The 55,919-nt window shown below is 70.5% G+C and carries 52 protein-coding genes, 1 tRNA gene and 2 pseudogenes (1 of these 55 running past the window's edge); 26 read left to right on the forward strand and 29 right to left on the reverse strand.

Features of this window, described 5'->3' with window-relative positions; translation table 11 throughout:
• Together lptG and lptF are read right to left on the reverse strand one after the other, a co-directional pair.
• The coding region (gene lptG, locus CCR79_RS03850) for an LPS export ABC transporter permease LptG (RefSeq protein ID WP_201168952.1) at positions 1-951 on the reverse strand (951 nt) is incomplete at its 3' end.
• On the reverse strand, positions 951-2,066 hold the full coding sequence (gene lptF / locus CCR79_RS03855) for an LPS export ABC transporter permease LptF (RefSeq protein ID WP_201168953.1): 1,116 nt from the start codon (positions 2,064-2,066) through the stop codon (positions 951-953). The genes lptF and lptG, both read right to left, overlap by 1 nt.
• Positions 2,067-2,189: 123 nt before the next feature.
• On the opposite strand from lptF, the gene CCR79_RS03860 reads away from it, so the two are divergent.
• The 4 genes from CCR79_RS03860 to CCR79_RS03875 are packed head-to-tail and all read left to right on the forward strand — an operon-like array spanning position 2,190 to position 7,385.
• Positions 2,190-3,689: a leucyl aminopeptidase gene (locus tag CCR79_RS03860; protein WP_201168954.1), complete on the forward strand. Its 1,500-nt coding sequence runs from the start codon at positions 2,190-2,192 to the stop codon at positions 3,687-3,689.
• Positions 3,686-4,117, forward strand: a complete 432-nt coding sequence (locus CCR79_RS03865; protein ID WP_201168955.1) for a DNA polymerase III subunit chi — start codon at positions 3,686-3,688, stop codon at positions 4,115-4,117. Before CCR79_RS03860 ends, CCR79_RS03865 begins: the two co-directional genes overlap by 4 nt.
• Positions 4,114-4,617 carry a hypothetical protein gene (locus CCR79_RS03870; RefSeq protein WP_201168958.1) on the forward strand — a complete coding sequence of 168 codons (504 nt, stop codon included), beginning with the start codon at positions 4,114-4,116 and terminating at the stop codon, positions 4,615-4,617. The genes CCR79_RS03865 and CCR79_RS03870 overlap by 4 nt, the downstream gene beginning before the upstream one ends.
• A 14-nt stretch (positions 4,618-4,631) precedes the next feature.
• Positions 4,632-7,385, forward strand: coding sequence for a valine--tRNA ligase (locus CCR79_RS03875; protein ID WP_201168964.1), 2,754 nt, complete (start codon positions 4,632-4,634; stop codon positions 7,383-7,385).
• Here CCR79_RS03875 and rimI read toward each other — a convergent pair.
• The 8 genes and pseudogenes from rimI to ilvN all read right to left on the reverse strand — a co-directional run bounded on the left by rimI (position 7,382) and on the right by ilvN (position 13,784).
• The gene (gene rimI / locus CCR79_RS03880; protein ID WP_201168966.1) at positions 7,382-7,846 is read right to left on the reverse strand and encodes a ribosomal protein S18-alanine N-acetyltransferase; all 465 of its coding nucleotides are present in this window, start codon (positions 7,844-7,846) and stop codon (positions 7,382-7,384) included. The genes CCR79_RS03875 and rimI overlap by 4 nt on opposite strands.
• 118 nt (positions 7,847-7,964) lie before the next feature.
• Positions 7,965-8,174, reverse strand: a pseudogene (locus CCR79_RS03885) (DUF1640 domain-containing protein); the annotation flags it as partial.
• Positions 8,175-8,240: 66 nt separating this feature from the next.
• Positions 8,241-9,131: a uracil-DNA glycosylase family protein gene (locus CCR79_RS03890; RefSeq protein ID WP_201168968.1), complete on the reverse strand. Its 891-nt coding sequence runs from the start codon at positions 9,129-9,131 to the stop codon at positions 8,241-8,243.
• A gap of 3 nt (positions 9,132-9,134) precedes the next feature.
• Positions 9,135-10,685 (reverse strand): 2-isopropylmalate synthase, encoded by a 1,551-nt coding sequence (locus tag CCR79_RS03895; protein WP_201168970.1) that lies wholly within the window; start codon positions 10,683-10,685, stop codon positions 9,135-9,137.
• A 274-nt stretch (positions 10,686-10,959) separates the two neighbouring features.
• Positions 10,960-11,709: a CDP-diacylglycerol--serine O-phosphatidyltransferase gene (gene pssA, locus CCR79_RS03900; RefSeq protein WP_201168972.1), complete on the reverse strand. Its 750-nt coding sequence runs from the start codon at positions 11,707-11,709 to the stop codon at positions 10,960-10,962.
• Positions 11,702-12,151, reverse strand: coding sequence for a rhodanese-like domain-containing protein (locus CCR79_RS03905; protein WP_201168974.1), 450 nt, complete (start codon positions 12,149-12,151; stop codon positions 11,702-11,704). The genes pssA and CCR79_RS03905 overlap by 8 nt, the downstream gene beginning before the upstream one ends.
• Positions 12,152-12,212: 61 nt before the next feature.
• Positions 12,213-13,241, reverse strand: a complete 1,029-nt coding sequence (gene ilvC, locus CCR79_RS03910) for a ketol-acid reductoisomerase (protein WP_304119233.1) — start codon at positions 13,239-13,241, stop codon at positions 12,213-12,215.
• 48 nt (positions 13,242-13,289) lie between these two features.
• Positions 13,290-13,784, reverse strand: coding sequence for an acetolactate synthase small subunit (gene ilvN, locus CCR79_RS03915; RefSeq protein WP_011813499.1), 495 nt, complete (start codon positions 13,782-13,784; stop codon positions 13,290-13,292).
• A gap of 228 nt (positions 13,785-14,012) precedes the next feature.
• On the opposite strand from ilvN, the gene CCR79_RS03920 reads away from it, so the two are divergent.
• On the forward strand, positions 14,013-14,468 hold the full coding sequence (locus CCR79_RS03920; RefSeq protein WP_201168977.1) for a hypothetical protein: 456 nt from the start codon (positions 14,013-14,015) through the stop codon (positions 14,466-14,468).
• Positions 14,469-14,527: 59 nt separating this feature from the next.
• On the opposite strand, the gene CCR79_RS03925 is transcribed toward CCR79_RS03920, so the two are convergent.
• The 4 genes from CCR79_RS03925 to CCR79_RS03940 all read right to left on the reverse strand — a co-directional run bounded on the left by CCR79_RS03925 (position 14,528) and on the right by CCR79_RS03940 (position 19,477).
• The gene (locus tag CCR79_RS03925; protein WP_201168978.1) at positions 14,528-17,434 is read right to left on the reverse strand and encodes a hypothetical protein; all 2,907 of its coding nucleotides are present in this window, start codon (positions 17,432-17,434) and stop codon (positions 14,528-14,530) included.
• 9 nt (positions 17,435-17,443) lie between these two features.
• Positions 17,444-18,298 carry a molecular chaperone gene (locus CCR79_RS03930; protein ID WP_201168981.1) on the reverse strand — a complete coding sequence of 285 codons (855 nt, stop codon included), beginning with the start codon at positions 18,296-18,298 and terminating at the stop codon, positions 17,444-17,446.
• Between the two features lie 79 nt (positions 18,299-18,377).
• Entirely contained in the window at positions 18,378-18,950 is a 573-nt protein-coding gene (locus CCR79_RS03935) for a hypothetical protein (RefSeq protein WP_201168983.1), read from the reverse strand.
• 83 nt (positions 18,951-19,033) lie between these two features.
• Positions 19,034-19,477 carry a DUF4402 domain-containing protein gene (locus tag CCR79_RS03940; protein ID WP_201168985.1) on the reverse strand — a complete coding sequence of 148 codons (444 nt, stop codon included), beginning with the start codon at positions 19,475-19,477 and terminating at the stop codon, positions 19,034-19,036.
• A 355-nt stretch (positions 19,478-19,832) separates the two neighbouring features.
• On the opposite strand from CCR79_RS03940, the gene CCR79_RS03945 reads away from it, so the two are divergent.
• From CCR79_RS03945 to CCR79_RS03955, 3 genes are all read left to right on the forward strand, one after another.
• A complete protein-coding gene (locus CCR79_RS03945) occupies positions 19,833-21,773 on the forward strand; it encodes an EAL domain-containing protein (protein WP_201168989.1) in 1,941 nt (646 codons plus the stop codon).
• A 99-nt stretch (positions 21,774-21,872) separates the two neighbouring features.
• Positions 21,873-23,579 (forward strand): proline--tRNA ligase, encoded by a 1,707-nt coding sequence (locus tag CCR79_RS03950; protein ID WP_201168992.1) that lies wholly within the window; start codon positions 21,873-21,875, stop codon positions 23,577-23,579.
• Positions 23,555-24,430 (forward strand): SDR family oxidoreductase, encoded by an 876-nt coding sequence (locus tag CCR79_RS03955; RefSeq protein ID WP_201168996.1) that lies wholly within the window; start codon positions 23,555-23,557, stop codon positions 24,428-24,430. The genes CCR79_RS03950 and CCR79_RS03955 overlap by 25 nt, the downstream gene beginning before the upstream one ends.
• A gap of 51 nt (positions 24,431-24,481) precedes the next feature.
• Here CCR79_RS03955 and yccX read toward each other — a convergent pair whose 3' ends face one another.
• Both yccX and CCR79_RS03965 read right to left on the reverse strand, forming a co-directional pair.
• Positions 24,482-24,760 (reverse strand): acylphosphatase, encoded by a 279-nt coding sequence (gene yccX / locus CCR79_RS03960; RefSeq protein ID WP_201168999.1) that lies wholly within the window; start codon positions 24,758-24,760, stop codon positions 24,482-24,484.
• Positions 24,757-26,085 (reverse strand): virulence factor BrkB family protein, encoded by a 1,329-nt coding sequence (locus CCR79_RS03965; protein WP_201169002.1) that lies wholly within the window; start codon positions 26,083-26,085, stop codon positions 24,757-24,759. Before CCR79_RS03965 ends, yccX begins: the two co-directional genes overlap by 4 nt.
• A gap of 61 nt (positions 26,086-26,146) precedes the next feature.
• Here CCR79_RS03965 and wrbA point away from each other — a divergent pair, with 61 nt between their 5' ends.
• Together wrbA and CCR79_RS03975 are read left to right on the forward strand one after the other, a co-directional pair.
• Positions 26,147-26,749: an NAD(P)H:quinone oxidoreductase gene (wrbA, locus tag CCR79_RS03970; protein ID WP_201169005.1), complete on the forward strand. Its 603-nt coding sequence runs from the start codon at positions 26,147-26,149 to the stop codon at positions 26,747-26,749.
• Entirely contained in the window at positions 26,746-27,123 is a 378-nt protein-coding gene (locus CCR79_RS03975) for a DUF2069 domain-containing protein (protein ID WP_201169008.1), read from the forward strand. The genes wrbA and CCR79_RS03975 overlap by 4 nt, the downstream gene beginning before the upstream one ends.
• Here the strand turns inward: CCR79_RS03975 and hda are convergent.
• Positions 27,050-27,775 carry a DnaA regulatory inactivator Hda gene (gene hda, locus CCR79_RS03980; protein WP_201169011.1) on the reverse strand — a complete coding sequence of 242 codons (726 nt, stop codon included), beginning with the start codon at positions 27,773-27,775 and terminating at the stop codon, positions 27,050-27,052. The genes CCR79_RS03975 and hda overlap by 74 nt on opposite strands.
• A gap of 173 nt (positions 27,776-27,948) precedes the next feature.
• Here hda and CCR79_RS03985 point away from each other — a divergent pair, with 173 nt between their 5' ends.
• Entirely contained in the window at positions 27,949-28,671 is a 723-nt protein-coding gene (locus CCR79_RS03985; protein WP_201169013.1) for a DUF481 domain-containing protein, read from the forward strand.
• A 16-nt stretch (positions 28,672-28,687) separates the two neighbouring features.
• Here CCR79_RS03985 and CCR79_RS03990 read toward each other — a convergent pair whose 3' ends face one another.
• Positions 28,688-29,791, reverse strand: a complete 1,104-nt coding sequence (locus CCR79_RS03990; protein ID WP_201169015.1) for a DUF2066 domain-containing protein — start codon at positions 29,789-29,791, stop codon at positions 28,688-28,690.
• Between the two features lie 284 nt (positions 29,792-30,075).
• Between CCR79_RS03990 and purM the strand changes: the two genes are divergently transcribed.
• The 3 genes from purM (at position 30,076) to CCR79_RS04005 (ending at position 32,905) form a co-directional block, all read left to right on the forward strand.
• A complete protein-coding gene (gene purM / locus CCR79_RS03995; RefSeq protein ID WP_201169017.1) occupies positions 30,076-31,119 on the forward strand; it encodes a phosphoribosylformylglycinamidine cyclo-ligase in 1,044 nt (347 codons plus the stop codon).
• Positions 31,116-31,784, forward strand: coding sequence for a phosphoribosylglycinamide formyltransferase (purN, locus tag CCR79_RS04000; RefSeq protein ID WP_201169018.1), 669 nt, complete (start codon positions 31,116-31,118; stop codon positions 31,782-31,784). The genes purM and purN overlap by 4 nt, the downstream gene beginning before the upstream one ends.
• Positions 31,785-32,137: 353 nt before the next feature.
• On the forward strand, positions 32,138-32,905 hold the full coding sequence (locus CCR79_RS04005) for a DUF3108 domain-containing protein (protein WP_201169019.1): 768 nt from the start codon (positions 32,138-32,140) through the stop codon (positions 32,903-32,905).
• Between the two features lie 9 nt (positions 32,906-32,914).
• On the opposite strand, the gene dcd is transcribed toward CCR79_RS04005, so the two are convergent.
• The 3 genes from dcd to CCR79_RS04020 form a co-directional block, all read right to left on the reverse strand.
• A complete protein-coding gene (gene dcd / locus CCR79_RS04010) occupies positions 32,915-33,484 on the reverse strand; it encodes a dCTP deaminase (protein ID WP_201169020.1) in 570 nt (189 codons plus the stop codon).
• A 104-nt stretch (positions 33,485-33,588) separates the two neighbouring features.
• The gene (gene mgtE, locus CCR79_RS04015; RefSeq protein ID WP_201169021.1) at positions 33,589-34,938 is read right to left on the reverse strand and encodes a magnesium transporter; all 1,350 of its coding nucleotides are present in this window, start codon (positions 34,936-34,938) and stop codon (positions 33,589-33,591) included.
• Between the two features lie 51 nt (positions 34,939-34,989).
• Complete coding sequence (locus CCR79_RS04020) at positions 34,990-35,655, reverse strand: CBS domain-containing protein (protein WP_201169023.1); 666 nt, start codon at positions 35,653-35,655, stop codon at positions 34,990-34,992.
• Positions 35,656-36,090: 435 nt separating this feature from the next.
• Here CCR79_RS04020 and CCR79_RS04025 point away from each other — a divergent pair, with 435 nt between their 5' ends.
• Complete coding sequence (locus CCR79_RS04025) at positions 36,091-36,954, forward strand: undecaprenyl-diphosphate phosphatase (protein WP_201169025.1); 864 nt, start codon at positions 36,091-36,093, stop codon at positions 36,952-36,954.
• Positions 36,955-36,999: 45 nt separating this feature from the next.
• On the opposite strand, the gene CCR79_RS04030 is transcribed toward CCR79_RS04025, so the two are convergent.
• Positions 37,000-37,722: a hypothetical protein gene (locus tag CCR79_RS04030; RefSeq protein WP_201169026.1), complete on the reverse strand. Its 723-nt coding sequence runs from the start codon at positions 37,720-37,722 to the stop codon at positions 37,000-37,002.
• A 24-nt stretch (positions 37,723-37,746) separates the two neighbouring features.
• On the opposite strand from CCR79_RS04030, the gene metG reads away from it, so the two are divergent.
• Positions 37,747-39,828: a methionine--tRNA ligase gene (metG, locus tag CCR79_RS04035; protein WP_345941480.1), complete on the forward strand. Its 2,082-nt coding sequence runs from the start codon at positions 37,747-37,749 to the stop codon at positions 39,826-39,828.
• A gap of 424 nt (positions 39,829-40,252) precedes the next feature.
• Here metG and CCR79_RS04040 read toward each other — a convergent pair whose 3' ends face one another.
• Positions 40,253-41,506 carry a S1C family serine protease gene (locus CCR79_RS04040; protein ID WP_242510819.1) on the reverse strand — a complete coding sequence of 418 codons (1,254 nt, stop codon included), beginning with the start codon at positions 41,504-41,506 and terminating at the stop codon, positions 40,253-40,255.
• A 129-nt stretch (positions 41,507-41,635) separates the two neighbouring features.
• Between CCR79_RS04040 and rsxA the strand changes: the two are divergent.
• The 7 genes and pseudogenes from rsxA to nth all read left to right on the forward strand — a co-directional run.
• A pseudogene (gene rsxA, locus CCR79_RS13620) lies at positions 41,636-42,205 on the forward strand (electron transport complex subunit RsxA); the annotation flags it as partial.
• A 39-nt stretch (positions 42,206-42,244) separates the two neighbouring features.
• The gene (locus CCR79_RS13625) at positions 42,245-42,718 is read left to right on the forward strand and encodes a bifunctional nuclease family protein (protein ID WP_238633794.1); all 474 of its coding nucleotides are present in this window, start codon (positions 42,245-42,247) and stop codon (positions 42,716-42,718) included.
• A gap of 31 nt (positions 42,719-42,749) precedes the next feature.
• Positions 42,750-44,795, forward strand: coding sequence for an electron transport complex subunit RsxC (gene rsxC / locus CCR79_RS04050; protein WP_201169036.1), 2,046 nt, complete (start codon positions 42,750-42,752; stop codon positions 44,793-44,795).
• Between the two features lie 2 nt (positions 44,796-44,797).
• On the forward strand, positions 44,798-45,769 hold the full coding sequence (locus CCR79_RS04055; protein ID WP_201169039.1) for an RnfABCDGE type electron transport complex subunit D: 972 nt from the start codon (positions 44,798-44,800) through the stop codon (positions 45,767-45,769).
• Entirely contained in the window at positions 45,766-46,440 is a 675-nt protein-coding gene (locus CCR79_RS04060; RefSeq protein WP_201169042.1) for an RnfABCDGE type electron transport complex subunit G, read from the forward strand. Before CCR79_RS04055 ends, CCR79_RS04060 begins: the two co-directional genes overlap by 4 nt.
• Positions 46,437-47,081, forward strand: a complete 645-nt coding sequence (locus CCR79_RS04065; RefSeq protein ID WP_201169045.1) for an electron transport complex subunit E — start codon at positions 46,437-46,439, stop codon at positions 47,079-47,081. The genes CCR79_RS04060 and CCR79_RS04065 overlap by 4 nt, the downstream gene beginning before the upstream one ends.
• On the forward strand, positions 47,071-47,712 hold the full coding sequence (nth, locus tag CCR79_RS04070) for an endonuclease III (RefSeq protein ID WP_201169048.1): 642 nt from the start codon (positions 47,071-47,073) through the stop codon (positions 47,710-47,712). The genes CCR79_RS04065 and nth overlap by 11 nt, the downstream gene beginning before the upstream one ends.
• 109 nt (positions 47,713-47,821) lie before the next feature.
• On the opposite strand, the gene CCR79_RS04075 is transcribed toward nth, so the two are convergent.
• The 6 genes from CCR79_RS04075 to pyrC form a co-directional block, all read right to left on the reverse strand.
• Positions 47,822-49,033 carry an argininosuccinate synthase gene (locus CCR79_RS04075; protein ID WP_201169051.1) on the reverse strand — a complete coding sequence of 404 codons (1,212 nt, stop codon included), beginning with the start codon at positions 49,031-49,033 and terminating at the stop codon, positions 47,822-47,824.
• A gap of 41 nt (positions 49,034-49,074) precedes the next feature.
• Positions 49,075-50,004, reverse strand: a complete 930-nt coding sequence (gene argF / locus CCR79_RS04080) for an ornithine carbamoyltransferase (RefSeq protein WP_201169052.1) — start codon at positions 50,002-50,004, stop codon at positions 49,075-49,077.
• Positions 50,005-50,033: 29 nt separating this feature from the next.
• Entirely contained in the window at positions 50,034-51,203 is a 1,170-nt protein-coding gene (locus CCR79_RS04085) for an aspartate aminotransferase family protein (protein ID WP_201169055.1), read from the reverse strand.
• Between the two features lie 135 nt (positions 51,204-51,338).
• Positions 51,339-52,022: a ribonuclease T gene (gene rnt, locus CCR79_RS04090; RefSeq protein ID WP_201242796.1), complete on the reverse strand. Its 684-nt coding sequence runs from the start codon at positions 52,020-52,022 to the stop codon at positions 51,339-51,341.
• A 69-nt stretch (positions 52,023-52,091) separates the two neighbouring features.
• The gene (gene grxD, locus CCR79_RS04095; RefSeq protein WP_201169058.1) at positions 52,092-52,427 is read right to left on the reverse strand and encodes a Grx4 family monothiol glutaredoxin; all 336 of its coding nucleotides are present in this window, start codon (positions 52,425-52,427) and stop codon (positions 52,092-52,094) included.
• A 102-nt stretch (positions 52,428-52,529) separates the two neighbouring features.
• Positions 52,530-53,567 carry a dihydroorotase gene (pyrC, locus tag CCR79_RS04100; protein WP_201169060.1) on the reverse strand — a complete coding sequence of 346 codons (1,038 nt, stop codon included), beginning with the start codon at positions 53,565-53,567 and terminating at the stop codon, positions 52,530-52,532.
• A gap of 95 nt (positions 53,568-53,662) precedes the next feature.
• Here pyrC and CCR79_RS04105 point away from each other — a divergent pair.
• The 3 genes from CCR79_RS04105 to CCR79_RS04115 all read left to right on the forward strand — a co-directional run.
• Positions 53,663-53,738: transfer RNA gene (locus CCR79_RS04105), tRNA-Ala, on the forward strand.
• 426 nt (positions 53,739-54,164) lie between these two features.
• Positions 54,165-55,532, forward strand: a complete 1,368-nt coding sequence (locus CCR79_RS04110) for a sigma-54 dependent transcriptional regulator (protein ID WP_201169062.1) — start codon at positions 54,165-54,167, stop codon at positions 55,530-55,532.
• Positions 55,529-55,919 carry the beginning of a hypothetical protein gene (locus CCR79_RS04115; protein WP_201169063.1) on the forward strand. It continues 662 nt past the right edge of the window, so only the first 391 of its 1,053 coding nucleotides appear in the window; it begins with the start codon at positions 55,529-55,531; the stop codon falls past the right edge of the window. Before CCR79_RS04110 ends, CCR79_RS04115 begins: the two co-directional genes overlap by 4 nt.

Below are 55,919 nucleotides of genomic sequence, written 5' to 3' on the forward strand. Positions count from 1 at the left end.
CCCCAGCGCCCGATTGAGCAAGAAGAACGCCACCCCCACCAGCACACCAATGACAATCCGCTGCCCCGCCCCCGACGAACGTACCGCCGTGAATACCAGCGGAATGGTCACCAGCAACATCGCCAACGTCGCCAGCGGCGTCGCCACCTTCTCCCAAAGCGCCAACCGATACGGCCCGCTGTCGAGTTCATTGGCCTCCAGATAGCGGATGTACGTCCACAGCTCCGGCACCGGCAGCGTCGAGGGATCCGCCACCACCACGGCGAGCACCTCCGGGCTCAGCGCCCCCTCCCACGACCACTGCGCCAGCTCCCGGCGCTCCAGCTGATGCTCGCCGTAGACCGTCTTGACCACGTCCTCGAGCCGCCACTGTCCGTCGTGGTAGTGGGCGCCCTCGGCATCGATCCGCTCGGTCAGACGCCCCTCGACGAAGCGGAAGAGCGTCACCGACTCCAGGTGGGACGCCGAGCGCGGCCGCTCGGCGCGCAGGAAATCCCGCCCATCCCGGGCCCACAGCGCCCCGTCCGGTCCGGTGCGCAGCTCGTCGGCCTCGGACAGCCCGCGCACCGCCGCGGCCTGCCGCTCGGCCGGCGGCACCACCAACTCGCCCACCGCCGTCGCCAACAGGGCCAGGATCACCCCACCAACCAGCACCGCACCGGCGATCTGCACCACCGAGACCCCGGCGGCGCGCATGGCAGTCAGCTCCTGCCGGGCGGCCAGGGCACCCAGACCCATCAGGGCGCCGATGAGCGTTGCGAAGGGGAAGGCCTCGTAGGCCAGCGCCGGCGCCTCGAGCAGGGCCTTGAGCAGCATGGTGGGGGTATCCAGGTCGTCGTCGGCGACCCCGTCGACCATGCTAAAGACAAAATCCAAAGCGAGGATGGCGGCCAGGGCAACCAAGGACGCCGCGATAACCGTCCGCGCCAGGTAACCGGTGAGGATGCGCATCAGCCACGCCCCCGGGCCGCCGACCGCAGCCAACCCGGCCCAGCGCCGAAGCGCCGGCGGGTCCAGAGCACCACGGCCACCCCAGCCAGGACGTGGACCCACCACAGCCCCAGGGGGGCCGGCACGATACCCGCCTCCAGCCACTCGCGTCCGCTGCTCAGCAGCTGGAAATAGGCGACGAAGACCAGCACCGCGCTGAGCAGCTTGCCGTAGCGGCCATCGCGGGGCTCGGCCTTAGCCAGCGGCACCGCCAGCAGGCTCAGCACCACCACCATCACCGGCATGGAAAGCCGCCACTCGATCTCGGCCCGGTCCTGCAACCCGCCGGCGGCCCACAGCTCACCCATCGGCGTGCCCTCGCGGTCGCGGCTCACCTCCCGCGGCGTGCGGGTGTCGATCAACAGCCCGTGGCGATCGAAAGCCGTCACCCGCCAGTCCAGCTGCCCCGGATGACCGTCGTAACGGTACCCGTCCTCAAAGACGAAGAAACGCTGCCCCGTCTCCGGGTCGATCAGCTGCCGGCCCCGGTCAGCGCGGATGACGGTCTCCAGCTCGCCATCGCGGGCGTGGGCGAAGACCTCGCGCAGCACGCCGTCGCCCTCGGTACGGCTGGCGTAGACCGTGCCGGCGTCACCGCCGCCGATGAACCGGCCGGCCTGCAACGCACCGAGATCCGCGGTGCGTGCCGCCTGTTCGGCGTAGACATCAGCGGTGTGCGAGGCCCACGGTGCCGCCACGGTGGACAGCCCCCCCACGGCCAGCGCCACCGGCACGGCCAACAGGAGCAGGCCGCGCATCTGCCGCCCGGGGCCCACGCCGCAGGCGGCGAGCACGGGCAGCTCGCTGTCGCGGTAGAGCCGGCCCAGCGCCAGGACGATGCCGAGGAACAGCGCCGCCGGGATCACCACACCCAGATAGCGCAGGATCTGCAGGCCCATGAGCACGGCCACCGCCCCGCCGGGCAGATCCCCACCGGCGGCATCGGCCAGGTAGTCGATGAGCTGGTTCGCCGACAGGACCGCGAAGAGTACGGCGAGCACGGCCAGCGCCGCCCAGGCCGCCTCGCGGACCAGATAGCGATCGATGATGGTCAGACCCAAGGGTGACGGCCCCATCCCGGCGTGCGCTGCAAAAAAGCTACACGATTCCGTAGACTGTGCGTCTGCGCAAGGCAACCGACGCAGCGCGGCCGAGCATAACCGAGCCAGCGCGCGGTGACGAGGGCACGGGAGACTTCCATGGAGCTCAGGACCAAAAGCGGCGATCCGGCACGGCAACGCACGGCGTGCGTGGTAGTGGGCGTCTACGAGCGCCGACGGATGAGCGAGGCGGCGCGGGCGGTGGATACCGCCAGCGACGGCTACATCAGCCATCTGCTGCGCCGGGAGGATCTCGACGGCGAGGCCGGGCAAACCCTGCTGCTGCCCGACTGCCCCGGGGTGCGCACCGACCGCGTGCTGCTCGTCGGCTGCGGGCGCGAGCGCGACTTCAGCGAGCGCACCTACCGCAAAGCCGTCGCCGCCGCCGCCCGCGCCCTGGAACAGGCCGGCACCGGCGAGGCGACCCTGTTCCTGCCCGAGCTGCCGGTCCGCGGCCGCGACGTGGCCTGGCGCGTGGCCACCGCGGCCGAGCTGCTCGAGACCACGCTGTACCGCTTCGACGCCTACAAGAGCGACCCGCGCCCGCCGCGCCGCCCGCTGCGCCAAGCCACACTGGCCGTGCCGCGCCGCGCCGATCTGCGTCGCGCCCAGCCGGCCCTGACGCTGGGCCAGGCCGCCGGACGCGGCGCCAACTTCACCCGCGACCTGGGCAACACCCCGGCGAACATCTGCACCCCCGGCTATCTGGGCGAGCAGGCCGAGGCACTGGCCGAGCGCTTTGACAGCGTCCACGCGGAAGTCCTTGGCCCGGCACAGCTCGAAGAGCAGGGCCTGGCGGCCCTGATGGCCGTGGCCCGGGGCGCCGAGACGCCGCCCCGGCTGATCGTGATCCATTACCGCGGCGGCGCCGACGATCAGGCGCCGGTGGCGCTGGTCGGCAAGGGCATCACCTTCGACAGCGGCGGCATCTCCATCAAGCCGTCGGCGAGCATGGACGAGATGAAGTACGACATGTCCGGCGCCGCCGCCGTCTTCGGCGCCGTCCACGCCGCCGCCGAAGCGCAGCTGCCGCTCAATCTGGTGGCCATCATCCCGGCCACCGAGAACATGCCCGACGGCCGCGCCACGCGCCCCGGGGACATCATCGACAGCCTGGACGGCCAGCGCATCGAGGTGCTCAACACCGACGCCGAGGGCCGCCTGGTGCTGGCCGACGGCCTGGCCTACACCCGGCGCCTGGAGCCGAGCGAGGTGGTCGACGTGGCCACCCTCACCGGCGCGGCCATCGTCGGACTCGGCCACCATCGCCACGCGGTGATGGGCAACGCCCCGGGGCTGGTGCGTGACCTGCTGCAGGCCGGCGAGCGCGCTGCCGACCGCGGCTGGGAGCTGCCCCTGGACGAGGAGTACGACGAGCAGCTGCGCTCGCCCTTCGCCGACGTGGCCAACATCGGCGGGCAGCCGGCGGGCACCATCACCGCCGGCTGCTTCCTGCAGCGCTTCGCCCGCGGACTGCGCTGGGCGCACCTGGACATTGCCGGCACGGCCTGGAAAAGCGGTGAGCACAAGGGCGCCACCGGCCGTCCGGTCCCGCTGCTCACTCACTTCCTCGCCGGCCGTGCCGGCTGGACCCTGTGAGCCGGGTCGACTTCTACATCCTCGGCGGTCCCGGCGCAGCGCTGCGCGAGCGCTTCGCCTGCCGGCTCGCCGAGAAGGCGTACGAAAACGGCTACGGCGTGCTGCTGCTCACCGAGGACGACGAACAGAGCGAGCGGCTCGACGCCCTGCTGTGGACCTTCCGCCAGGGCAGCTTCGTCCCCCACGCCACCCTCGCCGCCCGCGACGGCGAACCGGTGGCGGTGGGCCGCGACGAGCACGCCGCCGACGACGCCGTACTGGTCAACCTCACCGAGCACACCCCGGCCACCTGGCGGGAGCGCCGGCGCGTGGCCGAGGTGGTCGACCAGCGCGAGGCGGTCCTGCGCGCCAGCCGCCAGCGCTACCGCCTCTACAAGGAGGCCGGCTGCGAGCCGCACACCCACCGCATCGAGGAGGGGCGCCGATGAACCCGTCCAACGACAAGCCGCAACCGCCGCTGCTCTACGACGTCGTCGTCCCCGGCGAGCAGGTGCGCGCCAACGACGGCCCGTGGCTGCGTCCCGAGGCCGACGGCGACGCCCCCGGGGAGCAGCCGCAGCCGCCCTTCGCGGAGGCGGCAGCAGCGCCCGCCGCCTCCGAGCCCTCAACGGCGCATGATGCCGCGCAAGCGCCGCCGGCCGGAGCGGCGTCCCCCCTAACCGCGGCGCAGCGCGCCGATATCGAGCGCCACGCCACCCGGGAGCTGGCCCGGCACCTGCGCAGTGAACTCGAGCGCCGCCTGCCCGACGCCCTGCGCGAGGCCGAGGCGCCCATCCGCAAGGCGGTGGACGATGCGCTGATCGACGCCGTGGCGGCCAGCCGCCGCCAGCAGCCGCCGGAGGAGCCGAGCGGCGGCTCCGGGGGCACCACCCCCGGAGCGGACGACTCCGAATATCCGAACACGAACCAACCCGCACCGAATCGCTGAGGATCGAGGCCCCGATGGAGAAGACGTACGACCCGAGCGCAATCGAGTCCCGACTCTACGAGCTCTGGGAGCAGGGCGGCCACTTCGCCCCCTCCGGCGAGGGCAGCCCGTACTGCATCATGATCCCGCCGCCGAACGTCACCGGCACCCTGCACATGGGGCACGCCTTCCAGGACACGGTGATGGACGCCCTGGTGCGCTACCACCGCATGGAGGGCCACAACACCCTCTGGCAGCCGGGCACCGACCACGCCGGGATCGCCACGCAGATGGTCGTCGAGCGCCAGCTCGAGGCCGAGGGGCTGAGCCGCCACGACCTGGGCCGCGAACCATTCCTGGAGCGCGTCTGGCAGTGGAAGGCGGAGTCCGGCGGCACCATCCAGAACCAGCTGCGCCGCATGGGCGCCTCCGTGGACTGGAGCCGCGAGCGGTTCACCATGGATGAGGGCCTCTCCGAGGCGGTCACCGAGGTCTTCGTCCGCCTCTACGAGGAGGACCTGCTTTACCGCGGCGAGCGCCTGGTCAACTGGGACCCGGTGCTGCACACCGCCGTCTCGGACCTGGAGGTGGTCTCCGCCGAGGAGCAGGGCCACATCTGGCACATGGTCTACCCCCTCGCCGACGGCAGCGACTCCGTGGTGGTGGCCACCACCCGCCCGGAGACCATGCTCGGCGACACCGCCGTGGCGGTGAATCCGGAGGACGAGCGCTACACCCACTTGATCGGCAAGAGCGTGCGCCTGCCCCTGGTCGGCCGCGAGATCCCGATCATCGGCGACGACTACGTCGACCCGAGCTTCGGCAGCGGCTGCCTGAAGATCACCCCGGCCCACGATTTCAACGACTTCGCCGTCGGCGAGCGCCACGGCCTGGCGCGGATCAACGTCCTGACCGAGGATGCGCGCATCAACGACAACGCCCCGGAGTGCTATCAGGGCCTGGATCGCTACGAGGCGCGCGAGCGGGTGGTCGAGGACCTGCGCGCCGAAGGCCTGCTCCAGCAGGTCGAGGACCATAAGCTGATGGTCCCCCGGGGCGACCGCAGCGGGGCGGTGATCGAGCCGTACCTGACCTGGCAGTGGTTCGTGCGCGCCGAGCCCCTCGCCCGCCCGGCCATCCAGGCCGTCGAAGACGGGCGCATCCGCTTTATCCCCGGCAACTGGGACAAGACCTACTACGAGTGGCTGCGCAACATCGAGGACTGGTGCATCTCGCGGCAGATCTGGTGGGGCCACCGCATCCCGGCCTGGTACGACGAGCAGGGCCAGGTCTACGTCGGCCGCTCCGAAGCCGAGGTCCGCGAGCGCCACGGCCTGGGCGATGCGGTGCTGACCCGCGACGAGGACGTCCTCGACACCTGGTTCTCCTCCGCCCTGTGGCCCTTCTCGACCCTGGGCTGGCCGCAGCAGACCGAGGCGCTGCGCACCTTCTACCCGACCTCGGTGCTGGTTACCGGCTTTGACATCATCTTCTTCTGGGTGGCCCGGATGATCATGTTCGGGCTGCACTTCATGGGCGATGTCCCGTTCCGCGAGGTCTACATCCACGGCCTGGTCCGTGACCCCGAGGGGCAGAAGATGTCCAAGTCGAAGGGCAACGTCCTCGACCCGCTGGACATCGTCGACGGCATCGACCTGGAATCGCTGGTGGCCAAGCGCACCGCCGACATGATGCAGCCACAGCTGGCCGAGCGCATCGAGCAGATGACCCGCCGCCACTACCCGGAGGGCATCAAGGCCCACGGCACCGACGCCCTGCGCTTTACCTTCGCCTCGCTGGCGACCACCGGGCGCGACGTCGTCTTCGACCTCGGCCGCGTGGAGGGCTACCGCAACTTCTGCAACAAGCTCTGGAACGCCGCCCGCTACGTGCTGATGAACACCGAGGGTGCCGACTGCGGCAGCGGCGGGCCGGTGGAGCTGGGCGCGGCCGAGCGCTGGATCCGCTCGCGACTCGATTGCACCGTCGCCGAGGTCCGTCAGGCCTTTGCCGACTACCGCCTGGACCAGGCCGCGCAGGCGATCTACGAGTTCACCTGGGACGAGTACTGCGACTGGTATCTGGAGCTCTCCAAGCCGGCCCTGCGCGAGGGCACCGAGGCCCAGGCCCGCGGCACCCGCCAGACGCTGATCCAGGTCCTCGAGGAGCTGCTGCGCCTGACCCATCCGCTAATGCCGTTTATCACCGAGGCGATCTGGCAGCGCGTCGCCCCGGTGGCCGGCATCACCGGTGAGACCATCATGCGCCAGCCCTACCCGACCCCGCTGGCCGAGCGGCGCGATGAGACCGCCGAGGCGGAGATCGACTGGGTGCAGCGGGTGATCCTCGGCGTGCGGCGGATCCGCGGCGAGATGGACATCTCACCGAGCCGGCCGGTGCCGGTGCTGCTGCGCCACGCCGGCGAGCGCGACCGGGCCCGCCTGGCCGAGCACGAGGGATTCGTCACCACCCTGGCCCGGCTCGAGTCGATCCGCGTCCTCGAGGCCGACGAGCAGCCGCCGGAGTCGGCCCTCGCCCTGGCCGGCGAGATGGAGGTCCTGGTGCCCATGGCCGGGCTGGTGGACAAGGACGCCGAACTCGCCCGCCTGGCCAAGGAGCGCGCCCGGCTCGAGGGGGAGATCGAGCGCGCCGAGAAGAAACTCGGCAACGAGAGCTTCGTCGCCAAGGCGCCGGCCGAGGTGGTGGACAAGGAGCGGGCGAAGCTCACCGAGGCGCAGCAGGCGCTGGAGAAGGTCGCCGAGCAGGAGCGGCGGGTGGAGGCGCTTTAGAACGGGGGCGTCACCGCTCTGGCCATGATCAGCGCATCCTCACGGCCGTCGGCGGCCGGATAGTAGTCCGGCCGCCGGCCCACCTCATGGAAGCCGTGGCGCTCGTAGAGGGCGATTGCCGCGGTGTTGGAGGGTCGCACCTCCAGGAAGAGGTTCTCGGCCTGCATCACCTCGGCGCGCTCGACGGCCACGCGCAGCAGATGAGCGGCGATGCCCTGGCGCCGCCAGTCGGGGTCGACGCAGATATTGAGGATGCTCCCCTCGCCGCCGGCGCAGCTGACCACCAGGTAGCCGAGGAGCTCGCGCCCGTGCGCTTGGACGAAACAGCCGTAGCCGGCCGCCATGCAGTCGCGGAAGATGCGTCCGCTCCAGGGATAGGCCACCGAGCGCTGCTCGATGGCGAGCACAGTACGAAGATCCTCGTAGGTCATCGGCCGGGGTTTGCCGATTGAATCCGCCATGGCTGTTTCTTGCTTGTTATGGGCAGCCCCGGAAGCACTACTGCATCCGTGCGATCGCGAAGATCGCCGCCAGGATCACGGCCGTCTGCCCGGCAAGTAGACCGACCAGCCAACGCAGGACGCTGGCGCGCAGCTGCTCGATCTCCTTTTGCAACCGCAGTTCCGTCTCGCGCAGGTGCGTCTGTGTCGCCAGGTCCTTGACCTCCGGATCCTTGACCTCCGGATAGCGCTCCTCCATACGCTCGAACGCCTCCGCGATCAGACGCGCGCGCGTTTTATCGTCAGGCGCGGAGGCCAGCTGCTCGTAGAGTTCGACAACGGAAGTCATGCCTTCGACGCTAGCACCAGCGAGATCCGACGGCAACGCGGTAGGCCCTGGGCATCGGCCGCCGCTCTATCCCACCTGCTTGGGCACCGAGTCGTTCTCCACTAGCGCGCGGATCCGCTTGAGATCCTGCCACACCTTGGCCTTCTCACCGGGGGAGCGCAGCAGGTAGGCCGGGTGGTAGGTCACCCAGACCGGGATCGACTGCTCGCCGTAATGGTGGAGCTGCCCGCGCAGCTTGGCCAGCGGTGCTTTCGTTTCCAGCAACTGCTGTGCTGCCACCCGCCCGAGGGCGACGATGGCCTTCGGCTCCAGGAGCTCGAGCTGCCGGCGCAGGTAGGGGGTGCAGGCGGCCACCTCGTCGGGCCGCGGATCGCGATTGCCCGGCGGCCGGCACTTGACGATGTTGCCGATGTAGACCCCGCCGCGGTCGCGGCCGCGATCGATGGCGGCGAGCATGGCATCAAGAAGCTGCCCGGCGCGGCCGACGAAGGGCTCACCCTGACGATCCTCCTCCGCACCGGGCCCCTCGCCGATGATCACCAGATCCGCCTGCCGATCGCCGACCCCGAAGACCGTCTGCGTGCGCCCCTCGCAGAGCTTGCAGGCCTGACACCCGGCCACCCGCGCCGCCAGGGCGTCCCAGTCGAGGCCGTCGCAGTCGTTGCTCGGATCGGCCGGCGCCGCGGGGGTAACCGGCTCCGGTGCGGCGGCAGCCTGCCCGCCCGTCTTGTCCTCGGGGGTCGCGGTGGCGGAGGCATCGGACGTCGCCGGCACCGCACTCTCTGCGGCACCACGCTCCGGCGGATGGCCGTCGACCGCCGTCCGCGCCGGGCCGTCACCGGCGGCGCCGGCGGCAGTCGACGCCAACGGCGCCTCCGGCTCTAGCACGGCGGCGTCGCGGGGGATGTAGCAGTCCACCCCCAGCCGGCGCAGGTAGCTGAGCCGCCGGGTATCCACGCCCTAGACGTCCGCGGCCTGGGGGTGGCGCCGATCCGGCGAGGCGAGGAGCTTGTTCAGGGCGTTGATGTACGCCTTCGCCGAGGCGATGACGATGTCCACATCGGCGCCCTGGCCGTTGGCCACGCGGCCGCCGCGCTCCAGCCGCACGGTGACCTCACCCTGGGAGTCGGTGCCGGAGGTGATGTTGTTCACCGAGTAGAGCAGCAGCTCGGTGCCCGACTGCACCAGCGAGTCCACCGCCATGAACGCCGCATCCACCGCACCGCTGCCCGGGGCCACGGCCTGGCGCTCCTCGCCGTCGATCAGCAGCGAGACGGTGGCCTCCGGCTGCTCGCCGGTCTCGGAGCAGACGTGCAGCGAGAGCAGCCGGATGCGCTCGTTCTCCAGCGCCGCGCCGGCCTCGGTGACCAGCGCCTGCAGGTCCTCGTCGAAGATCTCGTGCTTCTTGTCGGCCAGCGTCTTGAAGCGCGCGAAGGCCTCGTTGAGCTGCTCCTCGGAGTCGAGATGGATGTCCAGCTCCTCGAGCCGCGAGCGGAAGGCGTTGCGGCCGGAGTGCTTGCCCAGGACCATGCGGTTGGTGTGCCAGCCGACGTCCTCGGCGCGCATGATCTCGTAGGTCTCGCGGTGCTTGAGCACGCCGTCCTGGTGAATGCCGGACTCGTGGGCGAAGGCGTTGACGCCGACGATGGCCTTGTTCGGCTGCACGTGGAAGCCGGTGATGTTGGCCACCAGCTTCGACGTAGGCACGATCTCGCGCGCGTTGATCCGCGTCGAGCAGGAGAAGACGTCCTGGCGGGTCTTGACCGCCATGACCACCTCCTCGAGCGCGGCGTTGCCGGCGCGCTCGCCCAGACCATTGATGGTGCACTCCACCTGCCGCGCCCCGGCCTGGACCGCGGCCAGGGAATTGGCCACCGCCACGCCCAGGTCGTTGTGGCAGTGCACCGAGAAGACCGCCTTGTCCGAGTTGGGGATGCGCTCGCGCAGGGTGCGGATCAGCCCGCCGAACTGCTCCGGCAGGTTGTAGCCCACCGTATCCGGGATGTTGATCGTCCGCGCGCCGGCGTCGATGGCCGCCTCGATGATCCGGCAGAGGAAATCGTGCTCGGAGCGCCCGGCGTCCTCCGGCGAGAACTCCACGTCGTCGCACAGCTGCCGGGCCAGACTCACCGCGTGCACCGCCGCATCCACCACCTGATCCGGGGTCATGTGCAGCTTGTTCTGCATGTGGATCGGCGAGGTGGCGATGAAGGTGTGTATGCGCCCGGCCTCGGCCTGGGCCAGGGCCTCGCCGGCGGCGTGGATATCGGGATCCCGGGCCCGGGCCAGGGCGCAGACCCGGCTCTCCTTGATGGCCTCGGCCACGGCCCGGACGCTCTCGAAGTCGCCGCTGCTCGCCGCCGGGAAGCCGGCCTCGAGGACGTCGACGCGCATGCGCTCAAGCCCCTTGGCGATGCGCACCTTCTCCTCGCGGGTCATGGAGGCGCCGGGGCTCTGCTCCCCGTCGCGCAGCGTGGTATCGAAGATGTAGAGATGGTCGCTTGCACCCATGGCTGCTCAGCCCTGTGTCGTGGCGGCCTACGCCGCCGAATGGAATACGTTCACGGCGCCGCCGCGGGCGCCCGTGCAGAAACGGTCGTGGGGAAGGATTCGAGCCGGCCGTCAGGCCGGCAGTCGATCCCCGCCGCGCAGGCGGGCGTTGCTAAGCAGCCGCACGCCGCCAGCGCCGCTGCAGCGAAGCCAGCGGACGTGGGGCGCGGGATTGGCCGGGCAGGTATTCATGATGCCTTCGAATATATCGCCGCAGCGCCGCCCGGGCAAGCGTTCAGGCGCGCCGGTGGCGACGCCGGCGGCGCAGCCGCAGCACGGTCAGCACCGGGCCGGAGAACATGTAGATCAAAAAGCCCAGACAGATCGCCGTCGGCGGGTGCACCGCCACCAGCGCCATGGCCAGCACCAGCCCCACCACCGAGGTGAACCGCACCCGGTAGCGGAAGTCGAGCTCCTTGAAGCTCTCGTAACGGACGTTGCTGACCATCAGCACCGCCCCCAGTAGCACCACCACCCCCACCGGGATGGCGGCCTCAAGCCCGGTCAGCCCGATACGGTCGCCGAACCAAACCAGACCGACCACCGCCCCGGCAGCTGCCGGACTGGGCAGCCCCTGGAAGTGGCGCTTGTCGTCCACCCCGCTCTGGGTGTTGAACCGCGCCAGGCGCAGCGCGGCCCCGGCGACGAAGAGGAAGGCCACCAGCCAGCCAACGTTATCCCAGGGCGTGCCGGCGCCGGTGTTGCCCAGCGCCCACAGGAAGGCCACCGCCGCCGGGGCGAGGCCGAAGCTGACCATATCGGCCAGGGAGTCGTACTGCACCCCGAAGTCGCTCTGCGTCCCGGTCAGCCGCGCCACCCGGCCGTCGAGGCCGTCGAAGACCATGGCCACCAGCACGGCCACCGCGGCGCGACCGAACTCGCCGTCGATGGCGGAGATCACCGCCATGAAGCCGAAGAACAGGCACCCCGTGGTGAACAGGTTCGGCAGCAGGAAGATGCCGCGCCGACGGACCCGCTTATTCATGCCGCGCCCCCGGCGCCGTATCCAGCGGGAGGCCGTCGGCGTTCCAGGCCATCACCCCGCCCTGCAGGTTGAAGACCGGCTCGAAGCCGTGCCGGGTGAGCAGGTGCGCCGCGCCGGCCGAGCGCATGCCGCTATGGCAGTAGACCACCACGGGACCACCACCCGGGCAGTGGCCGCGCAGCTCCTGCAGACGCCGACGCAGTTGATGCTTGGGGATGTGCACGGCGCCGGGGAGGACGCCGCCGCGGACCTCGGGACCGGTCCGCACATCGAGGAACAGGGTCTCGCCGTCGTTGACCCGGCGCACCGCCTCGGCCACCGGCAGCGGCCGATAGCGACGCGTCAGGCGACGCCAGAGCAGCCGCCCGCCGAGCACCGCCACGGCGGCGATCGCGACGAAACGGACAGGGTCCTGCTCGATCCAGTGAAGCAGCTCGGTCATGGGGCTCCCGGCGCCACCGGCGGGCGGGCCCGACGGGCCCGCCCCACGCGCGGACGCTGGCTCAGTCGCGGTCGACCAGCTTGTTGGCCGCGATCCACGGCATCATGCCGCGCAGACGCTCGCCCACCTCCTCGATGGGGTGCTCGGCGGCCAGCCGGCGGCGGGCGTGCAGGGTCGGCGCGCCGGCCTTGTTCTCCAGCACGTACTCCTTGGCGAAGTCGCCGTTCTGGATCTCCTCGAGGATCTCGCGCATCGCCTCGCGGGACTCCTCGTTGATGACCCGCGGGCCGCGGGTGAAGTCGCCGTACTCGGCGGTGTTGGAGACCGAGTAGCGCATATTCGCCAGGCCGCCCTCGTAGAGCAGATCCACGATCAGCTTGGTCTCGTGCAGGCACTCGAAGTACGCCATCTCGGGGGCGTAGCCGGCCTCCACCAGCGTCTCGAAGCCGGCCTCGATCAGCGCGGCGATGCCGCCGCAGAGCACGGTCTGCTCGCCGAACAGATCGGTCTCGGTCTCCTCGCGGAAGGAGGTCTCGATGATCCCGGAGCGGCCGCCGCCGTTGGCCACGGCGTAGGCCAGGGCGATCTCCTTGGCCTGGCCGCTGGCGTCCTGCTCGATGGCGATCAGCGACGGCACGCCGGCGCCGGCGACGTAGGTCGAGCGCACGGTGTGGCCGGGGCCCTTGGGGGCGATCATGATCACATCGTGATCGGCCGCCGGCTGGATCTGGCCGTAGTGGACGTTGAAACCGTGGGCGAAGGCGATCGCCGCGCCGTCCTTGAGGTTCGGCGCCACCTGCTGGTTGTAGATGTCCGGCGCCGCCTCGTCGGGGACGAGCATCATCACCACGTCGGCCCCCTGGGTGGCCTCCTCCACCGAGGCGACCTCCAGACCGGCCTCCTGGGCCTTCGCCGCCGAGCCCGAGCCCGGGCGCAGACCCACGACCACGTTGACGCCGGACTCCTTGAGGTTGTTGGCGTGGGCATGGCCCTGGGAGCCGTAGCCGATGATCGCCACGCGGCGGCTGGTGATCAGCGAAAGATCGGCGTCCTGATCGTAATAGACCTTCATGTTTCCCCCTGAACGGATTCGCGAGTCCGCCCGCCGCCGGGCGGGCGGGGATGAGACGGGACGGCGCTAGACGCGCAGATGGCGCTCGCCGCGGCTGATGCCGATGACACCGGAGCGGACCACCTCTAGGATGTTGCTCGGGCCGATGGCCTCGATGAAGGCGTCGAGCTTGTCGCTCGTGCCGGTCATCTCGATGGTATAGATCTTCTCGGTGACGTCGAGGATGCGGCCGCGGAAGATGTCCGTCAGGCGCTTGAACTCCTCGCGCTGCTCGGCGACGCCGGCGGTGACCTTGATCAGCATCATCTCGCGCTCGATGTGCTTGCCCTCGGTCATGTCCACGACCTTGATCACATCGAGCAGCTTGTTCAGCTGCTTGATGATCTGCTCGATGATCTGGTCGTCGCCGATGGTGACCAGGGTCAGCCGCGAGATGCTCGGGTCATCGGTGGGGGCGACCGTCAGGCACTCGATGTTGTAGCCACGGGCCGTGAACATGCCCGAGATGCGCGACAGCGCGCCGGACTCGTTCTCCACCAGCATCGAGATGATGTGCCGCATGTAGCTCTCCCCCGGACCGCAATGTGCGGAGTAAATGCGGGAAAATACTGGCCGGTGGGGCGGAGGTCAAGCAGGGGCCAGCCAACCTCTCCAGCGGCCGCCACCGCAACCGCCTCGGACGAGGGCACAGCCTACCATCTCGCCGATACGCGCCCATGACCGCGGTTTGACTCCCCTCGCGCGCGCGAGCTAATTTTTGGGTCGAAAGCCTGCGTGCAGGGAGAGATCATGCGGCACACAGGGAACCTCTGGATCGCCGGCCCGCTGACGTGCCTGATCGGCTTGGTTTCAACCTCAGCTACGGCCCAGACGCCGGGGCAGGATCAGGCCTCTTTTAGCCAGGAAATCTCGGTCCAGGAACCCGTCCAGGCCGGGATTGAGGAGCCGAACCCGCACATGAAGCTCAACGGAGGGGCCCCCATCACCGCCGGGGAGAGCGCCTCCGGAGAGTTCAAGTATCTCGTCAAGGGGTTCGGCCCCATGCAGATCACCTTTGACGAGTCGCTCCGACAAGGGCCCGATGGGGCCGAGGAGCATGCAGACCTGGAAGTACCGGGGACGCAGCGGGAGTTCGTCAAGCTGCTGCATGTGGATGACGGGGAGGTGACCGCAAAGACCGAGGAGGAAGCACCCTCCGGCAGCTATCAGTGGGAGGTCACCGTCACCGCCTCGTACGACTGGTGACACCGCCCCTAAACATCGCTAAAGCGCCGCCCAGGTAAGCGCCCCTCCCGGCTAGCAGCTCACTGCGACTCCAGACCGAGCTTCCCGGTCCGCTCCCAGTGGGCGATCTCGTCCAGCGGAGCCTGATCTGCGGGGACGATCACCGAGTCCCCATCGTCTGGATCACCATTGAGCATCTGCACCTCCTCGACCAACGCCGCTAGATCTTCGTCGGACATCGGGGCCTCCAGCCGCTCCAGCACATGCTCCAGGTGCTCGCGAAGGCTGTACCCCTCGTCGAATCCGAAGCGAATCTCTTCCACCGGGGAAGCTGGCTCAGCAGCCTGGACGATCTCACCATCATCGTGGATGGTCAGGTCGTAACCGCGGGCCAAGTCCCCATCGTCCTCAATGGCGACCCGCTGCGCGGTCGCTGATTGCGGCACGCCAAGGCGCTCCGCCTGCTCCTCGGAGGCCTGGATCCGGTAAGCGCCAGGGGGGAGTCGATCGAGGATGTAGAGGCCGTCAAAGACACTGCGCTCGCTGCGCACGACCTCGCCGCTCTCGGCATCGACCGCTTCCACCTCGAAGCCCGAGACCTCCTCGGGGTCGTACAGCCCGCGCCGCCGCTGCACTGTACCGTCCACCTCCCCGGTCTCGTGCAAGGCGTACTCCACGGGCAGCACCCTGCCGGGGCGCGGCTTGAAGCTCACCCCCTCCTTGGCCGGCCGCACGAAGGGGTTCTCGATGGAGCCGACATCAACCTCAACATTGACCGGCTCGTGTGGCTCCAGTCGGGCCACCCAGGCCTCACCGTCCTCGTTACTGGCCCCGCACTGACGGTCGGCACAGACCTCGACATTCTCCACGGGCTCCCCGTCCTGGTGCACGCGGGCCAGGACGGCGCCGTGATCGTAGCCGCGCCCGGCCTCCGGATCGGGATACCAGCCGCCATCCGGATGGGGCAGACCGCCGACGTCCACGCCGACCGAGACCTGCCAGCTCCCCTCGGTATCGATCTGGCCCCGCCCCGACAGCCGCCAGTACTCGCGGCTCGTGCGGGAGAGCCCCAGCCGTAGGCGGTGGGGGCGATCGTTGAAGCTCCCGCGCAGGCTAGCGCTGCCGCGCCAGTTCGCGTTGAGGTCCTGGCTGTGCTCAGCGTTAGCGCTGTCCATCTCCGCCTCGGGGGCGAGGTCGTAGCTGACCCCGAGGCTCAGCCGCCCCTGGCGATGGCGGCCCCAGCGGGTTTGGAGGCTTCCCCGCGCTGCGGGATCCTCGTCATCCGTCCGGCTGACGCGGAGCGAATGCCTCAGGCGCTGCCCACCGATGGTCACGTTTTCGCGGGTGCGCAGCCGCTGCCAGGTGGATTCGCCGTCCGCCGACTCCTGGTGCTCATAGCGCAGCCGCGTGCGCAATGGCCCGAGGGAGCCGGCGGCCTGGAGCTCATGGCCGTGGCGCAGCTCGCCGCTGACGCGGCTGCGGATGGCGTCGCCCTCGAGGCCATCCACATGGGTGTACTCGTAGCCGAGATCCAGCGGCCCCAGCCCCCGATCCAGGGACAGCCGCCAGGCGCTGCCATCCTCGCGATCGAAGGCACCGCGCACACGGCCCCAGACGCCCAGGGCGCTGAAAGCGGCGTCCGCACCCACAAGCTCGCGCTCGGCCGGAGCCGCCTGCTCATCGGGCTCCTGGTAGTGGACGTCCGCGCCGACAGTCACGGCCTCGGTCACGCCGACATCCACCCGCCCGGCAGCGCTCCGGACGTGCTCATCGGCTGGGTCCTGCTCGTAGAGGCTCTCGCCCTCCCGGACGGCGTCGAGGCTGTAGTGCACCCTGCCCGGGGGCAGCAGCCCGGGGCCGATCTCGATGGTGCGCGTGATGGTCTCCCGCTCACCGTGCGGCCCGTAGAACTCGATGGTGTAGGGGTTGGTGCCCGGCCGGGCGTCGATGTCGTCGAACTCGAGGCGGTCCGTATCGACGTCCTGGGCGAAGTCGATCAGGTCACCGTCGCGATAGAGTTCGACATCCCAGCCCTCGGGGACCTCGATCTCGATTGTCTGATCGGTGAAGGTCGTTCGCGCCACGCCCTCCGGACGGTTGGTCGCGGTCACCCCCATCCCGGAGCGACCGCGGCGGACCAGGTCATAGCGCGGCGGATTGACCCGACCTAGCTCGTAGCGCTCCAAAGCCGGGTGGCTAACCTGCTGGCCGAGCACGCCGTCGAATCGGCGGAGGCCATCCTCGTCATTGGCCAGGAGCCGCCACTCCGACTCGTGCCAGAGCACATCACCGGCCCCTGCAAGATCGCCCCGTGTAGCGGTCTGCTCGTCGTTCAGCCGCTGGTCGAGGCTCAGGGACCATGCGGGGCGAGTCAGCGCGCGCCGCGGGAGCGGCTCCCGGGGCAGCCACGCCTCCCCCTCGTCGGCGGGAGCCCCGTCGCGAAGCTCCGCCCAGCGGGACTCGCGCTCCAGCCGGCTGAGCACAGGAAGCTCCTCCTCAGCGCGCATGTGGATCTCGGCATCGCGCGGGCGGTGCTCGAAGTCCACGGGCAGGAACGCCTGGATGGCCTCCTCCCGGAGGTAGAGGTCATCGTGCTCCTGGATCCAGTCCTCGTCCCCGAGGACCAGGGGGTCGCCTCCGACCTTGCCCATGCCGCTCTCGGCGTCGAAGGAGACCGTGCGGTCGGGATCGAGGACCCACCCAGTCACCTCGCCCTCGCGGGGTTGCACGTCCAGCGCCAACTCCAGGTGGCTGGCGATCTGCCCGAGGGGGTAGTAGACCGCTTCCCCCTCCTGGATCAGGTATTCGGTATCGGCGAGCATGTAGCCCTCTAGGCTGAGGCGGACGATCATGTCGCTCCGCGCTTCCTCGTCCGCCTCCTCGAGGGCATCCAGTGAGAGGGGGCTCGATGCGAGGCCGATCGATGGCTGCAGCGCCAGGGAGAGGCCAACGAAACCGGCCAGGAGCGCGGCGCGGGCGGACACCACCCCGACCGGTCACTCGACCGTCACGACCTCTTCCGCGAGGACATGGCCGCCCTCGGGGGCCGGGCTCCCGTCCTCCGCCTCGTCGAAGGCCCGGTAGACCAGCCGCAGCCGGTCACCCGCCCGGATCCCGGCCTCGGCATTGTCGAGCTCGATGATGCGGTGATCCGCCATGGAGGCGGGCACCACGGCGCGGGAGCGCTCCAGGACCGGCTCCGCCTCACCCTCCCGGTAGACGGCCAAGTCGCCGTAGACGCCCCGCTCGCCGTTGCGCTCGAGCACCACCTCGAGGGTATCGTCATCCTCCTCGGCCACGCGGCGGACCTCGCCGAAGGCGGGCTCGGCCTCGGGCTCACCGTAGGTGATCGCCATGGGCACGCTCATGGCGAACAGGGTCTCGATCTCCACCGCCACCTCGTCCTCGCCGAGATCGTCGGCGAAGGCCTGGGCATCCCCGGTCGGCATGGTCCGGACCGCGAGCCGCGCCCGGTACTCGCCCGGCTCCAGGTTATCCGGGAAGCGGGCCATCATGCGCACGGTCTGGCTCTCGCCCGGCTCCAGCGTCATCTGCCGCGGATGGAACCGCACCAGGTCAGCCCCGTAGTAACCACGATCGCTGTTCGGAGGCTCGACCGGCTCCTTCAGCTCTGTGCCGGCGCGGGGTGTCACCTGCTCGTCCAGGACCAAGACGCGATACTCCTGGCGCTCGTCGCTGCGATTGAAGACCTGGACCTGCGTGGCGCGCTGCTGCTCATCCAGGAAGACGCGCTGCGGGGCGAGCTGCAACGAAGCCATCGCATCGCCCACCACCGCCAAGCTGAGCCCCGCAGCTGCCAGCCACGACGCGCCGAACGCGAGCCTGCGCATACGACCGACCTCCCCACACCTGAAAGAAAGGGCGGGGGCTCCGGCGTCCTCGCCTGCCCCCGCAAGGATCCCCGATCAGTTAGAAATCCGCGTAATCCACGTAGGCGTGGATCGTCGCGCTATAGGTCCCTGCCTCGATGTCCTCCGGGATCGGGGACTCGGTTGTGGCCTGATCGCCGTTGGCCTCACAGCCACAGACAATGATCGGGTACTCGTAAACACCATCGCCGTTCAGCTCAACGGGACCCTTCGAGAAGTCGAAGGTCGCCGAGAGCATCATCTCGAACGTGTCGGAGCCATTCTCCACCTCCAGGATGGCCCTCTTGTCATCGACCTCATCCAGATCGCCGTCCAGCTTGAGATTGACCAGCTTCTCCGGCTCGCCCTCGATCGTGAGCTGCGGCTCATTGTAGCTCTCGGGCAAGGGCTCGCCGGTAAAGAGCGGGTCATCCCAGGTTAGGTCCGGCTCGACCGTGACATTGAGCTCGGCAAGCTCCGTCACCTCGAGCGAGACCTCCATCGACTCCTCGGCATCGGACCCGTCCTGATCCGCCGATGCCGTACCTGCGACGACGGCGAGCACACTGGCCACCGTCCATGCCGCAACACTCTTGTGAGCCCGGCACGGTGGATAGCGCTTCCATCGGCTCATGGCTCACCTCCTCTAGCCTTGATTCAGCGGGCCCCTCTGCGGGGCCCGCGTTTCATCCTGCAGATCCTCGGCTGAGGAGGCACTTAGAAAGCCGTATAATCCGCCGTGATACTCACGCTCCCCTCATGTTCACCGGTGTCCGCGTTTTCATCGACCTCAACCGTCAACTCCCCGCCAGCATCCAAGTCATCTTCGTCGGGCAGACTGTCAGTAAAGTCCTCCGGGGTCGTGAGAGAGACACCAGTGCCATCGAAACCCGTCGACTCATAAGTAACCTGTACGTTCTCGCCGCCTTCGCCACTCACGCTAGCGTCAAAGGAATGATCCTCTTCCTGGCCTTGGACGTACTGGTCATCCAAACTCGGCTCATTATCAATCGTGACTTCCACCGCCTCCCAGACCTCGACCTCAACGTCGAAGCTGTCACTGTCCTCCCAGTCGTCGGCCGCGACATTCCCGGCCCCGATGGCCAGAACGGAACCCGCGGTCAGCGCCAGCGCACCCTTGGTCCAGTCGAACTTCCGCATGACTGCTTCTCCTCTGTTTCCCTGTGCGAATCCTTTGGTCTGCTTCAGCCAAGAAGCGACTTCCGGTGGTCCAGCCCCGGGTCATTTCTCCGGTCGTCGACCCGGGATTGGCTGGCACTTGGGACGCTACCAAAGCCCCCTGACCGTTTCCGTCCAGCTGTTCCGACGAATGGGCGCCCTCGATCGTCCGAAACATCAGACACCCGCGCACTGGCCGATCTGTCCATGGATCTGGACACTCCACCCTTCCATCGCCCGTCGCCCCTCCGGTTAACTAAACGTTTACCAGTGAGGGGCCGCAACGCGGCCCCGGGAGGAGCGCAAGCGCGGGGCCACTTGGACAAGGAGTGCACCGATGAGCACGGAGCTCGAGGTCTTCATCCGCCGCTGTGCCAACGAGCAGGGCCTGTCCCTGGCCGAGGTCGCCCGGCGGGCCGGGATGAGCCGGCAGTCGCTCTACGATTTCTGGTCCCGCGACGGGTATCCGAACCTGGGCACGGTGGCGGAGGTGGCCGAGGTGCTCGGGGTGCACCCGCTGCGGCTGCTGGAGCTGCAGTTCCCTGACCACGGCGACGGCGAGGATCGCTGCCACACCCTGCGCTGGAACCTGGACCGGGCCGGGCTGGCCGCCGCGCTGCTCGAGCACGGCCCACAGCCCGTCGTCGGCCTGGACGCTGAGGGCCGGGTGGCGCTCTGCAATCCGGCCGCCAGCGAACTCCTCCAGCGCCAACCGCAGCGGGTCCTGGGCGAGCCGGCCGAGCGCATCCTGCCCGGCGAGGCGCTGGCGCGGATCCGCACCCAGTGCCCGCTGATGACCGGTGACCCCGCCCCGCCCCACGCCACCCCGCGCGGCGGCGTCCGGCTGAGCACCCGTCGCGGCGAGGACGGCAGCCTGCTGCAGGCCCGGGCGCAGCTGATCGAGGCGCCGCTGCACGAGCGTCCGCTGGTCCTGCTGCTGCTCGACCCCCGGGAACCGGGCCCCGGGGCCACAGCCGAGGGGCCGCCACACCCCGTCGATCGGGAACCGCTTACCGGTCTCCCGGACCGGGACTCCACCGAGGCGCTGCTGCGCTGGACCATGCAGCGCGCCGAGGCCCGGGACACCGAGCTGGCCGTACTGGTAGTCCAGCTCGACGGCTTCGAGCGCACCGAGGCCGGGCTGGGTGCGGAGATCGCCGATCGGGTGGTGCACGGCGTCGCCGAGCGTATGGGCGGGCAGTTGCGCCACGCCGATCTGCTCGGCCACCTGGGACGCGGCCAGTTCGCCGCCATCCTGCCGGAGACCGGCTCGCGCAGCGGCGCCCTGCAGGTCGCGCAGCGCATCGGCCAGGCCCTCGAACAGCCGGTGGAGACCGGCACCTGCACCTGCCGGCTGCAGCCGCGCATCGGCATCGCCCTGTTCCCCGAGCACAGCCGCCACGCCGCCACACTGCTCGAGCAGGCGCGCTCGGCGGCCACGCACACCGCTGCGGACCACCAACCCGGGCAGATCGTCGAGCCAGACCTGGGCGATCGCGTCGCCCGGCGCGTGTCCCTGATCCGCGACCTGCGCCGGGCGCTGGATCGGCACACCCTCTGCGTCCATTACCAGCCGGTCTTCGATCTGGCCAGCGGTGAGCTCACCGCCCTGGAGGCCCTGCTGCGCTGGCCCGAGGATCCCACCCCCCAGCCCGGCATCGAGGAGGTCATCGACGCCGCCGAGCAGGCCGGCCTGCTCGGCGATCTGGACCGCTGGGTGGTGGAGCAGGTACTGGCCGACCTCGCCGACTGGCACGCCCAGGGGCGCCGCGTCCCGCGGGTGAGCGTCAATACCGCCGGGCGCACCCTGGGCACCGGCGCGCTGGATCCGGCGGTGCTCAGCAAGCGTCTGGAGCGGCTGGGCCTGCCGGCGCACACCGTGGACATCGAACTCTCCGAGCGCCAGCTGCTGGAGACCGGCGGCGCCGGCCATGAGGGCCTGGCCCACGCCCGCCGGCACGCCTTGGGGGTGACCATCGACGACTTCGGCACCGGCTACGCGTCGCTCGTCTCCCTGCGCGATCTCCCCGCCGGGCGGCTCAAGGTGGACCAGACGCTGATCCGGGACCTGCCAACGGACCCGGACCAACAGGCGCTAGTGACCAGCATCGCCGGGCTCGCCCAGCGCTTCGGTATGGGGCTGGCCGCCGAAGGGGTGGAAACCGGCCAGGAGGCGGAGCTGCTGCAGCAAATGGGGTTCAACGAGGCGCAGGGCTACCACTTCGGCCACCCCGCGCCGGCGGAGGTGATCGCCGGGCGGCTGACCGCGGCGTCCTGACCCGCTGCTCCCTTCGCCCCCGCGCCCTGCTGCGCTACCCTAGTCCGGTTCCGCGGCCCAGCCGTCGCCGAAGACCGGATCCAGACAGGGAGCGAATCGATGCGCGTCACCCGTTTTCCGCTATCCACCACCCGCGAGACCCCGGCCGACGCCGAGATCGTCAGCCACCAGCTGATGCTGCGCGCCGGCATGATCCGCCGCCTCTCCTCGGGGCTTTACACCTGGCTGCCCCTGGGGCTGCGCGTGCTGCAGAAGGTGGAGCGGATCGTGCGCGAGGAGATGAACCGCGCCGGGGCGCTGGAGGTGCTCATGCCCGCCGTGCAGCCGGCGGAGCTCTGGCAGGAGTCCGGGCGGTGGGAGAAGTACGGCCCGGAGCTGCTGCGCATCAAGGACCGCCACGACCGCGACTGCTGCTTCGGCCCCACCCACGAGGAGGTGATCACCGACCTCTTCCGCCGGGAGATCCGCAGCTACCGCCAGCTGCCGGTGAACTACTACCAGATCCAGACCAAGTTCCGCGACGAGATCCGCCCGCGCTTCGGCGTCATGCGCGCCCGTGAGTTCCTGATGAAGGACGCCTACTCCTTCCACCTCGATGAGGATGACCTGCGCGCCGAGTACCAGCGCATGCACGAGGCGTACTGCCGGATCTTCCAGCGCACCGGACTGGCCTTCCGGCCGGTGGAGGCCGACACCGGGGCGATCGGCGGCAGTGTCTCCCACGAGTTCATGGTCCTCGCCGACTCCGGCGAGGACGCCATCGCCGTGTGCGAGCCCAGCGGCTACGCCGCCAACGTCGAGCTGGCCCCGGCACTGCCGCCGCAGGAGCCGCGCCCGGCGCCCGGCGCGAACATGGAGGAGGTGGCCACACCGGAGCAGCGGACCATCGCCGAGGTGGCTGCCTATCTGGGGCTGCCCGAGTCGCGCAACCTCAAGACCCTGGTGGTCGAGGGCGCCGAGGGCGGACTGGTGGCGCTGCTGCTGCGCGGCGACCACGAGCTCAACGCGCTCAAGGCCGAGAAGCACCCGGCGGTCAAGGCGCCGCTGACCTTCGCCGAGGCCGAGCGCGTCGAGCGCGAGCTGGGCTGCCCGTTCGGATCGCTGGGGCCGGTGGGGCTGACGGGGATCCCCTTGATCGCCGACCACGCCGCCGCCGCGATGGCCGATTTTGCCTGCGGCGCCAACCGCGAGGGCTACCACCTGACCGGCGTCAATTGGGGCCGCGACCTGCCCGAGCCGGAGACCGCCGACCTGCGCGAGGTCGAGGCCGGCGACCCGAGCCCCGACGGCGAGGGCACCCTGACCCTGCGCCGCGGTATCGAGGTGGGGCACATCTTCCAGCTCGGCACCACCTACAGCGCGGCCATGGGCGCCAGCGTACTCGATGAGCAGGGCCAAGAGCGCACCGTGACCATGGGCTGCTACGGCATCGGCGTCTCGCGGGTGGTGGCCGCGGCCATCGAGCAGAACCACGACGATCAGGGCATCTGCTGGCCGGCGCCCATCGCCCCGTTCCAGGTCGCCCTGGTGGCCATCAAGGCCGAGGATCCGGCGGTGGCCGAGGCCGCCGAGGCGCTCTACGGTGAGCTGACCGCCAGCGGCATCGATGTCCTCTACGACGACCGCGACGCCCGCCCCGGGGTGAAGTTCGCCGACATGGAGCTGATCGGCATCCCCCACCGGGTGGTGGTCAGCCCCCGGGCGATCCAGGACAGCAGCGTGGAATACAAGGGTCGCCAAGACGACAACCCCACCAGCGTCCCCCGCACGGAGATCGTGACATGGCTGAAGAACCGTCTGACCTAGGCCCTCGCGGCCGCGTCCTCATCGCCGGCTGCGGCCGCATCGGCCAGGCCCTGGGCAGCCGCCTGGCCGCCGGCGGGGCCGAGGTCTTCGGCCTGCGCCGCCAGCCCGAGGGCCTGCCCGAGGGGATCACCCCGATCGCCGCCGACCTCGAGGACCCGGCGACCCTGGCCGAGGCGGTGCCCACCGGGCTCGATACCGTCTACTACATCGTCACCCCAGGGAGCTACGACGACGACGGCTACCGCCGCGCCTTCGTCGACGGCCTGCACAACCTCGCCGGCGTGCTGCGTCGCCACCCGGCCGCGCCGCGGCGGCTGGTCTTCGTCTCCAGCACCGCCGTCTACGGCCAGCAGGCCGACGAGTGGATCGACGAGGACAGCCCCACCGAGCCCGGGCGCTTCTCCGGGCAGCGCCTGCTCGAGGCCGAGGCCATCGCCCTCGCCGGCCCGTGGGCCGGGGTGGCCGCCCGCTACGGCGGCATCTACGGCAGCGGCCGCGACTTCCTCATCCGCAAGGTCGAGGCCGGCGAGCCGTGCCAGGAGGGGCAGTACACCAACCGCATCCACAGCGAGGACGTGGTCGGCAGCCTCGCCCACCTCGGCCGCGACGAGGTTCCCGGCGGGGTCTACCTCGGGGTGGATGACGCCCCCTCGACCCAGTGCGAGGTGATGGACGGCATCGCCGAGTTGCTCGGCGTACCGCGACCCCCGCGCGGCGAACCGGGCAGCGGCGGCATGCGCGGGGTAGGCAGCAAGCGCGGCTCGAACCGCAAGCTCAAGGCCAGCGGCTACTGCTTCCGCTACCCGACGTTCCGGGAGGGGTATGCCGCACTGATCGGCGGCGGGGCGTAGCGCGCCGGCGCACGCGGCCGGTGTGCGGCAGCCACAGCCGCCAATGGCCCGTCAGCGGACGGTGAAATCCGCCGGGGCCGGGTCGTCGGCCGGCTCGCAGTGGACCGCGGTGACGCTGGCCGCCGGCGGCCCCTGATGCAGCCACTCGCGCAGCTGCGCGACCGCCTCCGGCGGCCCGCAGGCGAGCACCTCCACGCGTCCGTCGCGCAGGTTGCGGGCGTAGCCGGTCACGCCCAGGCGCACCGCCTGCTCCTGGGTGGCGGCCCGGAAGCAGACCCCCTGCACCCGGCCGCTGATGGTACAGCGTGTCTTCTCGTCGGTCGTCGTCATGCTACCTCCGCACGCGCCGCCGGGCGCCCTGCGTCGGCCGCCTCCTCGGCGGTGGGCTCAAGCAGGGCGCTCAGCGGCAGATCAAAGCTCTGCTCCCAACGTTCCTCCACCCGGCGCAGCCGCTCGGCCAGCCGGCGATCCCACGCCACGCCCGACTCCAAGCCCGCCGCCGGGGGCAGCGGGTAGGCGAGCATGCGGTGGAGTTCGGCCAGCTTGAAGGTCGAAGGATCCCGCGCCAGGAGCCAGGCGCCGTCGGCGCTGCGCTCGATGACGTGGTGCCGGCGCAGGGCCTCGAGGGCCTCGGCCAGGCCGGGCTCGCCGGCCTCCGGCTCCTGCTCGAGCAGCTCGGCGAAGGTGACCCCCTCGCCCCGGCGCTGCGCCTGATAGAGGTGCCCCAGGATATGCACCGCCAGCACCAGTGCCCACCGGTCGCGGGCCAGGTGGCCGCCGGTGCGCCAGCGGTAGCCACGCAGGGCCTGGGTGACCTCCGCACCGATGAGGATCACCAGCCAGGAGATGTACAGCCAGACCAGGAAGATGGGCAGCGCCGCCAAGGCCCCGTAGATGACCTCGTAGGTCGGCGCGCGGGCGATGAATGCCGCGAAGCCGCCCTTGGCCAACTCGAACAGCCCCGAGGCCACCACGCCCCCGATCACGGCGTGGTGCACCGGCACGCTGCGGTGCGGCACCAGGCTGTAGAGCAGCGTAAAGACAACGGCCTGCACCACGAAGGGCGCCAGGTTGAGCAGCTGGGCGATGAGATCCGACGGTGGCTCCAGCGGGCCGAGGCTCACCGTGCCCATGTACGAGGTGGAGGCCACGCTCACGCCCAGGAGCAGCGGGCCCATGGTCAGCACCGTCCAGTAGACCATGAACCGCTGCAGGGTCGGCCGCGGCCGCTCCACCCGCCAGATCTCGTTGAGCACCCGCTCGATGGTGTTGAGCAGCAACAGCGCGGTCACCGTCAGACCGGCGATGCCCACCGCCGTGAGCTCGGCGGCGCGTCCCATGAAGTTCTCCAGGTGCTCGTCGATGGCGTCGCTCGCCGCCGGCACCAGGTAATCGACCATGGCTTCGCGCAGGCGGTCGGTGACCCCCTCAAAGACCGGGAAGGCCGCCAGCACCGAGAAGCCGATGGTCATCAACGGCACGATGGCCAGCAGGGTGACGTAGGCGAGCATGCCGGCGCTCTTGGCGCACTGATCGGCCTGGATGCGCTGGACCAGGTACTCGCCGAACCCCCACGCCTGGCTGACCAGCGGGTGGGCGGGCAACGCCCGGAGCCTGTCGGCGGCAGCGCGCAGGCGGCCGCGCAGTTCCGTCATGGTGGAGCCTCTCCGTGCAGGCGTTAGAATGCCGGGTACCGCAACCAACGGAGATACCGCCGTGGCCAGGATCCTGGTGCTCTACTATAGCCGAAGCGGCGCCACCGCCGATATGGCCCGCCACGTGGCCCGGGGCGTGGAGGCCGTCAACGGCGCCAGAGCCGTGGTGCGCACGGTCCCGCCAGTCTCGCCGGACTGGGAGAGCGTCGCCCCGGCGGTCCCCGACGAGGGGGCGCCCTACGCCATCGTCGAGGAACTGGAGCACTGCCACGGGCTGATCCTGGGCAGTCCCACGCGCTTCGGCAACATGGCCGCCCCGCTGAAGTACTTCCTGGACACCACCAGCGGCGCCTGGCTCTCCGGGACGCTGGCCGGCAAGCCCGGGGCGGTTTTCACCTCCACCGGCAGCCTCCACGGCGGGCAGGAGTCCACCCTGTTGAGCATGATGCTGCCGCTGCTCCACCACGGCATGTACCTGGTCGGCCTGCCGTACACCGAGCCGACCCTGGCCAAGACCACCAGCGGCGGCACGCCCTACGGCCCCAGCCACACCGCCGGGACGGCGGGTAACCGGCCGATCACCGACGAGGAGCGCAAGCTGTGCAACGCCCTCGGCCGCCGCGTGGCGCGGTTGGCCGTCCAGCTCTACGGACCCGAGGCATGATGTCGGCCAAGGCCCTGCACCGGATCGCCATCACCGCCTTCATCGGCCTGGTCGTGCTGATGACCAGCTGGCTGCTGTGGCTGCATCCGCCCGCGGATGCGCTGATGCCCATCGCCCTGATCACGCTGCTCGGCCCGCTGGCGCTCACCGCCCGCGGGGTCCTCTACGGCCGCCGCTACACCGTGGCCTGGAGCGCGATCTTCGTGTTGATCTACTTCATCCACGGTGTTACCTACGCCGCGGTGCCCGGCCCGGAGCGCTGGCTCGGCGTCCTCGAGATCGCCCTGGCGGTGGTCTACTTCACCGCCGCCCTGATGTATCTGCGTCAAGCCGGGAGCGCTCGGCAAGGATCTCGCGGACAAACGGCACCGTAAGCCGACGCCCGGCGGCCAGCGAGGCCCGATCCAGGGTCTCGAAGAAGGCCAGCAGCCCGGGCAGCTCCCGCGGCAGGCGGCGGATCAGGTAGCGCGCCGTGGCGTCCGGCAGCTCCAGCCCCCGCTGTGCCGCGCGCTGGCGGAGGATGGCCAGGCACGTGGTCTCGTCCGGCTCGCGCACCGCCACCACCGGGCCCCACCCCAGGCGCGAGCGCAGATCCGGCAGCCCCAGCGGCAGCTCCGCCGGCGGCCGTTGCCCGGCGAAGAGCAGCCGCCCGCCGCGCTCCACCACCCGGTTGTAGAGGTGGAAGACCGCACCCTGCCACTCGTCGCGCCCGTGCAGCGCATCGAGATCGTCGAGGGCGATCAGCTGCGCCTGCTCCCAGCCGTCGAGCACCGCCGCGCCGTGGCCGAGCAGCTGATCCAGCGGCAGGTAGACCGCCACCCCGCCGGCGCTGGTCACGCGGCGGCAGGCCCCCTGGAGCAGGTGGCTCTTACCGACCCCGTGGGGGCCGTGCAGGTAGAGCGCCGGCGCCTCGAGCACGCCGTCGGCCAGGTCCGTGACCAGGCGCAGGGCCGTATCGTTCTCGCCGGGCACGAAGCGGTCGAGCTCGGCGGCGGCGTTCCAGCGGATGTTCAGTGGCAGTTGCACCGATCCCCCCGGTGGGCATTGCGGGTGGGCTCATTCCAGGGCGCCGTCGCCGCCCTGTCAAGCGCCGCCTTGTCCAGCGGCGCAGGCCTGTTAATCTCCCGCGCACGGAACCCGGCCCGCGGTCGCCGCGGGCCGCCGACCCGACACCCACACGGATCGAGGAGCCGCTCACCATGCGCAGACGTTTTATCCACCTGGCCGCGGCCGTGGCACTGGCCACCGCCGGCGGCAGCGCAGCCGCCGATGGCCGCGAGGCCTCGGCCAGCCTAGGTATCGCCATCAACCAGGGCAACACCGAGTCCGAGCGCTACAACCTCAACGCCGACTACCTGGAGCGCACCAACGCCCACCGCTTCACCGCCAACCTGGAGCTCAACCGCGGCAAGGACGGCGACGGCGATGAGGACGTCAACAACTCCCGCATCGGCGCCGGCTACGACTGGTTCTTCCACGGCCCCTGGTACGCCAACTCCAATCTCTCCTGGCGCCAGGACCGCAAGGCCGACCTGCGCCAGCGCTACGTCGCCGGTATCGGTGCCGGCTACCAGTTCTTCGACGACGACCGCATCCGCCTCTCCGCCGAGGCCGGCCCCACCTACATCAGCGAGGAGAAGCTGGACTCCGGCGATCGCAACCGCGAGGCCGCCGCGCGCTGGGCACTGGACTACCGACAGTACTTCATGGAGGGGGCCCTGCGCTTTTTCCACCGCCACGAGCTGATCAGCGAGCTGAGCGACTCCGACGAGTGGTTCGTCACCTCGCGCACCGGGCTGCGCATGCCGCTGATGGAGAACCTCAGCGCCAGCCTGCAGCTCAATTACGACTACGACAACAACACCGAGGCCGACTCCCGCTACGACGCCACCACCCTGGTCAACCTGACCTACGACTGGTGAGCCGCGCACGCAGCGGCTACGGCTGCCAGCGGTAGCTGCGGGTCAGCTGCCCGCCGCCGGGGCCGACCTCGGCGGCGGGCAGGGCCTCCGGCCAGAGCGTCTCGGCGTCGTCCAGATCCTCGGCCACCCGCTCGGGGCTGCGCGCCAGGAGCAGACGCAGGGTCACCCGATCGCCGGCAATGCGCTGCACATCCACCTGCTCGACGCCGGTGACCTCCTCCAGATAGCGCACCGCACCGAGGTAATCCTCCACGGCGTCGATGCCGGTCAGGGCGATCTCCAGCTGCTGGCCGTCGTGCTCACCGGGGACCACGGCGAAGCGGCGGGTCAGGGCGCCACCGACCTCATCGAGCCCCTCCGTCACCACGCGCTCCAGCTCACCCGGGCCGGTGTGATGCTGCAGGGCGTCCTCGCCGGTGAGCACCGTCCAGCGCGCCCGCCAGGCGCCGGTACCCGCCTTGCGCAGGCCCACCGCCACCACCGCGGCGCTGCCGTAGCGCTGCGAGGCCTCGCGCAGCGACTCGTCGAATCCGCCCCAGATGTCCACGAAGCCCACCGCCTGCCGATCGCGCAGATCCAGTGTCGGGTACATCAGCGGCAGGGCGCGCTGCTCGGCCCCGTCGTGGAGCGTTTCGAGCACCTCGCCCTCGGTCCCCGCCGCGGCGAAGCCGAGCAGATCACGCCGACCGTCGATCTCCGTGGCCACCCAGAGCAGGATCGGCGCCCGGTGCTCACCCCAGACGGCCACGTCGCGCTCGCCCAGGTGGCGGCGCAAAACCCCGCCCTCGTAGCGCAGCTCCACGGCCAGCTCATCGTCCAGGCGCAGGTAGCGGTAGCTCTCCAGATAGCGCTCCGCGTCGTCGAGGAGCTCCCCCGCCGGGTGGTCCTCCAAGCCGTGGTAGACCCCCACCATGCGCCCGATGACCCGTTCCAGGCCGGCCTCGACGGCCGCCTCGCGCTCGGCGTCCTGACGGCTGTCCACACGGACCTCGGCGGTGTAGAGATCACTCGCCGCCGCCGTACCCACCCCGAGCAGGGCGCAGGCGGCCAGGACCACGACCGGCAGGGCGCGGCGACGGGGGTGAAGACGGTCGGGGGCGGAGGGTGCGGCCGTGCTCATGGGCGGGCTGTCGGTCATCCGTAGGGGTCAGGGTTCAGGGTGGATCACTGAGGGTGCAGAGCGCACGCCTGCTGTCCAACATACCACGAGCCACGGGGCCCCATGGAGCCGCGATCCACGTCGCCGGGGCCCGACAGGCTGCACCGACGCCGTGGCATCAGGGCGCCCTGCAACCCCGGCCGCCCGCGTTCAGCCGGGCGCTTGGCGCCGCCGGGGGCCGGGCGTCATACTACGCGGCATTGGCTTACGAGCCCTGCCCACCGGTACACCCCAGGAGAACCGCCTTGGAAGAGCAACGCCCGCTGACCTATCGCGACGCCGGGGTAGATATCGACGCCGGCAACGACCTTGTCAGCCGTATCCGCCCGGCCGTCGAGTCCACCCGCCGCCCGGAGGTGCTCGGCGGCATCGGCGGCTTCGGCGGCCTCGTCGAGCTGCCCGACGGCTACCGCCGCCCGGTGCTGGTCGCCGGCACCGACGGGGTCGGCACCAAGCTGCGCCTGGCCATCGAGACCGGCCGCCACCAGGGGGTGGGTACGGATCTGGTGGCGATGTGCGTCAACGACGTGGTGGTCCAGGGCGCGGAACCGCTGTTCTTCCTCGACTACTACGCCACCAGCCACCTCGACGTAGATACCGCCGCCGCCGTAGTGCAGGGCATCGCCGCTGGCTGCCGCGACGCCGGCGCCGCGCTGCTCGGCGGCGAGACCGCCGAGATGCCCGGCATGTACGCCGACAGCGACTACGACCTGGCCGGCTTCTGCGTCGGCGTGGTCGAGCGCGAGCGGCTAATCGAGGGCACCACCGTCACCCCCGGCGACGTGCTCATCGCCCTGCCCGCCTCCGGTCCGCACTCCAACGGCTACTCGCTGATCCGCAAGATCCTTGAGCGCCACCCCGGGGCGCTGGACGAGTCGCTGGAGGGCGAGCCGCTGGCCGATCACCTGATGCGGCCGACGCGCATCTATGTCACCCCGGCGCTGCGGCTGGCCGAGTCGGTGCCGGTCAAGGCCTTCTGCCACGTCACCGGCGGCGGCCTGCCGGAGAACTTGCCCCGGGTCCTGCCCGAGCACTGCGCGGCGGCGCTGGAGCGCTGGCCGTGGCCGGCGGTCTTCGACTGGCTGGCACGCGCCGGCAACGTCGAGCGCGGTGAGATGCTGCGCACCTTCAACTGCGGCGTCGGCTTCGTGGCCTGCGTCGACGCCGCCGACGCCGAGCGTGCCCTGGCCGTGCTCGAGGAGCAGGGCGAGTCCGCCTGGCGGCTGGGCGAGGTGGTCGCCGCCGACGACGGCGCGCCGCGGCTGACCATCGATGGAGCCGCACCGTGAGCCAGGGCCCGCGGATCGCCGTCCTGCTCTCGGGCAGCGGCAGCAACCTGCAGGCCCTGCTCGACCAGCACGCCGCCGGGCAGCTGCCCGGAACCTTCGCCTGCGTACTCAGCAACCGGGCCGACGCCTACGGGCTACAGCGGGCCGGGGTGGCCGGTGTGCTCACGGCGGTGGTCGACCATCGCCTCTACGCCGACCGGGAGGCCTTCGACGGCGCCCTGGTTGAGCAGTTGGAGGCGGTGGGCGTGGATCTGGTGGTGCTCGCCGGTTTCATGCGCATCCTCACGCCGGTCTTCGTCCAGCGTTTCGAGGGGCGGCTGCTGAACATCCATCCGTCGTTGCTACCGGATTTCCGCGGTCTCCACACCCATGAGCGGGCCCTGGAGGCGGGGGTCGAGGAGCACGGCTGCACGGTGCATTTCGTCACGCCGGAGCTCGACGCCGGCCCGGCCATCGTGCAGGGGGTGGTGCCGGTCCATGCCGGGGATTCGCCCGAGGCGCTGGCGCAGCGGGTGCAGGTGCAGGAGCACCGGGTCTATCCGCTGGCGGTGCGCTGGTTGGCGCAGGGGCGGCTGGCGCTGACGGAAGCCGGGGTCGAGCTGGACGGGCGGGTGCTTTCGGGGCCGGTGCGCGTCCGGGCGGAGGATGCGGTCGATGCGCTATAGGGGCGGTTTCGGTTGCGGCGACGAGCACCGTCCGGGTGAGCCCCCGGGGTCGAGCGCAGGACGCGCCCCTGCGGGGTGCCCTGTGCTGCTCACCCCGGCGGGGCCGCTCGCTTAACTCGCGGCGCTGACGCGCCGCTCGGACAAAACCTCGCTGATCCGCGCGAACCACGATGGGTTCGCGCGGATCCCCCGCCGGGGCTGCGCTGCTCGGCGCGCCCTGAAGGCTCGACCCAGGGGACCCACCCGGACGGTGTTCCGGCGCGGTTGCCAACTTGGCCGATTGGGACGAACCCCAGCGCCAACGGGCTGCCTAAAGAGCAATAGCGTGCGAAACCGCCTGATAAGGAGTCAGCATGAGGGATCCATCCAGCCTTATTCCCGCGCCTCGTCGCGTGGCGGCATGGCTGCTGCTGGGGCTGCTTGCCGGCACCGCCGCCCTGGCCGCCCCCGCCGCGCTGGCCGAGGCGGAGCGCATCCCCGAGTTCCGGGCGGAGTATGAGGTGAAGTACGGGCGTCTGACCCTGGGCACCAGTCGGCTGGAGCTGGAGTATCTGGGCGATGACCGTTACCGCTACGAGATGTTCGTCCGTCCCCGCGGGCTCGCCCGGGCGGTGCTGGGCACGAACCTGACCGATATCAGCGAAGGGCGTGTCCTGGAGGACGGCACCCTGCGGCCGGAGCGCTTCATCCATAAGCGCGAGGGCCGCGACGAGCGCCACGAGGAGATCACCTTCGACCACGACGCCGGGCAAGTGACCTTCGAAGACGGCGAGCGCATCGACCTAGAGGAAGGCGCGGTGGACCGGCTGCTGCCGCAGCTTCTGATCATGCGCGATCTCTCGGCCACCTTCGACCGGGTGCTGACCTACCGGATCGCCGACGACGCGGAGATCTCGGACTACAGCTTCGAGCGCAAGGGCCGCGAGCGCGTCTCGGTCGCCGCCGGTTCCTACCGGGCCGAGCGCATCCAGCGCGTGCGCGACGGCGACAGTTCCCGTGAGTCCAACGCGTGGGTCTACCGGCGCATGCACAACCTGCCGGTGAAGATTGAGCACGCCGACAGCGGACGCACCTTCGTCATGGAGCTGACCGACGTCAGCGGACCGATTCGCGACGACTGAGGCCGGCGGTCAGGAGCGCGGCAGCGTGACCCCGTCCTGGCCCATGTACTTGCCGCCCCGATCGGCGTAGGAGATGTCGCACGGCTCGTCAGACTCAAAGAAGAGCATCTGCGCCACGCCCTCATTGGCGTGGATCTTCGCCGGCAGCGGGGTGGTGTTGGAGAACTCCAGCGTCACCCGCCCCTCCCACTCCGGCTCCAGGGGCGTAACGTTGACGATGATCCCGCAGCGGGCATAGGTCGACTTGCCCAGGCAGATGGTCAGCACGTTCCGCGGGATGCGGAAGTACTCCAGCGTGTAGGCCAGCGCGAAGGAGTTCGGCGGGATGATGCAGACGTCGCCGTGGACGTCCACGAAGCTCGCGGCATCGAAGTCCTTCGGGTCCACCACCGCGGAGTTGATGTCGGTAAAGATCTTGAAGTCCTTGCCGCAGCGGACGTCGTAGCCGTAGCTCGAAGTCCCGTAGGAGATGACGCGCTTTCCCTCTGGCGTATCGCGCACCTGACCCGGCTCGAACGGCTCGATCATGCCGTACTCCTGCGCCATGTGCCGGATCCACCGGTCCGATTTGATCGTCATGCGGCGCCTTCTCCTGACTGCGTTCTGGCGGGGATTCTAGGGCGCAGAGCCCCGGATGACCAGGGTGCACGCCCGCCCCCGCGGACGTGCACCCCGACGCGGCACTAGAGCATGTGCCCGAGCATCGCCGTGGCGATGGTGAAGTAGATCAGGATGCCGGCGATGTCGGCGATGGAGGTGATCAGCGGCGCGCTGGCCGTGGCCGGGTCCAGGTTCAGCCGGGCCAGGCCGAAGGGCAGCAGCATGCCGATCATGCTGCCCATGAAGACCACCGCGACCATGGCGAAGGCGACCACCCAGGCGATGTCCAGGCCGCCGCGGTAGAGCCCCAGCGCCCAGACCGCCAGGCCCACGGTCAGACCCAGGGCGATGGCCACGCCGGCCTCCTTGCCCCAGAGCCGCAACCAGTCCCGTGCCTTGACATCCCCGGTGGCGAGCGCGCGCACCATCAACGTGGCCGACTGGGTGCCGGCGTTGCCCCCGGTGTCGACGACCAGCGGCAGGAAGGTGACCAGGACGATGACCGCCTCGATGGTCTCCTCGAAGGAGGCGATGATCTCGCCGCCGAACATGTTGATGAACACCAGCAGCACCAGCCAGCCGACCCGCCGCTGGTAGAGCAGCTTCATGCTGGCGTCGCGCATACTGAAGTTGAGCACGCCGACACCACCGACCTTCTGGAAGTCCTCGGTGGCCTCGGCCTCGGCCACGTCCATGACGTCGTCCGGGGTCACGGTGCCGAGCAGCACCCCCTCGGTATCGACCACGGGCAGCGCCGTCAGGTCGTAGCGCTGCACCGTCTCCACCGCCTTCTCGCGATCCTCGAACGCCGAGACACTGATGAAGTGATAGTCCATCAGCTCTTCGACCTTCGTCTCCGGCGAGGCGACGATGAAACGGCGGATGGTCAGCGCGTCGAGCAGGCGTCCGTCACGGTCGGTGACGTAGATCACGTTCACCGTCTCGGCCTTCTCGCGCTGGCCGCGGATATGCTGCAGGCTGCGCTCCACGGTCCAGTCGGCACGTACGGCGATGTAGTCCGGCGTCATCAGCCGGCCCACACTCTCCGCCGGATAGCCGAGCAGCTCGCGGGCCTCGCGCTGCGCCCCCGGGGGCAGCAGCTCAAGCAGCCGCTGGGTGGCTTCGGCGGGCAGCTCCTGGAACAGCGCGGTGCGATCGTCCGGTGTGAGCGCGGCGACGATCTCCCGCGTCTCGTGGTCGGTCATGTCCTGGAGCAGCGCGTCCTGATTGTCCCCGGAGAGGTACGAGAAGACCTCCGAGGCCCGCGGCCGCGGCAGCAGCTTGAACAGGAAGATACGCTGCGACTTCTCCAGGCTGAGGATCAGTTCGGCGATGTCCTGATCCGGCAGCTCCTCGATGCGAGCGCGAACGTCTTTCCAGCGCCTCCCATCGAGGAGCTGTCGGATCTCGTCGAGCAGCTCTTCGTAGGCCATGCTTGGCTCCTTGTCGTGCGTCTTCTTGGTTGGGCTTACCTCGGGGCGGCGTCAGCCGCCCTGCCCGCGCGCGCCGCCACGGCGGAACCGGCCACCCAGGCCGAGGCGCGGCAGCCAGCCCCGGCGTTCCGGAGCGCTCGCCTGGACGGCCGCTCGCCGGAGCACCCCGGTCAGCCGCCCGTAGCGATCGACCACCGGCAGTTCGTCGGTCCCGGCGCGGTCCATGGTGCGCACTGCGTGCGGGGCGTCGTCCAGCTCCTCGAGCGAGGGGCGCGATGCGGCCAGGCGGCCCACCGGGGTGTCGCCGGCGTCCTGCAGGACGCCGCGGGCCACCACCCCACGGTAACGCCCATCCCCCTGGACAACGTACGCCTCGCGGCCACCGTGGGCGTCGAGCATGCGCGCGGCGGCCGCGGCAGGCACGGCGTCGTTGACGGGGACGAAGTCGTCGCTCTGGCAGGCCCCGACGCAGGCGCTCGGCAGCGTCAGCAGATGGCGCAGGGCCTGGCGACGCTCCTCGGGGAGGCGGCGCTCCAGATCGCGGTAGACATCGCGCGGCAGGTGGCGGGCGACCCGGGCGAAGGCGTGCAGCGGGGTGTGCTGCGCCTCGCGGGCGGCCTCGCGGATGGGCTGCTGCGCCAGGCGGCGGGCGCGGGCGATGGCCTCATCGGTGGCGTGGCGGGTGTCCGTGGCGGCGGTGCGCGGCTTGTCGAACATGGCGACTCCTCCCTGTTGGCGTGCAGCGGCACGCAGCGGCGCATGCAGCCGCGCCGCGTGGATTCGTATCAGGGGGAGGCCCTGCCTGTTGCGAGGCCCCCGGCCCTGCCTGTTGCGGAGCGCCGTCGCGGCGGGCTCCGGGCAGGGCCGGGTCGGATCAGACCCGGGCCGAGCGGCCCGCCGCGTGGCGGTCGTGCCGCAGCGCGCCGAACACGGGGTCCGGGGCCACGGCGCTGGTACTCGGTACTTGGCTATCCATTCGTTCCGTTCGGGCGGCCCCGGGGGCCACCCACACACTCGGTCGGCTGAGATCGGTCCTTAAAATAGCGGCAGGCGGCGCTTGCGTCAATTTTTGCGGCGCATCACGGTTGACCCGCCCGCCCCCCTCGCGTATGAAAGCCGGCTTCGGATCGACACAGATGAGGAGCACGCCGGATGGCCCTTTGGATCGCCGTGCTGCTGGGGGTCGTGCAGGGGATCTTCATGTTCCTGCCGGTCAGTTCCACGGCCCACATGGTGTTGCTCGAGCACTGGCTGATCGGCCGGGACCACCCGATGCCGGCACCAGAGAGCGCCGAGATGATCCTGTTCAACCTGGTGGTCCACGTCGGGACGCTGGTCTCCATCGTGGTGGTCTTTGCCCCGAGCCTGCTGCGCTTCACGCGCTACAGCCTGCGCGACGCCTACGGCTGGGCCCGGGCCGGACGCTTCCAGGGGCCGCCGCTCTACGCCCGGCTGTTCCTGCTCGGCATGCTCTCGGTGCTGTTCACCGGCGTGGTGGGGCTGACGTTGAAGGCCGTCTTCGAACAGGTCTTCGCCAACCCGTGGATGATCGGCTTCACGCTGATCCTCACCGGCGCCCTGCTTTTCTGGACCGACAAGCTCCCGCCCCGGCGCCGCGGGCTGCGCCAGACGGGGGTGGGGACGGCGACGATCATCGGCATCGCCCAGGGCTTCGCGCTCATGCCCGGGCTCTCGCGCAGCGCGCTGACCATCGTCTTCGGCCTGTTCGCCGGTCTCAAGCGGCGCTGGGCGGCGGAGTACAGCTTCTTCCTGGCCATCCCGACCATCTGCGCGGCCACCCTGCTCCAGGCCATCGAGGTCTACCGGCTCGGCGGCCTGGAGAGCGTGAGCGTCGCCGCGCTGGCCACCGGCTTCGTGGTCGCCGCGGTGGTGGGCATCGTGTCGCTGAAGCTGGTGATCTACTTCCTCTACCGGGCCCAGCTGAAGGTCTTCTCCTTCTACGTCTGGGCCCTGGCCGCGGCGATCCTCCTCGGCTGGATCGACCTGCCCATGTAGGGCCTCACCCGGCTGGCGGGCGCCGATACCCGCCAGCCGGTGGGGTCAGAAGCGGATGGCGTCGAAGGAGACCCCCAGGTAGAACTCGTCGTCCTCGCCGGAGGACATCTCCCGGCCGTAGGCCAGATCGACCTGGACCAGGTCGTCGAGCAGGCTGCGCCGGACCCCGAAGGCGCCCCGGGCGTCGTTGTCGCTTTCGGTATCACCACTGACCTGCAGGATCACGTCCCAGCGCTCGGTGAAACGCCAGTCCAGGCCCAGGCCCCAGATGCCGTCGGTGTCATCGGCCGTGCGATCGTGGTTGACGCCCAGGTTGGCGTGAACCGTGGTGCGCTGGCCCCAGTCCACGGTCAGCGGCACCAGCAGGAAGTGCTCGCGGCGCTGGTCGTTGCTGATGTCGTAGTCGGCCCCGGCGGCCAGGCCCAGCCCATAGCCGTCGCGGTGGCGGTCGCGCCAGAGCCACAGCCCCTCGACATCCAGGAAGGCATTGGCATCGGCGCCCTCGTCACCCTCGGTGCCCAGGCCCACGGTGGTCTGCCAATTGCCGGTACCGCGGGTGGTCAGGGCGCCGAAGGTGCCCACCCCGTCTGCCCCGCTGCGATCAACCTCCTGGTGCCAGAGCTCCACGGTGCCGCTGCGCCGGTCGATCAGCTCGGCCTCGATGAGCTCGTAGGCATCACCAGGGAGCGGGCCGCTGAGCGCCGTGCCACTGGCCAGGGCGCCGCCGAGGCCGGCGGCCGCCGCCATCCACCCACCGTAACGTTGCATACTGCCTCCTGTTCATGTTGCGGGATCTGGCATAATGCGCGGTTTCCCGCACAGCAAACCGAATCCGGAGATATGGCACGCCGCATACTCGTCACCAGCGCCCTGCCCTACGCCAACGGCCCGATCCACCTGGGCCACCTGGTGGAGTACATCCAGACCGACATCTGGGCTCGCTTTCAGCGGCTGCGCGGCAACGAATGCTACTACGTCTGCGCCGATGACGCCCACGGCACGCCGATCATGCTGAAGGCACGGGAGCGCGGCGTCGAGCCGGAGCAGCTGATCGAGGAGATGGCCGCCAGCCACCAGGCCGATTTCGCCGATTTCCTCATCGGCTTCGACCGCTACCACTCCACCCACTCGGAGGAGAATCGCCACTTCGCCGAGCTGATCTACCAACGCCTGGAGGCCGGCGGCCACATCGAGCGCCACACCATCGAGCAGCTCTACGACCCGGGCGAGGGGATGTTCCTCCCCGATCGCTACATCAAGGGCACCTGCCCGCGCTGCGGCGCCGCCGAGCAGTACGGCGACTCCTGCGAGGCGTGCGGGGCCACCTACACCCCCGCAGAGCTCCAGGATCCGGTCTCGGTGATCTCCGGCGAACGCCCGGAAATCCGCCAGAGCGAGCACCTGTTCTTCCGCCTGCAGGACTTCGAGGCCATGCTGCGCCAGTGGGCCAGCACCGAGCACCTGCAGCCGGAGATCATCAACAAGCTCAACGAGTGGTTCGAGGCCGGGCTGCGCGATTGGGACATCTCCCGCGACGCGCCGTACTTTGGCTTCCGCATCCCGGGCACCGAGGACAAGTACTTCTACGTCTGGCTCGATGCGCCCATCGGGTACATGGCCAGCTTCCGCCGTCTGGCCGAGGAGCGCGGCATCGACTTCGACGCCTTCTGGGATGCCGAGCGCGCCGACGAGACCGAGCTCTACCACTTCATCGGCAAGGACATCGCCTACTTCCACACCCTGTTCTGGCCGGCGATGCTCCATGGATCCGGCTACCGCACGCCGACGTCGGTCTACTGCCACGGCTTTCTGACCGTCAACGGGCAGAAGATGTCCAAGTCGCGCGGGACGTTCATCACCGCGCGCACCTACCTCGAGCACCTAGACCCGGAGTACCTGCGCTACTACACGGCGGCCAAGCTCTCGGATTCGGTGGAGGACATCGACCTCTCCTTCGACGACTTCGTCCAGCGCGTCAACTCCGATGTGGTGGGCAAGCTGGTGAACATCGCCAGCCGCTGTGCCGGGTTCATCACCAAGCGCTTCGACGGCCGCCTGGCGCCGCGGCTCAGCGCCCCGGAGCTGTTCCGCACCTTTACCGCCAGCGCCGAGCGCATCGCCGAGCTCTACGAGCAGCGCGAGTACGCCCGCGCGGTGCGCGAGATCATGCACCTGGCCGACCAGGCGAACCAGTACATCGACGCCGAGAAGCCGTGGGAGCGGATCAAGGACCCCGAACAGGCGCAGGCGGTGCAGGAGATCTGCACCATGGGGCTGAACCTCTTCCGCATCCTGGTCCTGTACATCAAGCCGATCATGCCGCGGCTGGCCGAGGACGCCGAGGCGTTCCTGAACATCGAGCCGCTGAGCTGGGCGGACGTGCAGGCCCCGCTGCTCGATCACGGCATCAACAAGTTCAAGCCGCTGAAGACGCGGATCGACCCGCAACAAGTGGAGGCCGTCGTGGACGCATCCAAGGAGACCCTGGCATCAACCGAGGCGCAGAGCGAGGCGCCGAAGGGCCGTCTGGCCGAGGACCCCATCGATGAGCAGATCACCATCGAGGACTTCGCCAAGCTGGATCTGCGCGTGGCGGAGGTCAAGGTGGCCGAGACGGTGGAGGGCGCCGACAAGCTGCTGCGCCTGGAGCTGGATCTCGGCGGCGAGACGCGTCAGGTCTTTGCCGGGGTGCGTCAGGCGTACAGCCCGGAGCAGTTGCTGGGCAAGCGGGTGGTCTGCGTGGCCAACCTCAAGCCGCGCAAGATGCGCTTCGGGACGTCGGAGGGCATGGTCCTCTGCGCGGGGCCGGGCGGTGAGGATCTCTGGGTGGTCGGTCCGCAGGACGGTGCGGAGCCGGGGATGCGGGTGAAGTAACCCTTTCTGGCTGCGATCCGGCGGGGTTTCGGGTGTGCGTTGGTTGGGTGAGGGGTGCCGGGTGCCGCTGAGTGCGCGCTGCCTGACGGCGGCGTCCCCTGCGCTGCTCGCCCGGGCCGCGGAGACCGCGTGGGCGGTTGTGGCGGTGGGGACCCGGTGGCCTTTTGAGCGTGCCGAGCAGCGCAGCCCGGAAGGGGGTTCAGCGCGAACCTCTCCTGGTTCGCGCTGAACAGCGAGGTCTTGTCCGAGCGGCGCGCTAGCGCCGCGAGTTGAGCGAGCGGCCCCGCCGAGCGAGCAGCACAGGGGACCCCGCCGCCAGGCGGGGCACGCTCATCGGCACCGGGTCCCCACCGCCGCAACCGCCCACGCGGACCCCGTACAAGCCCAGGCCGGCCCCGTACAACCGCCCACGCGGGGCCCCGGACTACCGCCGCCGCTGCTGCTCCCGCGGCACCTCCCGGAGCTCCACCTCAAACTCCCGCTCGGCACCATCACGCAGCACCGTCAGCGTCACCGAATCCCCTGCCCGACGGGCGAAGATCAGCCGCTGCAGCTCCCGCGGCTCCGAGACCGCCTCACCGTTGACGTGCGTGATGACATCACCATCCGCCGGCATGGCGCGCCCCTGGACGCTCACCTCGAACGAAGCCCCCTGCAGGCCCGCCTCCTCGGCCGGACTGCCGGACTCCACATCGACCACCATCACCCCGCGCTCGGGGAGGTTCAGCCGCTCGCGGATCCCCTCGGGATACCCCTCCAGGCCGGCGACCATCACCCCCAGACGAGCCCGGGAGGTCAGATCCGTGAGGCCGCCCTCCTCCATCTCGCCCAGGCTCTCCTGGAGCAGATTGCTCGGCACGGCAAAGCCCACGCCCACCGAACCGCCACGGCCGGTCAGCCCGCCGCCGCCGGGGACGATGGCCGTGTTCACGCCGATCACCTCGCCGGCGGAGTTGAGCAGCGGCCCGCCGGAGTTGCCGGGGTTGATCGCGGCGTCCGTCTGAATCATGGGGATCTCGATCTGCCCGATCCCCGGCAGGTCCCGGCCGACGCCTGAGACGATCCCCGTGGTTACCGTCGAGCTGAGCCCGAAGGGATTGCCGATGGCAATGGTCTTCTGCCCGACCAGCGCCTGATCGGAATCGGCCAGGGTCAGCGGCTCGGCGTCCTCCGGGACGGCCCCCGGATCCTCGGGCTTGAGCAGGGCCAGGTCGTAGAGGGCGTTGGCGCCGACCACCCGGGCCGGTACGGCGTCGTGCTCAGCAAAGCTGAGCTTCACCGATGCGCCCTCGCGCAGCTCCACGCCCTCCTCCTCCAGGGCGTTGCGGATGACGTGGTAGTTGGTGACGATATGGCCGTCGCTATCGATCAGGAAGCCACTGCCCGCCCCCTGGCGCCGGGGCGCCTCGCCGCGCGGACGATCGCGCTCGAAGAACTCGCGGAACTGCGGCGGGATCATCCCCTCCGGAATACGCTCGAAGGGATCCACGCGCTCACCCCGGACCTCCACCTCGATGGCCACCACCGAAGGCCCGTAGCGCTGGAAGATCTCCACCGTATTGCGCTCGTCCGGCTGGAGGTGCTCCAGATCGTCGGCCAGCGCCGGCGTGCTCACCAGAGCGATCAGGGCCATTGCCAGCACGGCCCCCAGAACCAGCGGCGTACGTCGATGCTGCATTCCGTGTGCTACCGTCATAAGGCTTTCCACCTGTGGGTTGTTCATCAAGTAGTGGACAATAAGGTTGGGGTGTTAAGTTCACCCTGTTCGTAACGGATCAAGCCACCGATTTCCAACACGGGGATGGCGATGGATCTCCTGTTATTGGCCGTGGCGGCCGTGCTGGTCAACAACTTCGTGCTCACCCAGTTCCTCGGGCTGTGCCCGTTTCTGGGCGTCTCGCGCAAGGTGGAGACCGCCGCGGGCATGGCGGCGGCCACCGCCTTCGTGCTGACCCTCGCCTCGGTGCTGAGCTACCTGGCCTTCACGTACATCCTGGTGCCGCTCGATGCCGAGTACCTGCGCACGCCGACCTTCATCCTGATCATCGCCATCGCCGTGCAGCTGACCGAGATGGCCGTGCGCTTCACCAGCCCCATGCTGCAGCAGGTGCTCGGCCTTTACCTGCCGCTGATCACCACCAACTGCGCGGTGCTCGGCGTCGCCCTGCTCAACCTGCGCGGTGACCACGACCTCATCGCCTCGGCGGTCTACGGCGCCGCGGCGGCGGCCGGCTTCGGGCTGGTGCTGGTGATCTTCGCCGCCCTGCGTGAGCGCCTGGAGAGCGCCGAAGTGCCGCGCGCCTTCCGCGGCGCGCCGATCGCCCTGGTCAGCGCCGGCATCCTCTCCATGGGCTTCATGGGCTTCGCCGGCCTGGCCCAGGCCGAGGAGCGCGAACTGGCTGTCGAACCCGAGGACATGGTGGCCGTCGAGGTCACCACCCTGGCCCTGGAGGAGGGCGGCGCGCCGGCGCCGGTGGTCCTGCTCGGCGAGCCGGACAGCGAGCGGGTGGTGCCGATCTTCATCGGCCCGGCCGAGGCGCAGGCCATCCACGACGCCCTGCACGGCGTCGAGCCGCCGCGGCCGATGACCCACGATCTGTTCGGCAGCGTGCTGCGCGCCACCGGCTACAGCCTCGAGGCGGTCTACATCGACGCCATCGTCAACGGCGCCTACGTCGCCGCCCTGGCCCTCAAGCCGGAGGACGGCGATGCGGTGCGCTACATCGACAGCCGCTCCAGCGACGCCATCGCCCTGGCGCTGCGCGCCGAGGCCACCATCTACGCCGCCCCCGAGGTCCTCGAGGCGGCCGAGGAGCGGGAACAGCCCCGCCCCCAGGACGAATCCCTGCGCATGACCCGACTGAACCTGCTGCCGGGTCCGACGACGTGAGGCCACCACCGATCATGTTACCCTGTATCGTATGTTCAGCGCGGTCCTGACCCTCACAGCCATCGCCGGTCTCTGCGGTGTCGGTCTCGGCGCCGCCGGGCGCCGCCTGGCCGCGCAGCGCGACCCGGTGGTCGGGCACATCGACGAGCTGCTGCCGCAGACCCAGTGCGGCCAGTGCGGTTATCCGGGCTGCCGGCCCTACGCCGAGGCCGTGGCCGCCGGCGAGGCCGCCACCAACCTGTGCACGCCCGGCGGCAACGCCACGGCAAGGGCCATCGCCGATCTCCTGCAGGTCGACCCCGAGCCGGTGGCCGAGGACAACACCGGGCCGGCGGTGGCCTTCATCGACGAGAGCCAGTGCATCGGCTGCACCCGCTGCCTGCCGGCCTGCCCGGTAGACGCCATCGTCGGCGCCCAGCGCCAGGTGCACACCGTCCTCGCCGACGAATGCACCGGCTGCCGGCTGTGCGTCGAGGCCTGCCCCATGGACTGCATCACCATGCAGCCGGTGGAACCGCCACTGAACGCCCGCATCCGGCCGCTGCCGACGCCGCAGTCGACCACCGCCCGGCCCGAGCAGCGCCCCGGCCCGCTGCGCCACCAAGAGGTGCAGCCACGGCGCCGGGGCGTCGCCGTGGCGGGCGCCAAGGACCGCTCGCGCAACGGCCCACTGGGCAGCCTGGCGCTGCCGGCCCAGCTGGTGCTGCCGCTGCTCGATCACACCGGCGCCGAGGTGCCGGCCACCGTGGCCGTGGGTGAGCACGTCCGCCGTGGCACGCGGATCACCGAGGGGCACAGCGGCGTGCCGCTGCACGCGCCCACTTCCGGCGTGGTCAGCGCCATCGAGCGCCGGCCCATCGTCCACCCGGCCGGTGGTACCGCGCCGTGCCTGATCCTTGAGGCCGACGGCGCCGACTGCCGCGAGACGGCCATGGCGACCATCGAGGACCCGCTGCAGGCGGAGCCGGAGGTCCTGCTGCGACGCATCGCCGATGCCGGCGTGCGCGGCATGGGCGGGGCAGCCTTCCCCTCGGCACTGAAACTCGCCGACGCCGCGCGCAGCGGCGTCGATACCCTGGTGGTCAACGGGGTCGAGTGCGACACCTACCTCACCTGCGATGAGACGCTGCTGCGCATGCGCGCCGAGGCGATCATCGACGGCGCCCGCATCGCCGCCCGGGCCTGCGGCGCCGAGCGCATCCTCGTCGCGGTGAAGAACTCGGCCCCGGAAGCCGCCGCGGCGGCCGAGGCGGCCATCGAAACCGCCGAGGCGGACATCCAGGTGGTGCGCGTCGGCGGCGACTACCCGGCCGGCAACGAGCGCCACATCGTCTACCCCGCCACCGGACGCACCGTGCCCCCCGGCGCCCGGCCGCCGGCGGTGGGGGTGGTCTGCCAGAACGTCTCCACCCTCGACGCCATCCACCGCGCCGTCCACCAGGGCGAGCCGTCGGTGGAGCGGCTGGTGACCGTCACCGGCGGCGGCATCGCCGAGCCGGGCAATTACTGGGTCCGGGTGGGCACGCCGCTGGCCGCCCTGATCGGCCGGGCCGGCACACCCGGCTGCCGGACCATCGTCGGCGGCGGCATCATGGGCACCCCGGTCACCGACCGGCAGGTGCCGCTGACCCACGGCATGAACGGCGTCGTGGTCGAGTCCGCCGACGAGGCGCCGCTGTTCGAGCAGCCGTGCATCAGCTGTGGACGCTGCGCCGAGGTCTGCCCCGAAGGCCTGCAACCGTTCGAGATGGCCCGACGCATCCGCGCCGGTGTCGGCGTCGGCGAGGCCGCCGAGCACATCGACATCGACCCCATGCGCTGCACCGGCTGCTCGAGCTGCGAGTTGGTCTGCCCCAGCTCCATCCCCCTGGCGGCGATCACCGGGCACGCCCGGGACGTTGCCCGCTCCCGCATGCGCGAGCGGGAGCAGGCCGAACGGGCCCGGCAGCGCCACGAGGCCCGACAGGCCCGCGAGGCACGCCGCCAGCGCGAGAAGGAAGAGGCGCGCCGGCGCAAGCGTGAAGCCATGGCCGCCAAGGCCGAACAGAACCGCTCGGGCGAGACCACGGAGGGTTGAGCTTGGCGGCACCCACAACGCCCAGGATCATGGGGCTGGTCCTGCTCGCCCTGTTGCCGGGGGCCGGCGTGCTGGTCTGGCTCTTCGGCGTCGGTGTCCTGCTGAACATCGGCGCGGCACTCACCGCCGGTGTGGCCGCCGAGGCTCTGGTATTGCGCCTGCGTGGCCGCCCGGTGGGTCCGGCGCTGGCCGACGGCAGCACGCCGCTGGCGGCGCTGATCATCGGCATCGCCCTGCCGCCGCTGCTGCCCTTCTGGATCCCGGCGCTGGCCGGCGCCCTGGCGGTGCTGCTGGGCAAACAGGTCTACGGCGGACTGGGCCAGAACATCTTCAACCCGGCCATGGTCGGCTACCTGGCGGTGGTCCTCGCCTTCCCGCAGGCGGTGAGCCTGTGGCCGGCGCCGGAGCCCGGCCTGGGCGCGGCGATCCCCGCCGCAGAGGCCCTGCAGTACTTCCTTACCGGCGCCCTGGCGCCGATCACCGACGCCATGACCCACGCCACGCCGCTGGACCGGCTGGCCACCGAGGGCTTTGCCGCCCTGCCCGGCGACGGCGGGCTGCTCGGGCAGACCCAGGCCGCCGGGGCCTGGCTGTGGCTCGGCGGCGCCTTCCTGCTCGGCGGCGCCTTCCTGCTAACGCTGCGCATCATCGACTGGCGCCTGCCGCTGGGCGTGCTTGCCGGCACCGCTGCCACCGCCGCGCTCCTGCAGCTCGGCGACGGCGCCCCGGTGCTCTTCCATCTGCTCTCCGGGGCGACGCTGCTGGTGGCCTTTTTCATCGCCACGGACCCGGTCAGCGCCCCGCGCGAGCCCACGGCGCGGCTGATCTACGCGGCGCTGATCGGCGTGGTGGCGTTGGTCATCCGTGAGCTCGGCGGTCATCCGGACGGCTTCGCCTTCGCCGTGCTGATGCTCAACGCCACCGCACCGCTGCTCGACTACGTGGTACGCCGCAGCGCTGGGGAGGCGGCATGACGCTACCGGTGAGCCTGCGCGCCGGGGGCATCCTGGCCCTGTTCGTGGGCATCGGTCTGGCTGCGGTGGCACTGGTCCACGAGCAGACCCGCGAGCAGATCGCCACCGCCGAGCGCCAGGTGGTGCTCGATCGCCTGGCCGCGGTGCTGCCCGACGGCCACGACAACGCCCCGGAAGAGCAGGTCTACGAGCGCCCCAACCCGCTGGATCACGCCACGCCGCTGCGCATCTACCCCGCCTACGCCGACGACACGTACCTGGGCGCGGCGGTCGAGGTGGAAACGCCGGAGGGCTACGCCGGCACCATCCGCCTGCTTGTGGGCATCGACGCCGACGGCGAGATCATCGGCGTGCGCACCGTGGCCCACCGCGAGACACCGGGGCTTGGGGACGCCATCGAGACGGCACGCAGCGACTGGATCCACGGCTTCGACAACCGGGCCCTGGGCGAGCCGCCGGAGGCGGACTGGCGCGTGCGCCAGGACGGCGGGGCGTTCGACGGCATCACCGGGGCGACCATCACCGCCCGGGCGGTGATCGACGCCGTGCGCGCGGTGCTGATCGACCACGCCGCCGAACCGGAGGCCTACCGCGGTGAAGCCCACGCCGAGGACGCCACCGCCATCGACCCCGAAGCCGACGGCCACAGCGACGAGGGGCCCACCGGATGAGCGAGACACCGACGACCCGCAGCATCTTCCGCGACGGCCTGTGGGGCAACAACGCCGCCCTGGTCCAGCTCCTTGGCCTCTGCCCGCTGCTGGCGGTGACCACCACCGCCGTGGCCGGGCTGGGCCTGGGCATCGCCACGCTGCTGGTGGTCACCGCCTCGAGCGTGGTGGTCTCGCTGATCCGCAACATCGTTCCGCAGGATGTGCGCATCCCGGTGTTCATCCTGGTCATCGCCGCCTTCGTCACCATCGTCGAGCTGGTGGTGGCGGCGTGGCTCCACGACCTCTACCGCACCCTGGGGCTGTTCCTGCCGCTGATCGTCACCAACTGCGCCATCCTCGCCCGCGCCGAGGCGTTCGCCTCGCGGCAGCCGGTGGGCCCGGCGGCGCTGGATGGGATCGCGACCGGCACCGGCTTCGCCGCCGTGCTGATCGTCCTCGGCGCCCTGCGCGAGCTCATCGGCCGCGGCACCCTGCTCGACGGCGCCGAGCAGCTCTTCGGCCCGGCCGCCGCCGGCTGGACGGTGGAACTGGTCGACGGCGACGTCTTCCTGCTCGCCATCCTGCCGCCCGGGGCGTTCATCGGCCTGGCCCTGCTGCTGGCGATCAAGAACCGCATCGACGACCGCCATGGACGCTGAGCAGCGCTACGAGCTTTACCGGCGGCTGAGCGAGGCGCTGCCCGAGCCGCAGACGGAGCTGCTCTACGAGACCCCCTTCGAGCTGCTGGTGGCGGTCTCGCTCTCGGCGCAGAGCACCGATGAGAGCGTCAACCGCGCCACCCGGGCCCTCTTCCCGGTGGCCAACACCCCCCAGGCGATGCTGGAGCTGGGCGAGGACGGGCTCAAGCCGTACATCCAGCATATCGGCCTCTACAACAACAAGGCGCGCAACATCATCGCCGCCAGCCGGCAGCTGATCGAGCACCACGGCGGCGCGGTCCCCCGCGAGCGCGCCGCCCTCGAGGCGCTACCCGGCGTCGGGCGCAAGACGGCCAACGTCATCCTCAACGTCGCCTTCGGCGAGCCGACCATCGCCGTGGATACGCACATCTTCCGCGTCGCCAACCGCACCGGGCTGGCGCCGGGGAAGAACGTGCGCGAGGTGGAGGAAGGGCTGGAGGCGGTGACGCCGGAGCCGTTCCGGCTCCACGCCCACCACTGGCTGATCCTGCACGGGCGCTACACCTGCACCGCTCGCCGCCCCCGCTGCGGGGCGTGCGTTATCGCCGATCTGTGCAGCTTCCCGGAGAAGGCCCCGGAGCGGACCTGAGGGCCGGGGCGCCGATGCGCCCCGGTCGATTCCCTCACGCGCCGCCCCGCCAGGCAGCGGGCACCGCCGCCGGCGGCCCACCGGCAGCGACTGCCCTGCCCGACCGGGGTCAGCCGCGGCGTTTGGCGCCGAGGCGCAGACGCAGGGCGTTGAGGCGGATGAAGCCCTCGGCGTCCTTCTGGTCGTAGGCCCCGGCGTCGTCCTCGAAGGTGGCCACCGACGCGTCGAAGAGGCTCTTTGGCGACTGGCGGCCGACGACGACGACATTGCCCTTGTAGAGCTTCAGGCGCACGGTGCCCTCGACCACCTGCTGGGTCTGATCGATCATCGCCTGCAGCGCCTCGCGCTCCGGGGCGAACCAGTAGCCGTTGTAGACCAGCTCGGCGTAGCGCGGCATCAGCTCGTCCTTGAGGTGGGCGGCGTCGCGATCGAGGGTGATCGACTCCATGGCGCGGTGGGCGCGCAGGAGGATGGTCCCGCCCGGGGTCTCGTAGCAGCCGCGGGATTTCATGCCCACGTAACGGTTCTCGACGATGTCGATCCGGCCGATGCCGTGGCGGGCGCCGAGGTCATTGAGCCGGCCGAGCAGCGCCGCCGGCGAGAGGCGCTCGCCGTCGATGGCCACCGGATCGCCGCCGGCGAACTCGATGTCCACGTACTGCGGCTCATCCGGCGCCGCTTCCGGGGCGGTGGTCCACAGCCACATGCGCTCCTCGGCCTCGGTCCAGGTGTCCTCCAGGACCCCGCCCTCGTAGGAGATGTGCAGCAGGTTGGCGTCCATGGAGTACGGCGCGCCGCCCTCCTCGCGCTTGCCCTCGATGTCGATGCCGTGGCGCTCGGCGTACTGCAACAGCCGCTCGCGGGAGTTGAGATCCCACTCACGCCACGGCGCGATGACCTTGATCCCCGGCTCCAGACCGTAGTAGCCGAGCTCGAAGCGGACCTGGTCGTTGCCCTTGCCGGTGGCGCCGTGGGCGACGGCGTCCGCACCGGTCTCACGGGCGATCTCTACCTGCCGCTTGGCGATCAGCGGCCGGGCAATGGAGGTGCCGAGCAGGTACTCGCCCTCGTAGACGGCGTTGGCGCGGAACATCGGGAAGACGAAATCGCGGGCGAACTCCTCGCGCAGATCGTCGACGTAGATCTCGCGGATCCCGAACGCCTCCGCCTTGCGCCGGGCGGGCTCGAGCTCCTCGCCCTGGCCGAGGTCGGCGGTGAACGTCACCACCTCGCAGCCGTAGGTCTCCTCGAGCCACTTGAGGATCACGGAGGTATCGAGACCGCCGGAGTAGGCAAGTACGACCTTCTTGACGTCCGACATGGGAGGCTCCTGGGCAGTATTCAGTGGTTGGCGTTCAGGGTTCAGTCTGCAGGGTGCAGCGGACCGTTTTCAGGCGGCAGCATCAGGAATTCCAGCAGCGCCTTCTGCGCGTGGAGGCGGTTCTCGGCTTCGTCCCAGACGACGCTCTGCGACCCCTCGAGCACGGCGGCCTCCACCTCCTCGCCGCGGTGCGCGGGCAGGCAGTGCATGAACAGCGCCTCGGGGCCGGCGCACTCCATCAGCGACTCGGTCACGCAGAAGCCGCGGAAGGCCTCCTCGCGGGCGGCCTGCTCGCTCTCCTGGCCCATGCTCGCCCAGACATCGGTGGTCACCAGATCGGCCCCCTCGGCGGCGGCGTAGGCGTCGTCGAAGAGCTGCACCCGCTCGCCGCCGAGCGCCAGGATATCCGCTTCCGGGCGGTAGCCGGGCGGCGCGGCGATATGCAGGTCGAAGCTGAGCAGTCCGGCGGCCTCGATCCAACTGTGGCACATGTTGTTGCCGTCGCCGATCCACGCCACGCGCCGATCGGTGATCGGCCCGCGGTGCTCGGTGAAGGTCTGCAGGTCGGCGAGCAGCTGGCACGGGTGGCACAGATCCGAGAGGCCGTTGATCACCGGCGCGGCCGAGTACGCGGCGAAGCGCTCCAGCATATCGTGGCCGAAGGTGCGGATCATCACCGCATCGACCATGCGCGAGATCACCCGCGCCGTGTCCTCCACCGGCTCGCCGCGGCCGAGTTGGGTATCCCGCGGCGACAGGAACAGCGCGTGGCCGCCGAGCTGGGCCATGCCCGCCTCGAAGGAGACCCGCGTGCGGGTGGAAGACTTCTCGAAGACCATCCCCAGCACGCGGCCCTGCAGGGGCTGGTGCAGCTGCCCGGCGCGGTGCATGTCGCGCAGCTCCGTGGCCCGGCGCAGCAGCTGGTGGATCTCATCGGCGGAGCAGTCACGCAGGGTGAGGAAGTGGCGCATCAAAGACGCCCTCCGTGGTTCGGTTCAGGTCAGGCGCCGGCCAGGTGGCGGCGCACCAGGTCGGCGACGCCGTCGGCGAGCTGGCCGATCTCGTCGTCGTCCAGGATCAGCGGCGGCACCAGACGGACCACGTTGCCGGCGGTGACGTTGATCAGCAGCCCCGCGTCGAGGGCCCGGCGCGGCAGCGCACTGGCATCGCCGGCAAGCTCGATGCCGGTCATCAGGCCGCGACCGCGGATCTCGCGGACCCCCTCCACCCCGGCCAGCTTCTCGGACAGGCGGGCGCGCAGCGCCTCGCCGGCGCGCTCGGCCGCCGCCGGCACGTCCTCGCGCTCAAGGGTGTCGAGCACCGCCAGCGCCGCACGGGCGGCCAGCGGATTGCCACCGTAGGTGGTGCCGTGGCTGCCCGGGCCAAGGGTCCCGGCGCACCCGGCCGCGGCCAGGCAGGCGCCGATGGGCAGCCCGTTGCCCAGGGCCTTGGCCAGGATCAGCACATCCGGACGGATGCCGGCCTGCTCGAAGGCGAACAGCGTCCCGGTGCGCCCCATGCCCGTCTGCACTTCATCGAGCATCAGCAGCCAGCCGCGCTCGTCGCAGATCCGCCGCAGCCGCGCCAGGTAATCCGCCGGCGGGATCCGCACCCCGCCCTCGCCCTGGATCGGCTCCACCAGCACGGCACACACGGCGTCGTCGTCGATGGCCGCCACGGCGTCGGCGTCGCCGTAGGGCACGCGCCGGAACCCCTCGGGCAGCGGCGCGAAGCCCTCGTGGGCGGCGGGATTGCCGGTGGCCGCCAGCGCCCCCAGGGTCCGCCCGTGGAAGGCGCCGTCGGCGACCACGATCTGCGGTGCCCCCACCCCCAGCGCGGCCGCGTGGCGGCGGGCGAGCTTGATGGCCGCCTCGTTGGCCTCCGCGCCGGAGTTGCAGAAGAACGCCGCGCTCATCCCGGCGGCGGCGCACAGGCGCTCGGCCAGGCGCTCCTGCAGCGGCACCCGGTAGAGGTTCGAGGTGTGCACCAGGGTCTGCGCCTGCTCGGCCACCACACGGGCGATGGCCGGATGGCTGTGGCCCAGCCCGCAAACGGCGATGCCGGCCACCCCATCGAGGTAGGCGTGGCCCTGCTCGTCGTAGAGCCACGCCCCCTCACCCCGGGCGAAGGCAACGGGCAGGCGATTGTAGGTCGGGATCAGGGCTTCCATGGGCGGTCTCATACACGCGGCAACCGACTCCGGGAGCCGGGCAAAAACGCCTAAATTAACCGCCGGCTGAAACCGGCGCAAGCACCGCAACCCCTTGGATTCACGGTCCGGAGGTGTCGGGACCGCCGAGGGGACTTAGAAGCTCGATGGCCGACCGCAGTGCTCGTCCCAGCGGTTGACGATGGCGCAGAAGAGTTCGGCGGTCTTCTCGGCGTCGTAGATGGCCGAGTGGGCCTCCTTGGCGTCCCACTCGATCCCCGCCGCCTTCACCGCCTTGGCCAGCACCGTCTGCCCGTAGGCGAGCCCGCCCAGGGTGGCGGTATCGAAGCTCGAGAAGGGATGAAAGGGGTTGCGCTTGAAGTTGGTCCGCGTCACCGCGGCATTGAGGAAGGCCAGGTCGAAGAAGGCGTTGTGGCCGACCAGCACCGCCCGGTTGCAGCCGGTGTTGCGCAGCTCCTGGCGAACCGGGTTGAACACCTTGCCCAGGGCATCCCGCTCGGGCACCGCCATGCGCAGCGGATGCTCCGGGTCGATGCCGTTGAGCTCCAGCGCCTTGGGGTCGATGCGCGCGCCCTCGAACGGCTGGACGTGGCAGGTGTGCGTCTCCGCCGGATAGAGCCGGCCGCTCTGCTCATCGGCACGCAGGATCACCGCGGCGATCTGCAGCAGCGCATCGGTCTCCGCCTGCAGCCCGCCCGTCTCCACGTCCACCACCACCGGCAGGAAGGCCCGGAAGCGGGTACGCAGCGGCGGGATCTCGGTGCTCTGGATACGCCTTGGGTCGTCCGACGACGTCTGCGGGGCGTTGTGCTCGCTCATGGGGCTGCCGTAACTGGGTGAAGGTGCCGCATGCTACGGCGCCCCGTGCCCGCGAGCAAGCCGCCGCCGTCAGCCGCTGGCGCCGGCCCCGGCGGCCTCGACCATCTGCTGGAGCTCGCCGGAGTCGAACATCTCCATGATGATGTCACAGCCGCCGACCAGCTCCCCGTCGATGTAGAGCTGCGGGATGGTCGGCCAGTCGCCGTAGTCCTTGATGCCCTGACGGATGCGCTCATCCTGGAGCACGTCCACGTAGGCGAACTCCCGCCCGCAGCCGGCCAGCGCCTGGGCCGCCCGCTGCGAGAAGCCGCACATGGGCTGATCCGGGCTGCCCTTCATGTACAGCAGGATCGGGTTCTCCGTCACCTGACGGGCAATGGTCTGCTGAACCGTCTCGTCGCTCATGGTGTCTCCATCCTCTGCGGCAGGTCCGCGGCGCCGACCGAACTCGGCCACCGCCTGGCGGGCATCGTAAAACGGGTCCCGGGCAGGCTCATCCCACCCACCCTAGGGTTGGCGCAGGCGCCAGGTCAGGGTCTCGCCGGCGCGCAGCGGCACCACCGGCTCGTCGCCGCCGGGGTAGCTTTGCGGCACCTCCAGCGGGGCCCGCTCCAGGGTCACCGTCTCCTGGTTGACCGGCAATCCGTAGAAGGCCGGGCCGTTGCGCCCGGCAAAGTCCGCCAGCCGCTCCAGCGCCCCGGCCGCCTCGAAGGCCTCCGCGTAAAGCGACAGCGCGATGGGCGCGGTGTAGCAGCCGGCACAGCCGCAGGCCGACTCCTTCGCGCCCTGCGGATGGGGGGCGGAGTCGGTGCCCAGAAAGACCCGTGGATGCCCCGAGGTGGCCGCCTCGAGCAGCGCCTCGCGGTCGGCCTCGCGCTTGAGGATCGGCATGCAGTAGTAGTGCGGCTTGAGCCCGCCGACGAGCAGGTCATTGCGGTTGTAGAGCAGGTGCTGCGGCGTAAAGGTCCCGGCCAGGCGGGGATCGTCGCCGGTGACCAGCTCGGCGCCCTCGGCGGTGGTCACGTGCTCGAGGACCACCTTCAGCCGCGGGTGGCGATCGAGCAGAGGCTGCAGGACATCATCGATGAAGGCGGTCTCGCGCTCGAAGATATCCAGCTCCGGCCCGGTCCGCTCGCCGTGGATAAGCAGCGGCAGCCCGTGCTCCTCCATGGCCGCCAGGGCGTCGTAGCAGAGCAGCAGATCGGTAACGCCGGCATCGGAGTGCGTGGTGGCTCCGGCCGGGTAGAGCTTGACGGCGTGCACGAAGCCGCTGGCCGACGCCCGGGCGATCTCCTCGGGCAGGGTGTTGTCGGTGAGATAGAGCGTCATCAGCGGCTCGAAGGTCGCGCCCGCCGGCAGCGCACCGAGGATGCGCTGCCGATAGGCCGCCGCCTGCTCCACCGTGGTCACCGGCGGCTGCAGGTTGGGCATGATGATCGCGCGCGAGAAGACCGCCGCGGCCTGGGGGGCCACGGCCTGCATGAGGGCACCGTCACGCAGATGCAGGTGCCAGTCGTCGGGGCGGGGCAGCGTCAGGGTATCCATGCCGGGGAGTTTCCAAGGGCCGCCGGCCGGTTGCAAGGGGCCGCCCGGGGGTTTTGTGCCGCGCCAGCGCATGGTAAAGTGCGCAACTGATCGATGGGGCCGTAGCTCAGTTGGGAGAGCGCGACATTCGCATTGTCGAGGTCAGGGGTTCGACTCCCCTCGGCTCCACCATCCCTCCCCAAACTCCTATTCTCCTGCCTCGTACGGCATCTCCGGGAAAAGCCCTGGCATGAGCCGCGGCGCCAGCCGCACCGGAAAAGCGAGGTAGAGCGGTGCGCGGCTGCTTTTGGCCCGGTTCGCCGCGATCTTCTGCCGCCTTGATGGCCGCTTCCTTGTCCGCCTCTCCTTTGTCCATAAGACCCACATTATCAGCGTTTTAGAAAAACGACAGCATAGGATTGGCCGGTTTTCTGGCCGGTTTTCCGGCCGGTTCCTTGGGATGATGCAACCCGGGCGCTGTCGGCGGTCTTAACACCGCATCGCCGAAGCGGCTGCCCCCTCTATAAAAAACCTCTCTGATCAAATACCTGGCTCGATGGCACGGATTCTGCTTCGCGGTGTGTCCATCCTGAACCACCTGCCAGGAGAGACAACCGCATGGGAGCACCGACCCTCGCCCGCGCCGCCGCGGGTCTGCGCAGCGTCCTGAGCGTCACCCCCGGCACCCCCGCCCAACCCGTGCGCCCGAGCGCCGAGCCGCCGGGCTGGTCCCTGACCCGTGTCGAGGACTGGGCAACCATCGAGCGGCTGCTCACCGCCGACCACCCGCCGGTGGGGCTGATGCGGGTGGTCGCCGACAATATCGACGCCTGCCAGCGCTTTCTCGCCGGAGGCAGCGGCGTGGAGTGGATCGCCCTCTGCGATCCGCCCGACGGGCAGAGCCACGATGCGCTGGAAGACCTGCTGGCCACCGCCTTCTTCGACTTCCACACCCTCCCCGCGGACCCCGACCGGCTTGCGGCCGTTCTCGGCCACGCCGCCGGCATGGGGCAACTGCGCCGCCACACCCGGGCTCGTCAGGCGGAGCTGACCGCCGATACCGGCGGCATCCTCGGCGACAGCCCCGGCATCCAGGCTTTGCGCCGGGACCTGGCCAAGGTGGCGCGCTGCCCGGCCACGGTGCTCATCCACGGCGAGAGCGGCTCGGGCAAGGAGCTGGCCGCCCAGGCCATCCACCACGCCTCATCCCGTGCCGCCGGCCCCTTCGTGGCGGTCAACTGCGGCGCCATCCCAACCAATCTGGTCCAGTCGGAACTCTTCGGCCATGAGCGCGGCGCGTTCACCGGGGCACAGCAGCGCCGCTGCGGGCACCTGGAGCGGGCCCAGGGCGGCACCATCCTCCTCGATGAGGTCGGCGAGCTGACCCTGGAGCACCAGGTCAATCTGCTGCGTGTGCTCGAGGAGCGGGCAGTGACCCGGGTCGGGGGCACCGAGCGCGTGCCGCTGGACGTGCGCGTCGTCGCCGCCACCCACGTGGACCTGGCCGCCGCCGTGGAGGCCGGGCGTTTTCGCGAGGATCTTTACTACCGGCTCAACGTGCTGCGCATCGACATCCCGCCCCTGCGCGAACGGGGCGACGACATCGAGCGCCTGGCCCACGTCTTCCTGGAGCGCTTTCGCAGCGCCTACCTCAGCCCGGTGCGCGGCTTCACCGGCCCGGCGCTGGGGGCGCTGCGCCGGCACAGCTGGCCGGGCAACGTGCGCGAGCTGATCAACCGCATCCAGCGCGCCGTGGCCATGGGCCACCGCCCCCTGCTCACCCCCGGCGATCTTGGCCTGGAGGCCCGGCAGGGGCCGATCCGCCAGGTCGAGACCCTGGACGACGCCCGCGCTCGGGCGGAACGGGCGGCGATCCTCGGCGCCCTGGCCCGCTGCGAGCGCAATGTCTCACGGGCGGCCCGCGAGCTGGGCATCTCGCGGGTGACGCTCTATCGCATCATGCACCGCCTGGGGCTGCAGCCATGAGCCGGCGGCGGCGCTGGACCGGCGCCACCCTGGCCGCGCTGCTGGCCACCGCGCCGCTGCTGGCCATCGCCGACACCCCGGAGGCGGTGGGCGCCCCGCCCCCGCCCCAGGAGACCGCCGGCGGGCTGCAGCAACGCACCATCCTCTCGCCGCAGGGTTCGTTCACCGCGGAGCCTTCGCTGAGCTACTCGCAGTCCACCTCGACCCTGGTGGCGATCGACGGCGTCACCATCCTGCCGGCCATCGCCGTGGGACTGATCTCGGTGCGCCAGACCCAGCGCGAGAGCCTCACCGCCGCGCTGGGCCTGCGCTACGGGCTCACCGACCGGCTGGAGGTGGAGACACGCATCCCCTACGTCTACCGCGAGGAGCAGGTGCGCGAGCGCG

Source organism: Halorhodospira halophila, assembly GCF_016653405.1.
Classification (GTDB): domain Bacteria; phylum Pseudomonadota; class Gammaproteobacteria; order Nitrococcales; family Halorhodospiraceae; genus Halorhodospira; species Halorhodospira halophila_A.

What these genes read in the sequence shown, in the direction of transcription:
- CCR79_RS03985 (WP_201169013.1), top strand. Translation starts at nt 27,949, where the DNA reads ATGCGCAGACGTTTTATCCACCTGGCCGCGGCCGTGGCACTGGCCACC.
- CCR79_RS03920 (WP_201168977.1), top strand. Translation starts at nt 14,013, where the DNA reads ATGCGGCACACAGGGAACCTCTGGATCGCCGGCCCGCTGACGTGCCTG.
- CCR79_RS03945 (WP_201168989.1), top strand. Translation starts at nt 19,833, where the DNA reads ATGAGCACGGAGCTCGAGGTCTTCATCCGCCGCTGTGCCAACGAGCAG.
- argF (WP_201169052.1), bottom strand. Translation starts at nt 50,004, where the DNA reads ATGCGCCACTTCCTCACCCTGCGTGACTGCTCCGCCGATGAGATCCAC.
- rimI (WP_201168966.1), bottom strand. Translation starts at nt 7,846, where the DNA reads ATGGCGGATTCAATCGGCAAACCCCGGCCGATGACCTACGAGGATCTT.
- mgtE (WP_201169021.1), bottom strand. Translation starts at nt 34,938, where the DNA reads ATGGCCTACGAAGAGCTGCTCGACGAGATCCGACAGCTCCTCGATGGG.
- CCR79_RS04020 (WP_201169023.1), bottom strand. Translation starts at nt 35,655, where the DNA reads ATGTTCGACAAGCCGCGCACCGCCGCCACGGACACCCGCCACGCCACC.
- CCR79_RS04025 (WP_201169025.1), top strand. Translation starts at nt 36,091, where the DNA reads ATGGCCCTTTGGATCGCCGTGCTGCTGGGGGTCGTGCAGGGGATCTTC.
- CCR79_RS03990 (WP_201169015.1), bottom strand. Translation starts at nt 29,791, where the DNA reads ATGAGCACGGCCGCACCCTCCGCCCCCGACCGTCTTCACCCCCGTCGC.
- CCR79_RS04085 (WP_201169055.1), bottom strand. Translation starts at nt 51,203, where the DNA reads ATGGAAGCCCTGATCCCGACCTACAATCGCCTGCCCGTTGCCTTCGCC.
- CCR79_RS04065 (WP_201169045.1), top strand. Translation starts at nt 46,437, where the DNA reads ATGAGCGAGACACCGACGACCCGCAGCATCTTCCGCGACGGCCTGTGG.
- CCR79_RS03940 (WP_201168985.1), bottom strand. Translation starts at nt 19,477, where the DNA reads ATGCGGAAGTTCGACTGGACCAAGGGTGCGCTGGCGCTGACCGCGGGT.
- nth (WP_201169048.1), top strand. Translation starts at nt 47,071, where the DNA reads ATGGACGCTGAGCAGCGCTACGAGCTTTACCGGCGGCTGAGCGAGGCG.
- pyrC (WP_201169060.1), bottom strand. Translation starts at nt 53,567, where the DNA reads ATGGATACCCTGACGCTGCCCCGCCCCGACGACTGGCACCTGCATCTG.
- pssA (WP_201168972.1), bottom strand. Translation starts at nt 11,709, where the DNA reads ATGAATAAGCGGGTCCGTCGGCGCGGCATCTTCCTGCTGCCGAACCTG.
- CCR79_RS04110 (WP_201169062.1), top strand. Translation starts at nt 54,165, where the DNA reads ATGGGAGCACCGACCCTCGCCCGCGCCGCCGCGGGTCTGCGCAGCGTC.
- lptF (WP_201168953.1), bottom strand. Translation starts at nt 2,066, where the DNA reads ATGGGGCCGTCACCCTTGGGTCTGACCATCATCGATCGCTATCTGGTC.
- CCR79_RS03930 (WP_201168981.1), bottom strand. Translation starts at nt 18,298, where the DNA reads ATGCGCAGGCTCGCGTTCGGCGCGTCGTGGCTGGCAGCTGCGGGGCTC.
- rnt (WP_201242796.1), bottom strand. Translation starts at nt 52,022, where the DNA reads ATGAGCGAGCACAACGCCCCGCAGACGTCGTCGGACGACCCAAGGCGT.
- CCR79_RS03975 (WP_201169008.1), top strand. Translation starts at nt 26,746, where the DNA reads ATGATGTCGGCCAAGGCCCTGCACCGGATCGCCATCACCGCCTTCATC.
- CCR79_RS03895 (WP_201168970.1), bottom strand. Translation starts at nt 10,685, where the DNA reads ATGGGTGCAAGCGACCATCTCTACATCTTCGATACCACGCTGCGCGAC.
- grxD (WP_201169058.1), bottom strand. Translation starts at nt 52,427, where the DNA reads ATGAGCGACGAGACGGTTCAGCAGACCATTGCCCGTCAGGTGACGGAG.
- CCR79_RS03860 (WP_201168954.1), top strand. Translation starts at nt 2,190, where the DNA reads ATGGAGCTCAGGACCAAAAGCGGCGATCCGGCACGGCAACGCACGGCG.
- yccX (WP_201168999.1), bottom strand. Translation starts at nt 24,760, where the DNA reads ATGACGACGACCGACGAGAAGACACGCTGTACCATCAGCGGCCGGGTG.
- CCR79_RS04030 (WP_201169026.1), bottom strand. Translation starts at nt 37,722, where the DNA reads ATGCAACGTTACGGTGGGTGGATGGCGGCGGCCGCCGGCCTCGGCGGC.
- CCR79_RS04040 (WP_242510819.1), bottom strand. Translation starts at nt 41,506, where the DNA reads ATGCAGCATCGACGTACGCCGCTGGTTCTGGGGGCCGTGCTGGCAATG.
- dcd (WP_201169020.1), bottom strand. Translation starts at nt 33,484, where the DNA reads ATGACGATCAAATCGGACCGGTGGATCCGGCACATGGCGCAGGAGTAC.
- CCR79_RS03875 (WP_201168964.1), top strand. Translation starts at nt 4,632, where the DNA reads ATGGAGAAGACGTACGACCCGAGCGCAATCGAGTCCCGACTCTACGAG.
- rsxC (WP_201169036.1), top strand. Translation starts at nt 42,750, where the DNA reads ATGTTCAGCGCGGTCCTGACCCTCACAGCCATCGCCGGTCTCTGCGGT.
- CCR79_RS13625 (WP_238633794.1), top strand. Translation starts at nt 42,245, where the DNA reads ATGGTGGCCGTCGAGGTCACCACCCTGGCCCTGGAGGAGGGCGGCGCG.
- CCR79_RS04005 (WP_201169019.1), top strand. Translation starts at nt 32,138, where the DNA reads ATGAGGGATCCATCCAGCCTTATTCCCGCGCCTCGTCGCGTGGCGGCA.
- CCR79_RS04060 (WP_201169042.1), top strand. Translation starts at nt 45,766, where the DNA reads ATGACGCTACCGGTGAGCCTGCGCGCCGGGGGCATCCTGGCCCTGTTC.
- CCR79_RS03950 (WP_201168992.1), top strand. Translation starts at nt 21,873, where the DNA reads ATGCGCGTCACCCGTTTTCCGCTATCCACCACCCGCGAGACCCCGGCC.
- CCR79_RS03870 (WP_201168958.1), top strand. Translation starts at nt 4,114, where the DNA reads ATGAACCCGTCCAACGACAAGCCGCAACCGCCGCTGCTCTACGACGTC.
- CCR79_RS03935 (WP_201168983.1), bottom strand. Translation starts at nt 18,950, where the DNA reads ATGAGCCGATGGAAGCGCTATCCACCGTGCCGGGCTCACAAGAGTGTT.
- CCR79_RS03955 (WP_201168996.1), top strand. Translation starts at nt 23,555, where the DNA reads ATGGCTGAAGAACCGTCTGACCTAGGCCCTCGCGGCCGCGTCCTCATC.
- CCR79_RS03965 (WP_201169002.1), bottom strand. Translation starts at nt 26,085, where the DNA reads ATGACGGAACTGCGCGGCCGCCTGCGCGCTGCCGCCGACAGGCTCCGG.
- CCR79_RS04075 (WP_201169051.1), bottom strand. Translation starts at nt 49,033, where the DNA reads ATGTCGGACGTCAAGAAGGTCGTACTTGCCTACTCCGGCGGTCTCGAT.
- ilvN (WP_011813499.1), bottom strand. Translation starts at nt 13,784, where the DNA reads ATGCGGCACATCATCTCGATGCTGGTGGAGAACGAGTCCGGCGCGCTG.
- CCR79_RS03905 (WP_201168974.1), bottom strand. Translation starts at nt 12,151, where the DNA reads ATGACCGAGCTGCTTCACTGGATCGAGCAGGACCCTGTCCGTTTCGTC.